This window comes from Actinoallomurus sp. NPDC052274 (genome assembly GCF_040679475.1).
In the GTDB taxonomy this organism is placed as follows: domain Bacteria; phylum Actinomycetota; class Actinomycetes; order Streptosporangiales; family Streptosporangiaceae; genus Actinoallomurus; species Actinoallomurus liliacearum.
Map to the genome: position 1 here is coordinate 112,933 of NZ_JBFAUT010000006.1, position 54,463 is coordinate 167,395.

The 54,463-nt window shown below is 72.0% G+C and carries 58 protein-coding genes and 1 pseudogene (2 of these 59 running past the window's edge); 29 read left to right on the forward strand and 30 right to left on the reverse strand.

Features of this window, described 5'->3' with window-relative positions; translation table 11 throughout:
* Both AB0K82_RS07530 and AB0K82_RS07535 read right to left on the reverse strand, forming a co-directional pair.
* Positions 1-2,776 carry the 5' portion of a M14 family zinc carboxypeptidase gene (locus AB0K82_RS07530; RefSeq protein WP_364393963.1) on the reverse strand. 26 nt of this gene lie to the left of the window's left edge, so 2,776 of the gene's 2,802 nt are visible here — the first part of the coding sequence; the start codon lies at positions 2,774-2,776; the stop codon falls past the left edge of the window.
* A complete protein-coding gene (locus AB0K82_RS07535) occupies positions 2,773-5,184 on the reverse strand; it encodes a M14 family zinc carboxypeptidase (RefSeq protein ID WP_364393966.1) in 2,412 nt (803 codons plus the stop codon). The genes AB0K82_RS07530 and AB0K82_RS07535 overlap by 4 nt, the downstream gene beginning before the upstream one ends.
* A gap of 307 nt (positions 5,185-5,491) precedes the next feature.
* Here AB0K82_RS07535 and AB0K82_RS07540 point away from each other — a divergent pair, with 307 nt between their 5' ends.
* Positions 5,492-5,689, forward strand: coding sequence for a hypothetical protein (locus tag AB0K82_RS07540; RefSeq protein ID WP_364393968.1), 198 nt, complete (start codon positions 5,492-5,494; stop codon positions 5,687-5,689).
* Positions 5,690-5,725: 36 nt separating this feature from the next.
* On the opposite strand, the gene AB0K82_RS07545 is transcribed toward AB0K82_RS07540, so the two are convergent.
* The 4 genes from AB0K82_RS07545 to AB0K82_RS07560 form a co-directional block, all read right to left on the reverse strand.
* Complete coding sequence (locus AB0K82_RS07545; RefSeq protein WP_364393971.1) at positions 5,726-6,088, reverse strand: DUF190 domain-containing protein; 363 nt, start codon at positions 6,086-6,088, stop codon at positions 5,726-5,728.
* Positions 6,089-6,319: 231 nt separating this feature from the next.
* Positions 6,320-7,096, reverse strand: coding sequence for an amidohydrolase family protein (locus AB0K82_RS07550; protein ID WP_364393974.1), 777 nt, complete (start codon positions 7,094-7,096; stop codon positions 6,320-6,322).
* Complete coding sequence (locus AB0K82_RS07555) at positions 7,093-7,368, reverse strand: hypothetical protein (protein ID WP_364393976.1); 276 nt, start codon at positions 7,366-7,368, stop codon at positions 7,093-7,095. The genes AB0K82_RS07550 and AB0K82_RS07555 overlap by 4 nt, the downstream gene beginning before the upstream one ends.
* 154 nt (positions 7,369-7,522) lie before the next feature.
* Positions 7,523-8,128 (reverse strand): helix-turn-helix domain-containing protein, encoded by a 606-nt coding sequence (locus AB0K82_RS07560; RefSeq protein ID WP_364393978.1) that lies wholly within the window; start codon positions 8,126-8,128, stop codon positions 7,523-7,525.
* A 126-nt stretch (positions 8,129-8,254) separates the two neighbouring features.
* Here AB0K82_RS07560 and AB0K82_RS07565 point away from each other — a divergent pair, with 126 nt between their 5' ends.
* Positions 8,255-9,922 carry a hypothetical protein gene (locus AB0K82_RS07565; RefSeq protein ID WP_364393980.1) on the forward strand — a complete coding sequence of 556 codons (1,668 nt, stop codon included), beginning with the start codon at positions 8,255-8,257 and terminating at the stop codon, positions 9,920-9,922.
* Here AB0K82_RS07565 and AB0K82_RS07570 read toward each other — a convergent pair.
* The 8 genes from AB0K82_RS07570 to AB0K82_RS07605 all read right to left on the reverse strand — a co-directional run bounded on the left by AB0K82_RS07570 (position 9,876) and on the right by AB0K82_RS07605 (position 17,306).
* Positions 9,876-10,466, reverse strand: coding sequence for a thiamine pyrophosphate-dependent enzyme (locus AB0K82_RS07570; protein ID WP_364393983.1), 591 nt, complete (start codon positions 10,464-10,466; stop codon positions 9,876-9,878). The two genes, AB0K82_RS07565 and AB0K82_RS07570, sit on opposite strands and share 47 nt — an antisense overlap.
* A 23-nt stretch (positions 10,467-10,489) precedes the next feature.
* Positions 10,490-11,950 (reverse strand): aldehyde dehydrogenase family protein, encoded by a 1,461-nt coding sequence (locus tag AB0K82_RS07575; RefSeq protein ID WP_364393986.1) that lies wholly within the window; start codon positions 11,948-11,950, stop codon positions 10,490-10,492.
* 78 nt (positions 11,951-12,028) lie between these two features.
* Positions 12,029-12,478, reverse strand: a complete 450-nt coding sequence (locus tag AB0K82_RS07580) for a protein-tyrosine phosphatase family protein (RefSeq protein WP_364393989.1) — start codon at positions 12,476-12,478, stop codon at positions 12,029-12,031.
* Positions 12,475-13,047, reverse strand: coding sequence for a CGNR zinc finger domain-containing protein (locus AB0K82_RS07585; RefSeq protein WP_364393991.1), 573 nt, complete (start codon positions 13,045-13,047; stop codon positions 12,475-12,477). The genes AB0K82_RS07580 and AB0K82_RS07585 overlap by 4 nt, the downstream gene beginning before the upstream one ends.
* Positions 13,048-13,166: 119 nt before the next feature.
* On the reverse strand, positions 13,167-14,036 hold the full coding sequence (locus AB0K82_RS07590; protein WP_364393994.1) for a helix-turn-helix domain-containing protein: 870 nt from the start codon (positions 14,034-14,036) through the stop codon (positions 13,167-13,169).
* Between the two features lie 137 nt (positions 14,037-14,173).
* Positions 14,174-15,520: an acyltransferase gene (locus tag AB0K82_RS07595; RefSeq protein ID WP_364393996.1), complete on the reverse strand. Its 1,347-nt coding sequence runs from the start codon at positions 15,518-15,520 to the stop codon at positions 14,174-14,176.
* Positions 15,517-15,828, reverse strand: a complete 312-nt coding sequence (locus tag AB0K82_RS07600; RefSeq protein WP_364393999.1) for a hydantoinase B/oxoprolinase family protein — start codon at positions 15,826-15,828, stop codon at positions 15,517-15,519. Before AB0K82_RS07600 ends, AB0K82_RS07595 begins: the two co-directional genes overlap by 4 nt.
* Positions 15,825-17,306, reverse strand: a complete 1,482-nt coding sequence (locus tag AB0K82_RS07605; RefSeq protein WP_364394001.1) for an AAA family ATPase — start codon at positions 17,304-17,306, stop codon at positions 15,825-15,827. The genes AB0K82_RS07600 and AB0K82_RS07605 overlap by 4 nt, the downstream gene beginning before the upstream one ends.
* A gap of 179 nt (positions 17,307-17,485) precedes the next feature.
* On the opposite strand from AB0K82_RS07605, the gene AB0K82_RS07610 reads away from it, so the two are divergent.
* From AB0K82_RS07610 to AB0K82_RS07645, 8 genes are all read left to right on the forward strand, one after another.
* Positions 17,486-17,917, forward strand: a complete 432-nt coding sequence (locus AB0K82_RS07610; RefSeq protein WP_364394003.1) for a universal stress protein — start codon at positions 17,486-17,488, stop codon at positions 17,915-17,917.
* A gap of 85 nt (positions 17,918-18,002) precedes the next feature.
* Entirely contained in the window at positions 18,003-20,711 is a 2,709-nt protein-coding gene (locus AB0K82_RS07615) for a GNAT family N-acetyltransferase (protein ID WP_364394006.1), read from the forward strand.
* A 189-nt stretch (positions 20,712-20,900) separates the two neighbouring features.
* Positions 20,901-21,998 (forward strand): 4Fe-4S dicluster domain-containing protein, encoded by a 1,098-nt coding sequence (locus AB0K82_RS07620; protein WP_364394007.1) that lies wholly within the window; start codon positions 20,901-20,903, stop codon positions 21,996-21,998.
* Positions 21,991-22,479 (forward strand): cyclic nucleotide-binding domain-containing protein, encoded by a 489-nt coding sequence (locus tag AB0K82_RS07625; protein WP_364394009.1) that lies wholly within the window; start codon positions 21,991-21,993, stop codon positions 22,477-22,479. The genes AB0K82_RS07620 and AB0K82_RS07625 overlap by 8 nt, the downstream gene beginning before the upstream one ends.
* Positions 22,476-23,279 carry an FAD/NAD(P)-binding protein gene (locus AB0K82_RS07630; protein WP_364394010.1) on the forward strand — a complete coding sequence of 268 codons (804 nt, stop codon included), beginning with the start codon at positions 22,476-22,478 and terminating at the stop codon, positions 23,277-23,279. The genes AB0K82_RS07625 and AB0K82_RS07630 overlap by 4 nt, the downstream gene beginning before the upstream one ends.
* On the forward strand, positions 23,280-24,041 hold the full coding sequence (locus AB0K82_RS07635) for an oxidoreductase (RefSeq protein ID WP_364394012.1): 762 nt from the start codon (positions 23,280-23,282) through the stop codon (positions 24,039-24,041).
* Positions 24,025-25,320: a nickel-dependent hydrogenase large subunit gene (locus tag AB0K82_RS07640; RefSeq protein ID WP_364394015.1), complete on the forward strand. Its 1,296-nt coding sequence runs from the start codon at positions 24,025-24,027 to the stop codon at positions 25,318-25,320. Before AB0K82_RS07635 ends, AB0K82_RS07640 begins: the two co-directional genes overlap by 17 nt.
* Positions 25,321-25,699: 379 nt before the next feature.
* A complete protein-coding gene (locus AB0K82_RS07645) occupies positions 25,700-26,566 on the forward strand; it encodes a universal stress protein (protein ID WP_364394018.1) in 867 nt (288 codons plus the stop codon).
* Between the two features lie 103 nt (positions 26,567-26,669).
* Here AB0K82_RS07645 and AB0K82_RS07650 read toward each other — a convergent pair whose 3' ends face one another.
* The 4 genes from AB0K82_RS07650 to AB0K82_RS07665 form a co-directional block, all read right to left on the reverse strand.
* A complete protein-coding gene (locus AB0K82_RS07650) occupies positions 26,670-27,029 on the reverse strand; it encodes a hypothetical protein (protein WP_364394020.1) in 360 nt (119 codons plus the stop codon).
* A gap of 197 nt (positions 27,030-27,226) precedes the next feature.
* The gene (locus tag AB0K82_RS07655) at positions 27,227-27,634 is read right to left on the reverse strand and encodes an Hsp20/alpha crystallin family protein (RefSeq protein ID WP_364394023.1); all 408 of its coding nucleotides are present in this window, start codon (positions 27,632-27,634) and stop codon (positions 27,227-27,229) included.
* A gap of 183 nt (positions 27,635-27,817) precedes the next feature.
* The gene (locus AB0K82_RS07660; protein WP_364394025.1) at positions 27,818-28,105 is read right to left on the reverse strand and encodes a hypothetical protein; all 288 of its coding nucleotides are present in this window, start codon (positions 28,103-28,105) and stop codon (positions 27,818-27,820) included.
* A gap of 78 nt (positions 28,106-28,183) precedes the next feature.
* Complete coding sequence (locus AB0K82_RS07665) at positions 28,184-28,450, reverse strand: metal-sensitive transcriptional regulator (protein WP_364394027.1); 267 nt, start codon at positions 28,448-28,450, stop codon at positions 28,184-28,186.
* 205 nt (positions 28,451-28,655) lie between these two features.
* On the opposite strand from AB0K82_RS07665, the gene AB0K82_RS07670 reads away from it, so the two are divergent.
* The 3 genes from AB0K82_RS07670 (at position 28,656) to AB0K82_RS07680 (ending at position 31,437) form a co-directional block, all read left to right on the forward strand.
* Positions 28,656-30,032 carry an MBL fold metallo-hydrolase gene (locus AB0K82_RS07670; protein WP_364394029.1) on the forward strand — a complete coding sequence of 459 codons (1,377 nt, stop codon included), beginning with the start codon at positions 28,656-28,658 and terminating at the stop codon, positions 30,030-30,032.
* 2 nt (positions 30,033-30,034) lie between these two features.
* Positions 30,035-30,775, forward strand: a complete 741-nt coding sequence (locus AB0K82_RS07675) for a sulfite exporter TauE/SafE family protein (RefSeq protein WP_364394031.1) — start codon at positions 30,035-30,037, stop codon at positions 30,773-30,775.
* 95 nt (positions 30,776-30,870) lie between these two features.
* Positions 30,871-31,437 carry a rhodanese-like domain-containing protein gene (locus AB0K82_RS07680; RefSeq protein ID WP_364394033.1) on the forward strand — a complete coding sequence of 189 codons (567 nt, stop codon included), beginning with the start codon at positions 30,871-30,873 and terminating at the stop codon, positions 31,435-31,437.
* A 103-nt stretch (positions 31,438-31,540) separates the two neighbouring features.
* On the opposite strand, the gene AB0K82_RS07685 is transcribed toward AB0K82_RS07680, so the two are convergent.
* From AB0K82_RS07685 to AB0K82_RS07710, 6 genes are all read right to left on the reverse strand, one after another.
* Entirely contained in the window at positions 31,541-31,744 is a 204-nt protein-coding gene (locus AB0K82_RS07685) for a ferredoxin (protein ID WP_364394036.1), read from the reverse strand.
* 2 nt (positions 31,745-31,746) lie between these two features.
* A complete protein-coding gene (locus AB0K82_RS07690; protein ID WP_364394038.1) occupies positions 31,747-33,063 on the reverse strand; it encodes an NADH-ubiquinone oxidoreductase-F iron-sulfur binding region domain-containing protein in 1,317 nt (438 codons plus the stop codon).
* The gene (locus AB0K82_RS07695) at positions 33,060-33,821 is read right to left on the reverse strand and encodes a ferric reductase-like transmembrane domain-containing protein (protein WP_364394040.1); all 762 of its coding nucleotides are present in this window, start codon (positions 33,819-33,821) and stop codon (positions 33,060-33,062) included. The genes AB0K82_RS07690 and AB0K82_RS07695 overlap by 4 nt, the downstream gene beginning before the upstream one ends.
* Complete coding sequence (locus AB0K82_RS07700; RefSeq protein ID WP_364394042.1) at positions 33,818-34,873, reverse strand: FAD:protein FMN transferase; 1,056 nt, start codon at positions 34,871-34,873, stop codon at positions 33,818-33,820. The genes AB0K82_RS07695 and AB0K82_RS07700 overlap by 4 nt, the downstream gene beginning before the upstream one ends.
* Positions 34,873-35,241 (reverse strand): hypothetical protein, encoded by a 369-nt coding sequence (locus AB0K82_RS07705; protein ID WP_364394044.1) that lies wholly within the window; start codon positions 35,239-35,241, stop codon positions 34,873-34,875. Before AB0K82_RS07705 ends, AB0K82_RS07700 begins: the two co-directional genes overlap by 1 nt.
* Before the next feature lie 92 nt (positions 35,242-35,333).
* Entirely contained in the window at positions 35,334-35,834 is a 501-nt protein-coding gene (locus tag AB0K82_RS07710; protein ID WP_364394046.1) for a DUF2231 domain-containing protein, read from the reverse strand.
* Positions 35,835-35,962: 128 nt separating this feature from the next.
* On the opposite strand from AB0K82_RS07710, the gene AB0K82_RS07715 reads away from it, so the two are divergent.
* The 4 genes from AB0K82_RS07715 (at position 35,963) to AB0K82_RS07730 (ending at position 40,282) form a co-directional block, all read left to right on the forward strand.
* On the forward strand, positions 35,963-36,631 hold the full coding sequence (locus tag AB0K82_RS07715; protein WP_364394048.1) for a response regulator transcription factor: 669 nt from the start codon (positions 35,963-35,965) through the stop codon (positions 36,629-36,631).
* Positions 36,628-37,983, forward strand: a complete 1,356-nt coding sequence (locus AB0K82_RS07720) for a HAMP domain-containing sensor histidine kinase (RefSeq protein ID WP_364394051.1) — start codon at positions 36,628-36,630, stop codon at positions 37,981-37,983. Before AB0K82_RS07715 ends, AB0K82_RS07720 begins: the two co-directional genes overlap by 4 nt.
* 362 nt (positions 37,984-38,345) lie before the next feature.
* Positions 38,346-39,767, forward strand: a complete 1,422-nt coding sequence (locus tag AB0K82_RS07725) for an MFS transporter (RefSeq protein WP_364394053.1) — start codon at positions 38,346-38,348, stop codon at positions 39,765-39,767.
* A gap of 5 nt (positions 39,768-39,772) precedes the next feature.
* Positions 39,773-40,282 carry a MarR family winged helix-turn-helix transcriptional regulator gene (locus AB0K82_RS07730; protein ID WP_364394056.1) on the forward strand — a complete coding sequence of 170 codons (510 nt, stop codon included), beginning with the start codon at positions 39,773-39,775 and terminating at the stop codon, positions 40,280-40,282.
* A 45-nt stretch (positions 40,283-40,327) separates the two neighbouring features.
* Here the strand turns inward: AB0K82_RS07730 and AB0K82_RS07735 are convergent, their stop codons facing one another.
* Entirely contained in the window at positions 40,328-42,028 is a 1,701-nt protein-coding gene (locus AB0K82_RS07735; protein ID WP_364394058.1) for an amidohydrolase, read from the reverse strand.
* Positions 42,025-42,180: a hypothetical protein gene (locus tag AB0K82_RS07740; protein WP_364394060.1), complete on the reverse strand. Its 156-nt coding sequence runs from the start codon at positions 42,178-42,180 to the stop codon at positions 42,025-42,027. Before AB0K82_RS07740 ends, AB0K82_RS07735 begins: the two co-directional genes overlap by 4 nt.
* On the opposite strand from AB0K82_RS07740, the gene AB0K82_RS07745 reads away from it, so the two are divergent.
* Positions 42,163-42,756, forward strand: coding sequence for a TetR/AcrR family transcriptional regulator (locus AB0K82_RS07745; protein WP_364394061.1), 594 nt, complete (start codon positions 42,163-42,165; stop codon positions 42,754-42,756). The two genes, AB0K82_RS07740 and AB0K82_RS07745, sit on opposite strands and share 18 nt — an antisense overlap.
* Positions 42,757-42,812: 56 nt before the next feature.
* Here the strand turns inward: AB0K82_RS07745 and AB0K82_RS07750 are convergent.
* Positions 42,813-42,944 (reverse strand): annotated as a pseudogene (locus AB0K82_RS07750) (helix-turn-helix domain-containing protein); the annotation flags it as partial.
* 86 nt (positions 42,945-43,030) lie between these two features.
* Between AB0K82_RS07750 and AB0K82_RS07755 the strand changes: the two are divergent.
* Both AB0K82_RS07755 and AB0K82_RS07760 read left to right on the forward strand, forming a co-directional pair.
* Complete coding sequence (locus AB0K82_RS07755) at positions 43,031-43,171, forward strand: hypothetical protein (RefSeq protein WP_364394063.1); 141 nt, start codon at positions 43,031-43,033, stop codon at positions 43,169-43,171.
* Between the two features lie 42 nt (positions 43,172-43,213).
* Entirely contained in the window at positions 43,214-43,714 is a 501-nt protein-coding gene (locus AB0K82_RS07760; protein ID WP_364394065.1) for a DinB family protein, read from the forward strand.
* 54 nt (positions 43,715-43,768) lie between these two features.
* Here the strand turns inward: AB0K82_RS07760 and AB0K82_RS07765 are convergent, their stop codons facing one another.
* Both AB0K82_RS07765 and AB0K82_RS07770 read right to left on the reverse strand, forming a co-directional pair.
* Positions 43,769-44,923, reverse strand: a complete 1,155-nt coding sequence (locus AB0K82_RS07765; protein ID WP_364394067.1) for a M20 family metallopeptidase — start codon at positions 44,921-44,923, stop codon at positions 43,769-43,771.
* Positions 44,924-44,937: 14 nt separating this feature from the next.
* The gene (locus AB0K82_RS07770; RefSeq protein WP_364394069.1) at positions 44,938-45,987 is read right to left on the reverse strand and encodes a LacI family DNA-binding transcriptional regulator; all 1,050 of its coding nucleotides are present in this window, start codon (positions 45,985-45,987) and stop codon (positions 44,938-44,940) included.
* A 142-nt stretch (positions 45,988-46,129) separates the two neighbouring features.
* Between AB0K82_RS07770 and AB0K82_RS07775 the strand changes: the two genes are divergently transcribed.
* Genes AB0K82_RS07775 through AB0K82_RS07810 form a run of 8 tightly spaced genes read left to right on the forward strand, consistent with a single transcriptional unit; the run spans position 46,130 to position 53,356 of the window.
* Positions 46,130-47,017 carry a BtpA/SgcQ family protein gene (locus tag AB0K82_RS07775; RefSeq protein WP_364394072.1) on the forward strand — a complete coding sequence of 296 codons (888 nt, stop codon included), beginning with the start codon at positions 46,130-46,132 and terminating at the stop codon, positions 47,015-47,017.
* A complete protein-coding gene (locus tag AB0K82_RS07780; protein ID WP_364394074.1) occupies positions 47,014-47,973 on the forward strand; it encodes a carbohydrate kinase family protein in 960 nt (319 codons plus the stop codon). The genes AB0K82_RS07775 and AB0K82_RS07780 overlap by 4 nt, the downstream gene beginning before the upstream one ends.
* Positions 47,973-48,983 carry a substrate-binding domain-containing protein gene (locus tag AB0K82_RS07785; RefSeq protein ID WP_364394077.1) on the forward strand — a complete coding sequence of 337 codons (1,011 nt, stop codon included), beginning with the start codon at positions 47,973-47,975 and terminating at the stop codon, positions 48,981-48,983. The genes AB0K82_RS07780 and AB0K82_RS07785 overlap by 1 nt, the downstream gene beginning before the upstream one ends.
* Positions 48,983-49,741 carry an ATP-binding cassette domain-containing protein gene (locus tag AB0K82_RS07790; protein ID WP_364394079.1) on the forward strand — a complete coding sequence of 253 codons (759 nt, stop codon included), beginning with the start codon at positions 48,983-48,985 and terminating at the stop codon, positions 49,739-49,741. The genes AB0K82_RS07785 and AB0K82_RS07790 overlap by 1 nt, the downstream gene beginning before the upstream one ends.
* A gap of 1 nt (position 49,742) precedes the next feature.
* Positions 49,743-50,759 (forward strand): ABC transporter permease, encoded by a 1,017-nt coding sequence (locus AB0K82_RS07795; protein ID WP_345359327.1) that lies wholly within the window; start codon positions 49,743-49,745, stop codon positions 50,757-50,759.
* A complete protein-coding gene (locus AB0K82_RS07800; protein ID WP_364394082.1) occupies positions 50,756-51,799 on the forward strand; it encodes a phosphotriesterase-related protein in 1,044 nt (347 codons plus the stop codon). The genes AB0K82_RS07795 and AB0K82_RS07800 overlap by 4 nt, the downstream gene beginning before the upstream one ends.
* A gap of 59 nt (positions 51,800-51,858) precedes the next feature.
* Positions 51,859-52,605, forward strand: a complete 747-nt coding sequence (locus AB0K82_RS07805; RefSeq protein ID WP_364394085.1) for a glutamine amidotransferase — start codon at positions 51,859-51,861, stop codon at positions 52,603-52,605.
* A gap of 55 nt (positions 52,606-52,660) precedes the next feature.
* A complete protein-coding gene (locus tag AB0K82_RS07810) occupies positions 52,661-53,356 on the forward strand; it encodes a TenA family protein (protein WP_364394087.1) in 696 nt (231 codons plus the stop codon).
* A gap of 23 nt (positions 53,357-53,379) precedes the next feature.
* Here the strand turns inward: AB0K82_RS07810 and AB0K82_RS07815 are convergent, their stop codons facing one another.
* Positions 53,380-54,255 carry an AraC family transcriptional regulator gene (locus AB0K82_RS07815; protein ID WP_364394089.1) on the reverse strand — a complete coding sequence of 292 codons (876 nt, stop codon included), beginning with the start codon at positions 54,253-54,255 and terminating at the stop codon, positions 53,380-53,382.
* Between the two features lie 127 nt (positions 54,256-54,382).
* Here AB0K82_RS07815 and AB0K82_RS07820 point away from each other — a divergent pair, with 127 nt between their 5' ends.
* On the forward strand, positions 54,383-54,463 hold the start of the coding sequence (locus AB0K82_RS07820) for a phytanoyl-CoA dioxygenase family protein (protein ID WP_364394092.1). The gene runs 735 nt beyond the window's last position; 81 of the gene's 816 nt are visible here — the first part of the coding sequence; its start codon is at positions 54,383-54,385; its stop codon lies off the right edge, out of view.

A 54,463-nucleotide genomic window follows, 5' to 3' on the forward strand; every position in this document is an offset into this window, starting at 1 on the left:
TGCCCGCCTCGTGCAGGTCGCGGACCAGGTCGCGGAGGAACGGGTGTTCGTCCGCGGACAGTCCCTTCGGGTTGGGGATGGTGACGTATCCGGTGTCGCCGGCGGTCTCCGCCTTCGCCGTGCCGGTGTAGCGGGCGATGACGGCCTCGGTCCGCGCCAGGTCGGCCCGGCTCACCTGGATGGTGATGGGCCGCCATTCGCCGCCCAGGTTCTCCCGTACGGGGGCCTTCGCCGCCGCGGCGCGCAGGGCGTTCCCGTCGGCGCCCGCCGTCGCGGTCCGCTGCGGTGTGGCCGCCGCCTTCCTGACCGGCGCGCCCGCGAGCAGCGCGTTGGCCAGCAGGTGGATGCCGCTGTCGTTGTAGGCGCGGAACATCGGGTCGAACGCGAACAGCACCGCGTTGCCGCCGCCCACCGGCTCGTCGACCAGCGCCGCCGTGCCCTTCAGGGCGTCGCCGTGCACCGTGTAGCCGTTGGACCAGAACGTGTCGTCGGCGGGGTAGTTCAGCACGTTGGTGCCGGTCCTGGTCGGGGTGAGGATCGGGTCGGAGTTGTTGAACGCGAAGTCCTCCCGCGGCCGGCCGAGCGCCACCGGGCTGGTCGCGTCCACGTCGACCCGGAAGTGCGAGCCGATGACCGTGTAGTCCTTCGGCGGCGTCTTCTCGGTCGTCGAGGTGAGCCCGGCCGCCCGCGCGACACGGGTGCCCTCGTTGCGCACGCCGAGGTAGCTGCCGCCCTTCTCGACCCAGGCCTTCAGATTGGCCAGGCCCTGCGCGGTGAGGCCGCCGTTCGCGCTGTTGCCGTCCGGGACGAGCAGCGTGGTGCGCTGGGTGAACGCCGGAGTGTTGCCGTTGATGTCGGCGGTGGTGACCGGTGTGAGGCCGAGACCCCAGCGCGAGCCGAGGACGTAGCGCGCCTCACCGTACGTCCCCGAGGTCGTTGAGACGCCGGTGCCGGCGAAGAGGCCGACGTCCGGTCTGCGGAGCGCGACGCCCGAGGCGGCCGCCCGGCTGCCGGTGACGGTCACGCCGAGCGGCCGGGCGAGTCCGTCCAGCGCGTTCGGTGTCATCGCGTTCGCCGGCAGACTGACGATTCCCGTCCTGAGATCCCGGGTCAGCGCGACACCGCGGCCGAGCAGCTTGAACGTCAGTTCGGCCGCGGCCGCGGAGTCCAGCGGGTAGCCGTACGACCCGCGGGCGGGCGCCGCGGAACCGACGCCGCCGTCGATCCGCCGCACCCGGTCGGCCTTCGGCGCGAGGTCGTCCCCGGTGTAGACCGTCTGGATGCCCGCGAGCAGCGGGTTGCTCCAGGAGGAGACGTCGTAGAAGTAGGGGAACGGTACGTAGGGGTCCTCCCCGAGCAGGGCCTGGACCCAGTGCTTCTGCGGCTGTGCCATGGGGATCCAGTACGTCCCCGCCGGAACCTTGAGATTCTTGGCGCGACGGCCGCCGAAGACGTGCGCGTCCGGCACCGTGATCGCTTCCTTGAGCCGGTACACCTCGACGTCCATGCCGCGCAGGCGCTCGACCAGCCGGCGCACGTCGCCGAGCTGGCGGTCGGGGAGCAGGAAGTAGGACCGGACCTTGATGTCGGGTACGGGGTACTCGACCTCGTTGGTCGGCTGCACGACCTCGTTCGGCTCGAGTGCGCCGCTCCTGCCCTCGGCCAGCGCGTCCTGCCAGACCTTGTAGTAGCCGCGCAGGATCTCGCGCTTGTTGTCGGCGGCCCAGCCGGTCGTGGCCCACTGGGTGTTGATCTGCTGCTGGACCCGGTCCTCGACCGCGGAGGCGCTGCCCTTCTCGAACGTCATGCCGGCGGCGCCGAAGCCGGCGGTGGGCACCGTGTCGCCGTAACCCATGTAGAACAGGTCGTAGGACTGGTAGTTGAAGTAGCACTCCGTGGTGACGGAGCCACCGCAGGCGCCGTTGTAGCCGAAGCCGGCGGCGTTCGCCTTGCCGATGCGGTTGATCCAGTCGACCGGCTCGCTCGCGATCTCATGGTGGATCGGGTCGGCGTTCGGCGGGAAGAAGTACTGCGAACCCCCCATCTCGTGCGCGTCGACGAAGATCTGCGGCGGGTAGTCCCGCAGCAGCGCGACCTTGCCGTCGGTCTCCGGCTGCGTACGCGCGAACCAGTCGCGGTTGAGGTCGAAGCCGTAGTCGTTCTGCCGACGGCTCGCGTCGCGGCCGTCGGGGTTCTGCGTCGGGACGATGACCGTGACGAGTTCCTCGTTGCGCTTCGCGACGTCACACGAGAGCCCGGCGGCCAGTTCGTACAGCGTCCGGAGCGCGGCGTCGCCGCCGCTCTTCTCGCCGCCGTGCACGTTCCCCGCCACCCACACGATGGCCGGGGTGTCCTCGGCGATATCGGCCGCCTTGCCCGATTTCAGGCTCCGGGGGTCCCGTAGTTCCCGGATCCGGTCCGCGATCTTGTTGAGCCGGCCGGGAGCGACGTGTTCCGCGCTCGACACGATCGCGTACGGCAACGGCTGCCCGGAGACGCTGTGCGCCATCGTGCCGGTGACCACGCGGTCCGACGCCTTCCCGACGGCCGCGACGTACTTCTGGATCTCCTCCGTCGTGACCACGCGCTGCTGGCCCTTGCCGAGGGGGAAGCCGAAGAACTTCTCAGGACTGGGCACCGAGGAGAGATGGGCGCCCGAATCGCGGCTGCACCGCACCGGGGCGGTGGGGGCGGCGTTCGCGTTCGCGCCCAGCCCGTTCGTCAGCGCCGCGCAGGTCATCGTCAGCGCGGCGATGGCCACCGCTTTCCGGCTCATTTCCCACCGCCGACGGTCACGGTCTGACGGCGGTAGTTGTCGCCCTTGCCGGCGGGCTTGTAATTCTTCTCGACGTTGCCCGCGATGTCGACGGAGAACCACTTGACCTCGGTGGTCCTGTCGACCGTGATCTGTTCCGCCCCCTCGCGCATCCCCGCCGCCTTGAGCTTGGGGGAGTTCAGGGTCGGGCGGCTGCCGTCGAGGGTGTAGTAGATCGTCGCCGGCTCGTCGATCGTGAACGTGAACTTCGTGGCGCCGGTGTCCCGGCCGGTGACGACGAGATTCGACTTCGGCGCCACCTTGTCCGACGCGTACGCTCGCGCGACCTCGAGGATCCCGATCTGCCCGTTGGCGAACTCCATCGCCTCCTCGTGCCCTTCGGCGAACGGAGGCTGGAAGCCGACCGCGGTGAACTGTTTGGTCCCCGGATTCCAGACGTCGGCGCCGACCTCGAAGTCCCAGCCGATGATGCCCCGGTTGTACCAGTGCTCATCCGCGCTGTTGCCCGCCGCCGAGTAGAGAACGTCCGGCACCGGACCCGTTCGCCCCGGCCAGATGGCGGTGCCGCGCCGGTTCTGCACCGCCGACAGGATGTGGTCGGAGGCCGACCAGAAGAAGGTCTCGGTGCCGAGGTCGGCCCGGGGCAGCAGTTCGCGGCTGGGCACCTTGTACGCCCCGGGAGGCCACATGAAGTAGCCGCCGTAGGAGTGGGTGTTCATCGCGAACTTGATGTTCGGGAACTGGTGTGTCAGCCACACCTCGTTCCTCGACTCCGGCTCCGAGAGCTCGGCCGGGCCGGCGTACGTGTCGCTGCGGCAGGACGTCGACGCGCCGCTGTAGCCGTCGTAGACGGAACCGACCGAGAAATTGCGGTTGAGGTCGACGCCCCAGGAGTTGCGGTACGCCGGATCGGAATCGGTGGGACCGCAGTGGTCGGTCATGTTCCGGCGCTGCATGTTGAAGTCGTACATGCTGTAGTGCGCCCCGTCGGGGTTGACGGACGGCAGGATGAAGATGTCGAGGTCGTCGACGAGCTTGCGGGTGTTCGGGTCGTGCTGGTAGTTGCGCAGGAGCCGCTCGGCGGTCTCGACGCACGTCAGCGGGGTCACCCACTCGCGGGCGTGCTCCTGGCAGTAAAGGAAGACCCCCGGTTTCGACCCGTTGCGCGTCTTGCCGATGCGCAGCGCCCGCATCTGGAACGGATCACGTGACACGCTCGACGGCGCGTGCAGGTTGTCGGTGAGTCTCGTCGTGGCGGCCTCGGCCACCACCCCGTCGCCCGCGTTGCCGCGGTAGGTGCTCGCACTCAACAGTTTCCCGGCTCCGGCGTTCAGCGCGTCGACGACCTGCTTCGCCGTGCTCGTGACCACGCCTTCGGCGTTCGTCGCCAGATCGACGGTGACATCGTCCTGGTCGAGCGACACCGTCAGCGGAGCGGACGCCCGATCCGGCTTGGTCAGCGTGACCGTGACGTTGTCGCCGCCCTCGGAGCCGTACGCCTGCGACGTCACGTAGAAGGTGCTCGCCGCGACGGAACCGAACTGCGCCTGGGCGTGCCGCCGGTATCCGTTCGTCTTGTACGGCAGCTTGACGATCTCCGCTTGCCGGGGGAACTGCTTGGCGAGCGCGTCGATCCGCTGGTAGACCTCGGTCGGGTCCATGTAATGGTCGACGAAGTCGCTGACATAGTGCGGGCTCGGCGCCTTGCGAGGTTCGCCCAGCCACTTCTTCACCGGAACGGTGACCGAGCCTCCGCTGGTGCTCGTGACCGTCACCTCGGTCGGCGTGACATCGATGGCCAGCGGCGAGTTGAACCGGTGGTACATGTACTGGCCCGCATCGGTGAACCGGGACATCGTCGCGGTGCCACCGGAACCGGGCGCGGTGCCCGCGCCGCTGTTCCACGAGGCCGTGAGGACGTTCGTCGCCGCGGGATCGCTCGTCTTCACCTCGACCGACAGGAAGCGCTGCCCGTCGAGGCTGGTGAACCACTCGGCCCGGAGCGGGGTCAGCGTGTCGCCGCTCCGCGCCTCGTCCGCGAGCGTTCGTAGCGTCTTCGCGCGCTCCTGCCGCAGCTTCGCCACGTCGGCCTGGTCGGAGATGGCGTCGCGGACGTCGAAGCCCCTGCCCCTCAGGTCGCGCGTCTCCTCGGGGCTCAAGACGGCGTGCACCTCGATGCCGCCGTCCACCGGCTTGCTGTATTCGGCGAGGTCGATACCGAGGTCGTTCAGGCGGTCGACGCCGGCCTGGTCGGGAACGACGATGCGCATCAGCGCGACGCCGTTCTGCTCGCTGCTGGACCGGCGTTCGGCGGCGACGTCACCGTTCGAGGTGCTCTGGGCCAGCACCGGTAGCGGACTCAGAGCGAGGGCGGCGGACACGGCGAGCCACGTCGCTCGCCGTCCCACCCTTCCCGGCCTGCGAGAACCCGACATGAGAGGTCCCTTCACTCGGCGCGTGACGCGTCAAGACACAAGCCGGACGCCCCCCTGAAATCACGCAAAAGGCATGATCGGGTTGTATTTCTCCGCAGGTCGCAAAGTCAAGACTTGACCTGCGCTTTACCTTCGCGGTACCCAGGTCTCAGGCGTAGGGGCCTATTCGACCGAGATCTGGGTACAAGCCCGGCGTCCGTCCCCCCCATCCGTCGGCATGGGGTCGGCTCCGTCGCTCCAGCGGCGCCGATCGCCGGCCGACGTAGTCGTTGGAGTAGCGATGAGATTGACCTCGGTCATCGTCCTCTTGTGGCTCATCATCGGCGCCGTCGCCGCCGGGCAACGTCACTACTACAGCAGCGGCCCGAAGAACTGCTCGCAGGCGGGCACGCTCCTCGTCACGATCATCGCCGGCCCCCTGAACTACACGGGCGTCAACCCGAAGATCTCCTGTAAGACGCCCCAGCCCAGCAAGTGACACGGACCGGACGGCCCGAGCCGCCGACCGGCACCATCACCGCTTCGCCTTCTTGTCGCGCTTCTGGTCGCGCCCGACGTAGCGGTAGACCTCCACCGGATCGATGGTGACCAGGCCCTCGTCGATGAGTTCGTCGAGTTCGAGGAGGAAATCGACGATCTTGTCCTCGGTGTCGACGATCACGATGGCCAGCGGCAGGTCGTCACTGAGCGACAGGATCCGGCTGGTGTGGATATGGGATGAGGCGCCGAAGCCCTCGATGCCGCGAAAGACGCTCGCGCCGGCCAGCCCGCGCTGGTGGGCCCGGTGCACGATCTCGGTGTAGAGCGGCTTGTGGTGGTACTGATCGGTCTCGCCGATGAAGATCGTCACTCGGCAGGCAGTGCCGTGCAGTCTCATGCCCGCTCACTCCCTCGGTTCCGGCGCACGGGCAGCCCGGCGATTGGACGGACAGAGCGATCCCGCACCGGACCGCGACCGGACCACCCCCAGGCTATTGAGCACAAGGGCGGCGGCGACAGCCCAGGTCCCGTGCCCGCCGAGATTCCCGACGTCGGTAGCCGTATTGAGCCCATCCGGCCAGCGCTGGACGTTTGGTCGAACGCCGCCCGCCCCGAGCGCGGGCGGCGTTCAGACCCGGTAGAAGGCGGCGGCGTTGTCGTGCAGGACCGCCCGCGCGTGCTCGGCCCCGACCGCCTCGGTGAGCAGCCGGATGTCGTCCTCGTGGAACGGGCGACGGGCGCGGGTCGAGGGCAGGTCCGTACCGAACATGAGGGCCCGGGGGTTCGCGGCGACCACGGCCTGAACCGCCTTGGTCACCTCGAGGTCGACGCGGCCGAACCCGGTCGCCTTGACGCGGGCGCCGCCGTCGACCAGGGAGAGCAGGTGCGGCAGCCCGTCCTCGGTGAGGCCCAGGTGGTCGACGCTCACCGCCGGCAGCGTGCGCAGGACGGGCGTCAGGTCGGGCAGGTCGCGGGCGTCGACGTAGAGCTCGGTGTGCCAGCCGGCGACCTCGTTGACGCGGCGGGCCAGGGTCTCCAGATGGTCGAGGGTCTCCGAACCCCCGCGGCGTACGTTGAACCGTACGGCCCGTACGCCCTCCGCGTTCAGCCGCGCGATCTCCTCGTCGGTCACCGAGACGGGCAACTGGGTGACCCCGACGAACCCCTGGCCCAGCCGCCGGAGTGCCTCGACCAGGTAGTCCTGGTCGAACCCCTGGAAGGAACCGGAGACCACCGCCCCACCGGTCACCCCCAGCGCACTCGTCCGCCGGCGGTAGTCCTCCACCGTGAAGGCGGGCGGCAGATAGCCGTTGTTCTCGATGAGCGGGAAGCGGGGGTCGATGATGTGCAGGTGCGCGTCGAACACCGGACGGCCGCCGGCGGGGTTCGGGGAATGCGCGGTCATGCCGGATCCTCCGCCGGCTCCGGGAGCCGATCGGCGAGCCGCTCCTCGAACCGGCGGAGGTCGATCACCGCCCGCCGGTGGGTGCCGCGGCACACGATCGCGGCGTCATCCTTGGTCTCCACGGTGAAGCCGAGGCGGCGGCCGTCGACCTCGGCCAGCTCGACGGTGATGGCGACGGCGCAGCCGGGTGGGGTGGCCGCCTCGTGGCTGAGGTCGACGTGTACGCCGACGGTGCGCTCGCCCTCGTCGAGGTGCCCCGACAGCGCCCGCATGCAGGTCCACTCGACCAGGCCGACGAGTAACCGGTCGCCAGCACCGATGGCATCCGGCCGAACTCCTCCGATTCCGGCAGCAGGTGCGGGACCGTCCGGGTCTGCGGGACGCGGTAGTCGAGCGTCGCGGTCAGCCCGGGCCGCAGGGTCGATTTCACATGGTCCTCCGAGTGGTCGCAGGCTCGATGTCGGGTTCCTCGGCCCGCCCCACGAGCCGCGCGGCGGCCGACCTGGCCCGGCGCATGGCCGTACGGTCGTCGGCCACCACGACCCGCGCGTTGGCCCCGTCGATCAGCATCAGCAGGGCGAACCCCAGCTCCTCCGGTTCGCCGAGACCTGCCTGCCGGGCCAGGGCGGTGAGCGTGTCGCGCAGCCAGTCCTTGTACCCGGCGATCACCGCGCGGGCGGGATGGCCGGGGTCGGGCAGCTCCACGGCGGCGTTCGTGAACGGGCACCCCCGGAACCCCTCGCGTCCGTGTCCTCGGGCGAGCCAGTCGAACACGGCCAGGATCCGCTCGGCGCCCTGGGCGTCGCTCTCGGCCAGGAACGCGGCCAGGGCCTCCTGACGCTGCCGCCGGCGCTGATCGAGCACCGCGGCCACGAGGTTCTCCTTGGAACCGAACTGGGCGTAGAGCGTGGGCTTGGAGACACCGGCCCGCTCCACCAGCGTGTCCACGCCGGTCGCCCGGATCCCCTCGGCGTAGAAGATCTCCGCCGCGACGTCGAGCAGCCGCCGGCCGCCCGGGCTCAACCGATCCACCGTTGCATACTGACAGGTCAGTAAGGCCCCGGCAAGCATCAGCCGCGCGACGGCCGTCGGCGTCGCTCACCCGGGCGTACCCGGTGGGAACGGCATGCCGTGACGAGGTTCGGGTAGGCGCTGGTCATGGAGGGATCGGTGCTGTCGCCGCTCGTACGGCGGGGGTTCGGGCTGGTCACCGGCGTGCCGCGGAACGCCCTGGGGGCGGGCCGCGCCCTGTTCGATCTCCATCCGCGCAGACAGCGGCGGCAGGTGTGGGCCGAACACGGTCACGCGTACATCGACGTACGCGGAATCGACGGTGACGGCCGCGCGGCACGCGACCTGGCCGGTCACGCCACGGCGGCGGTACGTCACCTGCGGGGCGTGCGCTGGGCGGAGATCAACGCGGTCACCGGTCAGATGCTGGTGGCCTATGACGAACGCCGGGTCGGCGTCGACCGGCTGCTGGCCACGATCCGGAAGGTGGAAGACGACCGGGGGACCAGCGAGGAGGGCTTCTCCTGGACGCGGCCCGCTCACCCCGGCGATGGCGCGCCGATCGCGGCCGTGACCACCGAACTCGCGGTCGACTGTGTCGCGGTGCTCGCCGCCGTCGCCGAGAAGGTGTTCGCTCTGCCGCCCGTTCCACGCTGGATCCGGCTGCCGCTGGCCCTTCCCGATCTGTCGCCCGGCGTCCGCCGGAGGATCGACCGCCGGATCGGGCCCGTCGAGACGGACCTGGTGCTGGCGCTGGCGAACGCCGTCGTCCACGGGATGTCGGCCGGCATCCTCCCTCCCGCGGTCGACGCGCTCTACCGTTCCCTGCTGCTCGGCGAGACCTGGTCCCGCCGTCAGGTCTGGCGACGACGCGAGCCCGAGCTCTGCTCCTGCAGCGCGTGCGTGCCCTCCGAGGCTCCGGACCGCCCGCCGCGGCCGCGACCACGGCCGGGCGGGCCCGTCGAGAAGTGGTGCCAGGTGGTCGAGTCGGCGGCTCTCGGCGCGGCCGCGGCGACTCTGGCGTTGACCAGGCGGCCCGGCCGGGCCGGCGACACGATCCTGGTCATGGTGCCGAAGGCGGCGACGTACGGGCGGGAGGGCTTCGCCGCCGTGACCGCCTGGGGGCTGGCCGGACGGGGGATCCTGCCGCTCGACGCGGGAGCGTACCGGCGGCTCGACCGGGTGTCGGCGATCGTCATCGACTCGGCCGTCCTGCGCACCGGGCACCTGCCGGCCCCGACCTCCGGCGCCGTGCTGGACGCGGCGCGTGCGACCGGCGCCAAGGTGTGCCTCACCGACCGGTCGAACGCCGCCGACCTCCGCCCCCTCGCCGATGAAATGCTCAGCGTCGGCACCGGCCTGACGGCGCACGTACGGCGGCTGCAGGAGGAGGGGCAGACGGTGCTGGTCGTCTCCGAGGCCGACTGCGATGCGCTCGCCGCCGCCGACGTCGGGGTCGCCGTGCCGGCTCCCGGCAGCTCGACGTGCTGGTCGGGGGACCTGATCTGCCGTGCCCGAACCGGGGACGTCTGGTACGTCCTGCGGGCGGTCGCGGCGGCCCGGCCGGTCAGCGAGCACGGTGTGCGGCTGGCTCAGGCCGGATCCGCGCTCGGGGTCCTCCTGGCCTTCGCCGGCCCCCGGCGTACGTACGGGCCGGGTGCCGTCACCGCGACCTACCTGGCCGCTCTGCTCGCTCTGCTCTGGGGCGCCGCCGCCGGGCTGCGGGTCACCATGGCGACCCCGCCGGTGCGCGTCCCCGCGTGCCTGGCTATTCCGGATGTTCGTTCTGGGCGCGGTCACGGAGCCGGCCGATGATGCCGGAGGCCGCCTGTCCGATCCGGCCGGGGACGGCACGGACCGGGGCGGCCGCGAAGCCCGCCTCGTCCAGGACGTCCTTGACCATCTGCAGGGCGATCCGGTTGTGGTTCGGGGTGCCGGCGCGCAGGGCTTCGAGCAGCTTCTGCGCCTGCTCCTTCTTCACCTTGGCGGGCATGGGCGGTTCATGCTGGTCGACGCCGCACTCGACGATGACGGGGCCGTCCCAGCCCAGGGCCTGGTCCAGCTGCTCGGCGCAGGTGGCGGGGTCGTCGATGCGGACCCCGCGCGCGCCGCGCGCCTCGGCGAACTTGACGAAACTGAACGACTGCCCGCGACGGATCTTGATCTGCCGGGCCGCCCAGGTGGTGACCGTGCCCGAGTCGCCGCAGGCGATCGCGTCCGGGGCCATCGCCTCATTCAGCGACCAGGCGGGCACCTGGGGCGTCATGGGCAGGTTCCGGCGGGTGCCGTGTTCCTCCATCAGCGCCCACCACGCGCGCATCCCCTTCTGCGCCCGATCCAGGAAGGAGCGGTCCACCACGCCCCCACCTCGGACGGCCGACCTCAGAACGGGTAGTGCGCGTGCTGGGTGGCGAGGGTGACCCAGCGGGTGTTGGAGAAGGCCTCGATGCCCCAGCGGCCACCGAAACGACCGTAGCCGGAGGCATTGAAACCGCCGAACGGCGCCTGCGGTTCGTCGCCGACGGACTGGTCGTTGACGTGGACGATGCCGGTCTTGACGCGGCGGGCCACGCGCAGCCCGTGGCTGCCGTTCTCGGTGATGATCCCGGCGGACAGACCGTTGTCGGTGTCGTTGGCCAGCGTGACGGCCTCGTCGTCGGTCGAGAATCGTCGCAGGACGCAGACCGGCCCGAACGCCTCGGTGTAATGGAGATCGGCGTTCTCGGGGACATCGGTCAGCACCGTCGCCGGATGGATGGCGCCATCCGGCTCACCGCCTCCGGCCAGCACGGTGGCGCCCTTGTCCACCGCGTCCCGGACCAGCGCGGCGACGCGCTGTGCGGCCTCCGGACCGATCAGCGGGCCGATCACCGTGGCCGGCTCCATCGGGCTGCCGGACGGCAACGCGGCGACCTTGGCGACGAACTTTCCCGTGAACTCCTCGGCCAGCGACTCATGCACCAGGATTCGGTCACCGGACATGCAGATCTGTCCGGCGTTCATGAAGACGGCGAAGGCGGCGGCGTCGACCGCGTAGTCCACATCGGCGTCATCCAGGACGATGACGGCGTTCTTGCCGCCGAGTTCGAGCACCGCCGGCTTCAGATGCCGCGCGGCATGGGTGCCGATGATCCGGCCGACACCGGTGGAGCCGGTGAAGTTCACCGCGCGGACGCGCGGGTCGGCGATCAGCGCCTCGGCGATGCCGGGCCCGTCGGCGGGATCGTTGGTGATCACGTTGAGGACGCCGTCGGGCAGGCCGGCGTCACGCAGCACGTCCGCGATGAACAGACCGCAGGCCAGCGGGGCGTTCTCGCTCGGCTTCAACACCACGGTGTTACCGGCGGCGAGTGCGGCGGCGACCGCGCGGGTGCCGAGGATCAAGGGGGCGTTCCAGGGCGAGAACGCGGCGACTACGCCGACCGGCTCACGGACCGCGAGTCCGAGGGCGCCGTCCTCCTGGGCCGAGAGCACCTCGCCGTGCGGCGCCGTGATCGCGGCTGCGGCCTCGCGCAGCATGCCGGCGGCGAGCGCCACGTTGAAGTACGCCCATGGCCGGGTGCCGCCGACCTCGCCGGCCATCAGTTCGGCGGCCTGGTCGCCGCGCTCTTCGAGCAGGTCGGCGGCCTTGAGGAAGATCGCCCGCCGGGCGAACGGGCGCACGGCGGCCCAGTCCTCGAACGCGGAGTCGGCCGCGTCCACGGCCAGGGTGACATCCTCGACCCCCGCCGCGGCCACGGTGGCGTACACCTCGCCGGTATAGGGGGCGACGTCCCGGGTGGTGCGGCCGGACCGGGCGGGCACGTCCTTACCGCCGATGAACAGATCACGCGCGATGGTCATGGGACTCCTTGTCGAGGGGCGGAGGCCCAGAGGATACGCAAGAGTATTCCGGCGTTCAGGCGTTCACCCTGGACAGGGTCAGGGGGCGACCCGTGGGAAACGCAACACCCAGCGGCGTTGCCAGGGGGTTTCCACGGCTTTGGGGTGGTGGTGTTCGCGGGTCCACGTGATCGCGTCGGTGGGAGCCACTCCGGACAGGATGGCCAGGCAGGCGATGACCGTTCCGGTCCGGCCGACGCCGCCGCCGCACGCGACCTCGGCCGGCGCGCCGGCCCTCGCCTGTTCGTGCAGGTGGTGGATCTGCCGAATGGCCTCGTGGGGGTCGCGGGGCAGCAGGAAGTCGGGCCAGTCGATCCAGGTGTGGGGCCAGGGCAACGCGGCCTGGTGGCGGCGGCGAAGCCGGCCGGACCCGAGGTAGAGGCCGAGGCCGGGCGTGGGGCCTTCGGGCGGTGGACGGCGCAGGCCACGGCCGCGGATGTAGGTGCCGTCGGGCAGGCGGACGCTACCGGGCAGCGGCGACGTGTTCATCGGATCGGGCTCCATTCGCGTTGGCGCGCGCGGTGGTTGGCGACGTTGACGCGGTTACCGCACAGGTCGGGCATGCAGTAGCGGCGGCGTCCGGCCCGGCTGATGTCGGCGAAGACCCCTCGGCAGCCGGGGGCCGCGCAGGGACGAAAGCGCTCGTGCCCCAGCGTTCGCACGACCCCCAGGACGCCGATGGCGACGAGTGCCGCCAGTTCGTCCGCGAGGCGGGCTCCCGGCGCGGTGGGGACCCGCCACTCCCACCGTTCCGCGTCCGCCCGTTCCAGGGTCGGGGGCAGCCCGGCGCGCCGGATCAGCACGGTCGCGCCGGCGACGGCCTGTTCGGCGGTCTCGGTCTCGATGATCCCCCGCACCTCGCGGCGCAGGAGATGCACCTGCCGGACGTCCTCGTCGGTGGGCGGGTCGTCTCGTCGCAGTCGGTGTCCGGCGAGGAAGTCCGCCAGCGCGATCGGGCCGGGCAGCGCGTCTTCGCCGGCCCGCACGGTGGGTGAGGTGGCGACCAGGTCGTTCGCGACCGCCACGCCCCACGCGTAGTCCTCGACGGGGATCCGCATGGCACCTCCTTGTAATAGGTATAGCAGAGCTATGACCCTTACGCCTCATCGGCCGGCACGACCACCGCTCGGTTCCGGAGACGGTCACGGCGGCGTCCCGGAACCGCGCCGCGCGACCGTCAGTCAGATCCGCTGCCGGCGGGAGGACGGGTGCATCGCCGCGTGCCGATGGAGAGCCGGACGCAGGCGACGCCGGTATCCGGGCCGGATACGGCCACGACAGGGGTGACGGCGCCGGTGCCGACGCGGACCTTCGCCTTGACCGTGTGCGGGTGGGGCCCGCCGGTGAACTCCAGGCGGTCGTAGCGGTGGCTGCCGGTCAGCTGTGCCCAGGCCGCCTTACACACCGCGCTGTAGCGGATCTCAAGGTCGGCGTCGCCGATCCGGAGGGCCGCGGTCGTCACCGCGTCCCGGTCACAGCCCAGTGCGGCGGCGGTGCAGTCGTGGCGGTGGCAGCGGGAGGTCACAGCGGGCGTCGGAGCCTCAGGTGAGGCGATGCGTCCGGCGCGTGGCGAGGTCGACGAGGTGAGTGCCCACGCCGCGGTCAGCCCGCCGACCGCGAGCACGGTCGCGCCCGTGACCACGGCGAGGGCCCGCCTGCCGGAGCGTGGCCGCTCGGACCCGCTCGGCGATGGCCCGGCCAGGGCGGGGCGGTCGTCCGGGTCCCGCCCGGCCTGCTGCCCTTCGTGGGCCGGGCCGGCCGGCGACGTGGTGCCGTCACGGCGGCTGCGGGCGGCCTCGGCGATTTCCCAGAGCGCCATCAAGAGCGCCTCGTCTGCCCCGGCGAGTGCGCCGAGCGCGGCGACGACGTCCCGGGGCGGCAGGACCTGGCCGCCCAGGTAACGGCTCCACGCGGACTTGCTGCAGGAGGTCTTGCGCGCCAGGACGGCCAGGCTCAGCCCGGTCTCGTCCTTGAGAGTACGCAGCCGCACCGCCAGGTGCCGTACCTCGGGTTCGAGAGTGTCCGGCAGTGGTGACCACGCCCCCATGAGGGTCCCTTCGTCCCGCCCGGCGCGCCCCGGCCCGCCGGGGAAGCCTCACCCTTGCCGGTCACTACCTGAGACGTTCCGCGGCCCGCCCCGGTTCACGATGCAACATGACGCCAGGGGCCACCGAGCACAAGAGGTCACCGGCTGATCTGGGTTCTCCGGCCCGGCCGGACGCGCATCCCTCCTGCCACGATGAGCAGGAGGACCCCGGTGGCGTAGGCGGCGAGAACGGGGAAGGGGAGCCGGCCGCTCGGGGCGAATCCATGCGCCGAGACCCCGGCCAGGGCGACGCCGACCGCACCGACCCCGGCCGCGAGCAGGGGCCATGCCTCCCGGCGGAGCGGCCCGATGTCCGTACGCCGCCGCGCGAGGGCCAGGCGCTCCGCGGGCCGCAGCGCCAAGGCGATCGGTACGAACAGGACCGTGAGCGTGACCACCCAGATCAGGCGCTGGCGCAGCCAGGCCGGCGACCCGACCGGGACGGAGGGGAGCAGACCGGTGGGGTACAGGGCGATCGCCGCGAGGATCACCGGTGCCATGTGCCACAGGTACAGCGTCATGACCACTCGATTGGCTCGCGTCACCGCCCGCCACAGGCCCGGCCGGAGCAACAGGCGTGTCATGGCCGGTTCGGCGGCGAGCAGCAGTCCTGCCTGGCCGATGGCGAACGCGAGGAGAGCGGTCGAAGGCGGTGCGGAGTTCTTGATCCGCGCACCGGGAACCCCGACCATGCTCACCGGGAAGGGACCGAGCCACACCAGGCCCGCCAGGACGGTGATCCCGATGGCGGCCAGTGTCAGTGGCCGCCGCCTGGTGCGGGTGAGGACGCCGTCATGCCAGGCGAAGCCCAGTTGGTATATCGCTCCCCACACCAGCAGGTAGTCCACCCATCCCAGCAGTGGGGGATTGGACGACAGGACCGCCGTGTTCACCCCAGCGGCGCCGACGGCGAGCACGGCCGGTACCCCGAGGCCCCACCGCCGGTGGGCGGCATGCAGCCCGGGTGTGGCGGCCAGCAGTCCGAGGTACACCGGCAGGAACCACAGGTGGAAGGCCACCGCCCACCCCGCGCGGGCGAGCACGGCTGGGGCGACCGTGGCGGCACGGCAGACGGCGACGATGGCCACGGCCGCCAGGAGGTACGCCGTGGTGGGCCCCACGAGCCGTACGGCCCGGCCGTACAGCCAGCAGCCCCAGCCCTCGCCGCGGGCGCGGTGAGAGGTCCAGGACGCCGCGTTGGCGAAGCCTCCCGCCAGGAAGAAGACCGGCATCACCTGGAACGGCAGGGAGAGCCACCCGGTCCACGGAAGTCGTGCCATCACGTCCTGCCCGCCCAGGCGACCACCGTGGTACGTGATCGATATCGCCAGCCAGTGGCCGAGTACCACCAGGACCACCGCGACGACGCGCAGGAAGTCGACGTACCGGTTACGGGACCGCCCCAGGACGCGATCCCCACGCGGACGGTCCCCGCTCGTCTTCACGGTGGGTCCGGGTGGCCGTGGCCGCCCCCGCCCGGTGTCTCGACGACGAAGACGTCCTCGGCACCGACCGGTAGCGAGTCGCAACCCCGCGTCGTGGTCACGGAGCCGGCCGCGTGCCCCACCCGCTGTCGGCCGACTCCGCCGGGTCCGCCGCCGGCCGTACCGTACGGTCGGACGCGGCGGTGACCGGCGAGCCTGGTCATGTGGGTCTGCGCGATGGAGGCGCCGTCGAAGCCGTCACCGGCGCCGGAGGCGCCGGACACCGTCTCGTAGTACCGGTGGTCGTCGCCGAACGTCACATTGTTCATGGTTCCGCGGCCTTCGGCCAGGCGTGGTCCGGACCGTGCGGCCGGACGGACCTCAGTGCTCGCTCGGTGGAGTCTTCGACCGGCCCGGACGTATCGACCGTGGTCGCCTCCGGCCATGGGGAGGCCGATTCCGCCATCTGGGCGGCGATCGCCGGGCCGGCGTCCGATACGCCGCGGGGGCGGGTGCGCAGGCGTTGGTCGGCGAGCGGGGTCTCGCACCGCAGGGGGATCAGATCTGCGTGTGCCTGCTCGGCGGCGCGGGCGGCGTCGGCGCGAAGCCGGGCGGAGGTCCAGGAGGCGTCGACGATGACGGATTCGCCATAGGAGAGGAGCCGGGTCGCGCGGGCGAGGAGTTCGGCGTACGTGCGCCTGGTCCAGAAGGCGTTGTAGATGCCGGCGCCGTACGGCGCCGATGCCGGGGTCTCGGGCGCGATCTCGGCCAGTTCCTTGCGCACGCGGTCACTGTTGAGGACGGTGTACCCGAGCCGGTCGCCGAGGGCTTCGCTGAGGGCGCTCTTGCCCGTGCCGGGCAGGCCGCCCACCAGGATCAGGCCGACCGAGCCGGCGTTCAGGTGACGCAGCGCGATCTCGGTGAAGCGGCCGACGTCGTCGGCCGCCCGCGTGTCGCCCTGACCCCAGCGCAGGCATCCGACCTTGGCGCGAACGAACGCGCGGTAGGCCACGTAGTGGTGGCGCAGCGACGGCGGGGCGGGGTCGTCGGCGTATTCGGCGTACCAGGAGATGAAGCGCTCGGCGAGGTGCGGGGCGTTCAGGCGTTCCAGGTCCATGGCGAGGAACGCGGCGTCGTCGAGCCCGTCGAGCCACCGCAGGCGATCGTCGAAGTCCAGGCAGTCGAGCACGCGAGGGCCGTCGTCCAGGCAGAAGATGTCGTCGGCCATCAGGTCGCCGTGCCCGTCGACGACGCGTCCTTCCTTGATCCTGGCGGTGAAGAGCGGTTCGCGTGACTCCAGGAAACGCAACGTCAGCCGTTCCACCTCTTCGGCGTCGGAGGCGGCGATGGCGCGCTCGTGGAACGGCCGGACCTGCGCGAAGCTCTCGGTCCACCGCGCACGAAGCGCGTCTCGCGTCCCCTGCGCGGAGATCCGGGTGCTCCGCGGCGAGGCGGTGTGGGCACGGGCCACCAGGCGGGCGATCGCCCGCAGCGCGTCGTCGACCGGAGCACGGGCCCGTACCAGGTTCGAGAGGCGACGTTCGGCCGGCATCCGGCGCATGACGACGAGGTGGTCGCAGGGAGTCTCCGGCGACATCGTCACGTCGGCGACGCCCAGGTAGACGTCCGGGGCGAACCGCCGGTTGAGCTCGACCTCGCGGTGACAGGCCCGCTCCCGGAGCTCGCGCGTGGAGAAGTCGAGGAAGCCGAGATTCACCGGCTTCTTCATCTTGTAGGCCCGGTCTCCGGTGAAGAACACCACCCCCGCATGCGTCTCGGCGACGTCAGCGGCCCAAGAAGTCTCCATCGCGCCTCCTCTCACATTGGCAGGCTGTCGTGACGGACCCCGGCCTCACCAGGGGCGTCGGTCCCGGTAACCCTGCCCGAAGGCCCCTGGGCACCGGCGGTTCGGTCGTCTGGACTCGATTCGAGGCGGTGGCGTGGAGGCCCCCATGGGCCGCCTCGCCGGTGCGGAAGGAGGCGGTGATGGCGGAGATCGTGGTGGGTTTCGACGGATCGGCCGATGCGCGGGTGGCGCTGGAGTGGGCCGTCGCGGAGGCGGAGCGGTGGAAGGCTCCGGTGACGGCCGTGACCGTGGTCCCACGCATGGTGACCGTCGGCGCGGGCGCTCCGATGCTGGGCCCGGTCGACCGGGAGGCGCTTCAGGCCATGGGCGACGTCACGCGCGCGGCGGCGGACAAGGCCGCGGCGGGGCATGAGGTGTCGATCAGGATACGGGCGATCACCGGCGTGCCCGCCGAGGAGCTTTTGAACGCCTCCGCGGGCGCCGACCTGCTGGTCGTCGGATCGCGGGGGCACGGCGGGTTCGCTCGGCTGCTCCTCGGCTCGGTGAGCGGCCAATGCGTTCACCACGCCGATTGTCCGGTCGTCGTCGTCCCGTCACGCCCCCGAGGCTGACGAGGCTCCGGCACGGGCCGAAGGTCCTACGCCTCGGTGACCTCGGCCCGCTGACGGGGCGGTTCGGCCGGTCGAGGCTTGGAACATGGCCGAACGAGGGCGGGCAGGCGCGGTGGGCGGTGGCTCCGTACGCGGAGAGGCGGCAGCGGCGGAGCGCGCGTCGACGGAGCCGACGTTCGCGTTGCTCACCGACGGCACGGCGATCCAGGTCCGCGAGATCCGCCCGGATGACCTCGACGCCGTCCGTGACCTGCACCGTGGCATGTCACCGGACAACCTCTATCTCCGCTTCTTCGGTCTGGGACCGCGGATCACCGAAGAGGAGTCCGTTCGGCTGTGCCGGACACCCGGGCCGGCCCATGCCGTTCTGGGCGCCTGGCTCGGCGCCGAACTCGTCGGCGTCGCGAACTACGAGCCGACAGGCGAGCCCGGCGTCGCGGAGATCGCGCTGGCCGTGGCGGACGAGATGCACCACCGCGGGGTCGGCACCCTGCTGCTGGAGCACCTGGTCTCGCTGGCCCGCTCCCGAGGCATCCGTGAGTTCCGGGCCGACACGCTGGCGCAGAACGTCGAGATGCTGCGCGTGTTCGCCGCGGCGGGACTGGCCGTGCGCCACGACCTCGCCGGTGGCGTGGTCGACGTGCGGATGCCGCTGGCGGCGGACATGCGGTATCTCGACGCCGTCGCCGAGCGTGAGCGTCAGGCGGACGTCGCCAGCCTGGGTCACCTGCTGTGTCCGGCATCCGTGGCGGTGGTCGGCGCCGGCCGCCGTCCCGGATCGGTCGGTGCGGCGATCCTGCGCAATCTGGTCGCCGGTGGTTTCCCCGGAGCGGTCTACGCGGTCAATCCCCGGGCGGGGGAGCGGCTGGCGGGCGTGCCGTGCGCGCCCTCGGTGGCCGCGTTGCCGGAAGCCCCGGAACTCGCCGTGCTCGCGGTGCCCCCGGAGGCGGTGGTCCAGGTCGCCGAGGAGTGCGGCCTGCGAGGGGTCCGGGCCCTCGTGGTGATCACGTCGGGCGGTGACGGTCGCGCCCTGCTCGCGACCTGCCGGCGGTACGGCATGCGGCTGGTGGGGCCCAACTGTCTCGGCGTCTCCGATAGCGCGGTACGGCTCGACGCGACGTTCGCCGCGCTGCCGGTGCGGCCCGGCGCGGCCGGGGTCGTCGTACAGTCCGGCGGGGTGGGCATCGCGCTCCGGGACCATCTGTCCCGGCTGGACGTCGGCGTGTCGTCCTTCGCCTCGGCCGGGGACAAGTACGACGTCAGCAGCAACGATCTTCTGCTGTGGTGGGAGGCGGACCCGGCGACCCGCCTGGGCGTCCTGCATGTCGAGTCGTACGGCAACCCGCGTAAGTTCGCGCGTACCGCCCGGCGCGTCGGCCGCCGCGTGCCGCTGCTCACCGTCGTGGCGGGACGGTCCACGGCAGGACGGCGGGCGGCGGCCTCGCACACGGCTGCGGCGGCGACCCCGACGGTGACGCAGGAGGCGCTGTTCCGGCAGGCCGGGATCATCGCGACGCACGGCCTCGGTGAACTCCTCGACACCGCCGCGCTGCTCGCCCACCAGCCGATACCGGCCGGGGACCGCGTCGCCATCGTCTCGAACGCCGGAGGCGCGGGCGTGCTGGCCGCGGACGCCTGCGCGGACACCGGCCTGACCGCCGCGGCACTGGGCGCGGAGACCGTCCGGGAGCTGACGCGGCTGCTGCCGCGCGGGGCCGCCTGTGCCGGCCCGGTCGACACCACCGCGGCGATCGACCCCGAACGGTTCACCCGCTGCCTGGACCTGGTCGCCGCCGACGACGGCGTGGACGCCGTCCTCGCCCTGGTCGTCCCGACCGCCGTCTCCGACCTGGCCTCCGCCGTGGTGGCCGGGGGCGCCGCCAAGCCGCTCGCGGCGATCGTCCTCGGCCAGCCGGAATCGGTGCGCGTCCGGTACGGGCCCGATGGACGCCGTGTCCCCTCCTACGCCTTCCCCGAGGACGCGGTCCGCGCCCTCGCCCGCGCCCGCTCCCGCGGCCGATGGCTCGAACGTCCGGCCGGGAACGAACCGCGCCTCCCCGATGTACGGGAGAACACGGTCAACCGGATCACCCGTCGCCTCATCGAGGAGGTTCCCGAGGGTGGCTGGCTCCCGATCGCCGACACGATGGAGCTCCTGGAGGCCTACGGGCTGCCCCTGGCGGAATGGCGGCCGGTGACCCGCGCCGACGACGCCGTACGCGCCGCGGCCGAACTCGGCGATCACGTCGCGCTGAAGGCCGACGTACCGGGGATCGTCCACAAGAGCGACGCCGGCGCCGTCCGGCTGGACCTGCGGGGCGCGGCCGACGTCCGGCGCGCCTACGCGGACCTGGCCGCCCGGTTCGGCGATCGGCTCAGGGCGGTGCTGGTGCAGCGGATGGCACCCGGCGGGGTCGAGACCCTCTGCGGGATCACGCAGGAGCCGGTCTTCGGGCCGTTGGTCGTCTTCGGCCTGGGCGGAGTGGCCACGGAGGTGCTGGGCGACCGCTCCGCCCGGCTCACCCCGCTCACGGACGTGGACGCCGCAGACCTGGTCCGTTCGGTGCGCGGCGCGCCCCTGCTGTTCGGCCACCGTGGGGCGCCGGCGGTGGACGCTCCGGCGCTGGAGGACGTCCTGCTGCGCCTCGCCCGGCTCGCCGACGATCATCCGGACGTCGCCGAGATCGACCTGAATCCGGTGATCGCCCGGCCCGAGGGCGTCGTGGCCGTCGACGCGCGGGTCCGCGTCGTGCCGGGCCGGCGGTGGGACCCCTACCTTCGCCGGCTGCGCTGAGCCTGAGCCCGGGCGGGTCCTCGTGCCCGCCGGAACCGGTGGCGGATCACACGCCGCCGCCCCCGGCCCGACCGGGGGACGCGGGAGGACCGAGTGACCCCGGGGAGAGGGGACTTTGGGCCCTCCCCGCCGGAGGACGACGTGGCGAGGCTGAAGAGAGGGGGGAACGTCCGGCGAGGAGGCATGTCCATGGCCTGGATCCTCGACGGTGTGGCGGGACTGCACGCCGCGCTGGTCGACTCGGGTTACACGGTGATCGGTCCGACGGTCCGCGACCGGGCGATCGTCCTGGCCGAGCTGGCCTCGGCCGACGATCTCCCCTACGGCTGGGGGGTCGCGCTGGAACCGGGTGGTTACCGGATCCGGCGCCGGGCGGACTCGGCCGCGTTCGCGCACTCGGCGGGGCCGCAGTCATGGAAGCCGTTCCTGCACCCGCCGCGGCGCAAGCTGTGGGAGGCGCGGCGTACCGACGACGGCTTCGAGATCGGCGAGACCCGGGAGGAGCCGCCGCGCTACGCGTTCCTGGGGGTGCGGCCCTGCGATCTGCGGGCCATCGGGATCCTCGACCAGGTCCTCGCCGGCGGCCGGCACCCCGACGACGCCTACGCGGCGCGCCGGGACGGGGTGTTCATCATCGTCGTCAACTGCACCGAGCCGGGGGAGACGTGCTTCTGCGTCTCGATGGGCACCGGGCCGGGCGCCGACTCCGGTTACGACCTGGCGTTGACCGAGTTCGCGGAGGAGGGGCGGTTCCTCGTCGACGTCGGCACCGACGCGGGGGCCGACCTGCTGTCGCGGATCGAGCACCGTGCGGCGGACGTCGTGACCGAGACGCGGGCGCGGGCGGAGGTGGACGCGGCGGCCGGCCGGATGGGCCGGGAGATGCCCGCCGAGGGCCTGCGGGACCTGATGGCCGGCACGCTGGACGCCGCCCGCTGGGACGACGTCGCCTCCCGCTGCCTGACCTGCGGCAACTGCACCATGGTCTGCCCGACCTGTTTCTGCACGACCGTCGAGGACGTCACCGACCTGACCGGGGAGCACGCCGAGCGGTGGCAGCGGTGGGACTCCTGCTTCGACCTCGACTTCTCCCACCTTCAGGGCGGCAGCGTGCGTACGTCGGCCAAGAGCCGCTACCGGCAGTGGCTCACCCACAAGCTCGGCACCTGGCACGACCAGTTCGGCTCTTCGGGATGCGTCGGCTGCGGGCGGTGCATCGTCTGGTGCCCGGTCGGCATCGACCTGACCGAAGAGGTGGCCGCACTCCGGGAGGAGAACCATGGGTGAACGGACGACCGCACTGCCGAGCTCGGCGCTGACCGGCCACTCCTTCGTCCGGGGAATGCCGGAACGCCAGATCGACAGCCTGGCGGCGGTGGCGCGGTACGTGGAGGTCCCCGCCGGATACCGCCTGTTCGAGGAAGGGCAGCGGGCGGACCGGTTCTGGTTGATCCAGGCCGGCCGGGTCTCCCTCGACCTGCACATCCCGGGCCGCGGCACCGTGATCGTCGAGACGCTCGGGCGGGGCACCGTGCTCGGCTGGTCATGGCTCTTCCCGCCGTACGCCTGGCGGTTCGGAGCGCTCGCCGCCGAGCCGGTCCGGGCGATCGCCCTGGACGCCCGGGCGGTACGCACGATGTGCGCCGAGGACCCGGCACTGGGATACGAGCTGACCCGCCGGTTCGCCGCCGTCATGCTCGACCGGCTGCAGAACACCCGCATGCGGCTGCTCGACCTGTACGGCGCGCCGTGGGGACGGCATGAATGACGGCCATGACCCCGGCCCGGTACCGGGTGGCGGAACGCCGGGAGGAGACCCACGACACGGCGACGCTCGTCCTGCGGCCGTGCGGCGAGCCGATCCCGCCCGTACGGCCCGGCCAGTTCACGATGATGTACGCGTTCGGCATCGGGGAGGCGCCCATCTCCGTCAGCCGTACCGGCACGGTCATCGAGCAGACGGTCCGCGACGTCGGCGCGGTCAGTCGCGCCCTGGCCACCAGCGAACCGGGCCGGATGATCGGCGTCCGCGGCCCGTACGGCGTCGGATGGGGCGTCGAGGACGTGGCCGGCCGGGACCTCGTCTTCGCCGGCGGCGGGATCGGGCTCGCGCCACTGCGCCCCGCTCTGCTGTACGCGCTGGAACGCCGCGAATCCTACGGCGCCATCACGGTCCTCATCGGTGCCCGTACTCCGGCCGACCTGCTGTATCAGGCGGAGCTCGACCGGTGGCGCCACCACGGCGCACGCGTGGAGGTGACGGTCGACCACGCCGGCGACGGCTGGCCGGGGCGCGTCGGGCTGATCACCACGCTGCTGGACCTGGTCGACGCCGACCCGGCGAACACCACGGCCTTCATCTGCGGCCCGGAGATCATGATGCGCCTGACCGCGCAGGCGCTCTGCGACGGCGGGACCACCGACGTGCGGATCTCTCTCGAACGCAACATGCGCTGCGGCGTCGGATGGTGCGGCCACTGCCAGCTCGGCTCCTGGCTGATCTGCCGCGACGGCCCGGTCGTGGCCTACCGGGACGCCGCGCCGGAGCTCGCGGTGAAGGAGCGGTAGATGGCCCCGAAGCTCGCCGTGTGGAAGTTCGCCTCCTGCGACGGCTGCCAGCTCACCCTTCTCGACTGCGAGGACGAGCTGCTGACGCTGGCGGGCGAGATCGAGATCGCGCACTTCCTCGAGGCCTCCAGCGCCGTGACGGACGGCCCGTACGACGTGTCGCTTGTCGAAGGCTCGATCTCGACCCCGGCCGACGCTGAGAGGATCCAGCACGTGAGGAGGATCTCCCGGAGGCTCGTCACGATCGGCGCCTGCGCCACCGCCGGCGGCATCCAGGCCCTCCGCAATTTCGCCGACGTCGAGGAGTTCCGCTCCGCGGTCTACGCCACGCCCGAGTACGTCGCCACGCTCGCCGACTCCACAGCGATCTCGGCCCATGTGCCGGTCGACTTCGAGCTGCGGGGCTGCCCGATCGACCGGCGGCAGCTCCTCGAAGTGCTGTCCGCCTTCCTGGCCGGGCGTAAGCCCGGCATCCCCGACCATCCGGTCTGCTTCGAGTGCAAGATGCGCGGCACCGTGTGCGTCATGGTCGCCCACGGCACCCCCTGCCTCGGACCGGTCACCCACACCGGCTGCGGAGCGATCTGCCCCGCCTACGGACGCGGCTGCTACGGCTGCTTCGGCCCCTCCGCGCGGCCCAACACCGGCTCGCTCAAGACCTGGCTCGGCGACCTCGGCATGACGCGCCCCGACATGGATCGCGTCTTCTCGACCTTCAACGTCGCCGCGTTCAAGGAGATCCCGGATGACCCACCGGCGTGAGCGGCTCCTGAGCGTCGGCGCCCTGGCGCGGGTGGAGGGCGAGGGCGCGATGTACGTACGGATCGCCGGCGACCGGGTCGCGGAGATCCGGTTGAACATCTACGAGCCACCGCGTTTCTTCGAGGCCCTCCTGCGGGGCCGCGCGTACACCGAGCCGCCGGACATCACCTCCCGGATCTGCGGGATCTGCCCCGTCGCCTACCAGCTCAGCGCGTGCCGGGCCGTGGAGGACGCGTGCGGCGTCGCGGTCGAGGGGCCGCTGAACGACCTGCGCCGCCTGCTCTACTGCGGAGAGTGGATCGAGAGCCACGCCCTGCACATCTACCTGCTGCACGCCCCGGACTTCCTCGGCTGCTCCAGCGCCATCGAGATGGCCCGCGACCATCGGCCGCTGGTCGAACGCGGTCTCGCGCTCAAGAAGGCCGGCAACGCGATCATCGAGCTGCTCGGCGGCCGGGCCATCCACCCGATCAACGTACGGATCGGCGGGTTCCACCGGATCCCGGTCCCCGCCGAGCTGTCCCGGCTCGTACCGCAGCTCCGGCGGGCGCTCCAGGACGCGCTCGACACCGTCCACTGGGTCGCCGGCTTCGAGTTCCCCGACCTGACGATCGACCATGAGTTCCTCGCGCTCACGGGCGAGGACTATCCGCTGGAACGCGGCACGCCCCGGACCACCACGGGTGCTGCCTTCGAGGTCGCCGGCTTCGAGGAGCAGGTGATCGAGGAGCAGGTTCCGCACTCCACCGCCCTGCACGCCCGGCTCGCGCACGGCGGCCGGTACCTCACCGGGCCGCTGGCACGATTCGCGCTGAACCGCGACCTGCTCTCGCCGCTGGCACGAGAGGCCGCGCACGCCGCCGGGCTCGCCGGGCAGTGCCGCAACCCGGCCCAGAGCATCGTCGTCCGCGCCGTCGAGATCGTCCATGCCGTCGAGGAGGCGCTGCGGATCATCGCCGCCTACCGGCCCCCGCCGCGGCCGTACGTCCCGCTGCGGCCGCGGGCGGGCCGCGGGCACGGCGCGACCGAGGCTCCCCGCGGGGTGCTGTTCCACCGCTACGACATCGACGCGGACGGTGTCCTGACCTCGGCCCGGATCGTCCCGCCCACCTCGCAGAACCAGGCGGCCATCGAGGAGGATCTGCGCCGCCTGGTGCAGGATCGCCTCGACCTCGACGACGCCGCCCTCACCGCCGCATGCGAGCAGGCGATTCGCAGCTACGACCCGTGCATCTCCTGCGCCGCCCACTTCCTCGACCTGGACATAGTGCGCTCGTGACGCGAGTCGCCCCGGGCGTTCACCGGACATCGATCTGACGAGCCCGGTGGTGGATCCCCCCGGGAATCCTCGGTTCCGCCGCAGCGGCCCCGACGGGGGCGGCGTCCAGGGGCCGGATGCCCCAGTGACCGCGGTACCGGAGTTCCATGGTCGGCCCGGGCAGGCGGGCCTCCCTCGCGAGAAGGATCGTGGGTTCCGCCATCTCCCGTCGTGCGGGAGATCTCAAGGCCACACGGACGTCGTCCGGGGGACCTTCGACCTCTGGCGGCCGTCACCGTCGGCGGATGCGATGGGAGGCGAGACCGTGCTCATCCCGAGCCGGCCCGCTCGCCGTACCCGATCGTGCCGGCGGGGCGACAGCGGGAGGAAGGGGCTGATCATGAGCGAGATCATCGTCGGGACCGACGGCTCGGACCAGAGCCTCCGAGCGGTCGAATGGGCGGCCGATGAGGCGGTCCGCCGAGCTCTGCCCCTGCGGATCGTGCTCGCCGAGGCCGAGTGGATGTACGACACCCCGGTCGACCCGCGGCTCGGAGCCGTACGGGAATGGCTGCTGACCGGCGGCAGGGACCTGCTGGCGAGAGCGGTCTCCACCGCTCGCGAACGCGTCCCCGGCGTCATGGTCCAGGCGGAGACCGCGCCCGGTCAGGTGGCCCGCGTGCTCCTGAGCAAGGCGGGGAACGCGGCGATGATCGTGCTGGGCGGCCATGGCATGGGCGCGGCGACCGGTCTGCTGCTGGGCTCGACGACACTGCAGGTCGTCACGCACGCGAGAGTCCCCACCGTGGTCGTACGGGACCTGGAACCCGCGGTACGGCGGGAGGTCGTGGTCGGAGTGGATGGATCGGCGGTCGGCGAGCCGGCCGTCGGGTTCGCGTTCGAGGAGGCCGCGCTCCGTAAAGCGCGGCTGCGCGCTCTCCACGTCTGGTCCCATCCCGCCTCGAGAGGGCCGGGTGACATGCAGCCACTGGTCTACGACCCCCAGATCGTGGCCGAAGAGGAGCTGCGTCTGGTGGAGACGTCGTTGGCCACCTGGCAGGACAAGTTCCCCGAGGTCGAGGTCGTCTTCGACGTCGAGCACGGCCGTCCGGCGCGAATCCTGGCCGGCGCCTCCGCGCGCGCCGATCTTCTCGTCGTGGGCACCCGGGGAAGGGGAGGTTTCAGCGGCCTGCTGCTGGGATCGGTCAGCCACGCCTTGCTGCACCGCGCGCACTGCCCGCTGGCCGTCGTGCCGACCGTCCGCTGATCTCGCCGCCGTCCCAGCCCCGGCCGGACGCCGGGTGATCAAAGAGGAATCAAGGTCAGGAGGCCGGAATGTACGTCGTCCGTATCGGTATCAATTCGTACGGTCAGGGCAGTCCCGCCATGGCGGGCTCGGCGACGAGCCGCATCTGGGCCAGATCGTCGATCACCACGTCCGCGCCGTGGTCACGCAGAGCGGCCGCCTCGCCGGTGCGGTCGACCCCCACGACCAGGCCGAAGGCGCCATGCCGGCCGGCCGAGACACCGGCGAGCGACTGCTCGACGACCGCCGTCCGCGCCGGTGGCGTCCTCAGCCGCAGGGCCGCCTCCAGCAACAGGCCGGGTTCGGCTTGGACGGGCATACCCGTCCCAGGGGCGTCCAGGCCGTCCAGCCGCACGTCGAACATGTCCGTGACGCCCGCCCGGTTGAGCAGCTCCGCCGCGTACCACTCGACGGAGCTGCTCAACCGGGCGGGCGCTGTCGATGACGACGCCGTCGACCTCGAAGATGATCGCCTCGATGTCGTCACCGAGTACGCATCGGCAGGTCTTCATGGCGGGCTCCTGATTCCTCTGTGCCGGTCGGGCACGTCACCGGGCGACTGCCGCCTTGACCGAACGCCCCGACTCGACACGGGCGGTGGGATCACCGGCGGGCCGGTGCTCAGTGCTGGATCGGAATGCGGCGTGTGGCCTCTTTCGCCTCCTGCAGCGGCACGGTGACCGTGAGGATGCCCTGGTCGTAAGCCGCCGTGATGTCCTCCTCGCGCACACGATCCGGCAGCCGGACGTGGCGTTCGTAGGTGCCGTACCGGAACTCGGAGTGACGGCGTCCCTCGCGCCGTTCCTCGCGTTCGGCGCGGATCGTCAGGATCCCTCGCGAGACACTGATCTCAACGTCGCGGCTCGGGTCGATGCCCGGCAGTTCGGCTCGGATGACGTACTTGTCGTCATCGAGGTAGTCCTCGATACGGATGGCCTGGGCGGTGAAGGGCCGTAGCGTGGTGAACGGCATCTCCATCAGGTCGAAGAGATCCGGGAGTCTGGGCTCCCTGCGGGCTGGTGTTCCCATGGGATCCTCCTCAGCTGGACTGCACCTTCATCCCAGGCGAATCCCCGGCCGGAACGTAGAGGCGGATTTCCCTCCCATTCGAGGACTTCCGTCCCTGCTCGCAGGGCCGCGCCGTCGATCAAGCACTCGCCGAGCACTCCGCGGGTCAGCCGGAATCGTCGTCCGGGCCGATGCGTTCGTGCGTCACCCCACCCGGATGGAGGGGAGCCGGCCCTCCCGGATGGCGGCCAGCTTGCCTCCTTCCGCGGTGCGCCGGATCCTCCCCTTCGCCGTGCGGGGGTAACCGCAGGCGATCAGCGCCGTCCGCCTGCGCCGGTGGCCGTCGTCGAACGGGTGCTCACGCCGCGCCTGGCGCTGACGATCGCCGGGCACCTGGTCTTCACCGGCGGGCGGCACGTCCTGGTCATCATGGCGGACATGCTCGGCTACGGCGAGGCGCTGCTGGATACCGTCGCTGACCGCGGCGATCATCCGGATCGACCTGGCCCCCGAAGAGGACGAGCGCTTCGACCGGGCGCGCCTGCCGCGCGCCCGGCCCGGCCGCGGACCCTAGGCCAGGGCGAGGAAGAGCTTCTCCAGTTCCGCCTCGGTGAGGGGCGGTGCCTCGCCGTCGGCGGCGGTCAGGCACTGGCGCATGCCGGTGGCCACGATCTTGAAGCCGGCGCGGTCCAGGGCGCGGGAGACCGCGGCGAGCTGGGTCACCACGTCCTTGCAGTCACGCCCGGCCTCGATCATCGCGATCACCCCGGCCAACTGGCCCTGGGCGCGGCGCAGGCGGTTGAGTACCGCGTTCATCGCCTCTTCTTCTCCGCCCATGGGGTACCTCCTCGGGATTCGGCGCCCGCCCATGGTACCCCAGGGGGTATGGAGTGGTGCGGCCCGTACGGAGGCTCGCGCCGCCCGGCCGGTCGGCCTTCCCCAGCTCCCCGGAGACACCCCGCGTTCGGAAGATACGGGTGGGGGTATATGTTGTGTCCCGCCGAACATATACCCAGGGGGGTATTTCGGGAAGGAGGATGGCATGTACTTCGTCGAGACGCTGACCATGGAGGGGCTGGGCAATCGCAGTTACCTGGCCGGTGGGCGCACCGCCGCGGTGGCGGTGGACCCGCCCCGGGACATCGATCAGGTCCTGGCCGTGGCGGCCCGGCGGGGGGTGCGGATCACGCATGTGGTGGAGACCCACCTGCACAACGACTACGTCACCGGCGGTCTGGACCTGGCTCGCCTGACGGGGGCGCGCTACCTCGTCCCGGCCGGCGCCCGCGTCGCTTTCGACCGGATGCCGGTGACCGATGGCGACACCGTCACGGTGGAGGACGGTCTGGTGCTGCGGGCGGTGGCCACCCCCGGGCACACCCCGCACCACACCTCCTACGTCCTGGAGGACGGCGGGACACCGGTGGCCGCGTTCACCGGCGGGTCGCTGCTGATCGGCGCCGTCGGCCGTCCTGACCTGGTCGATCCTCGGCTGACCGAACAGCTCGCCCGCGCCCAGCACGCCTCCGCGCACCGTCTGGCCCGGCTTCCGGACCAGGTGCGGGTGCTGCCCACGCACGGGTTCGGCAGCTTCTGCTCCTCCGCCCAGACGCAGGGGGAGTGCACCACGATCGGCGCCGAGAAGGCGCGGAACATGGCGCTGACCAAGGACGTCGACGCGTTCGTCGCCGAGCTGCTGGCCGACCTCGACGACGTCCCCGCCTACTACACCCACATGAGCCCGGCCAACGCCACAGGTCCGGCCCCGGTCGACCTGACCGAGCCGCAGCGCGCGGACGCCGCGCAGATCGCCGAGCGGCTGGCCGCCGGCGAGTGGGTGGTCGACCTGCGCAATCGCATCGCCTTCGCCGACGGCCACGTCGCCGGCGCGCTCAACTTCGAGCTCGACGGCAAGCTCGCCACCTACCTGGCCTGGCTCATCCCCTGGGGCAGGCCGGTCACCCTGCTCGCCGAGAGCCCCGAGCAGCTCGCCGTCGCCCAGCGGGAGCTGGTGCGCGTGGGCATCGACCGTCCCGCCGCGGCCGCCACCGGTGCCCCCGAGCGGTGGGCGACCGATCCGGCGGCGCTGCGCTCGTACCCCCGTGCCGACTTCGCCGAGCTGGCCGAGGCCCGTGCCCGGGGCGAGGACCTGGTCGTGCTGGACGTGCGGCGCGCCTCCGAGCGGGCCACGGGACACATCGAGGGGTCGGTGCACATCCCGCTGCACCAACTGCAGCAGCGCCTGCACGAGGTCCCGGACGGGAATGTGTGGGTGCACTGCGGCAGCGGCCTGCGCGCCGCGATCGCCGCCTCCCTGCTGGACGCCGTCGGCCGTCAGGTCGTCGCCGTCGACGACGACTTCCCCGCGGCTTACGACGCCGACCTGGTCGTACCGGGGCGGCACGGGCAGATCGTGTGACCGTGCTTCCCCTGGCCCTCATCGCCGGAGGCGCGGTCGGCCTGGCACTGGGCGGGCTGGGCGGCGGAGGCAGCATGCTCGCCGTCCCCGCCCTGATCTACCTGTTGCGGTTCAGCCCCTCCCAGGCCACCACCGCCAGCCTGCTGATCGTCGCCACGACCTCCCTGATCGGACTGCTCGCCCACGCCAGGGCGGGCCGGGTCCGCTGGCGCACCGGCACCCTGTTCGCCACCGCAGGTCTGCCGGCGGCGGCGGCCGCCGGAGCGATCTCCGCCCATCTCCCCGGCGCGCTGCTGAGCGCGGCCTTCGCCCTGGCGGCGGGCCTGGCCGCCTGGCGCATGCTCGCCCCGGGACCCGACACGGTGCCGGGCACCGCGGCCGGTCCGGGCAAGGCCGCCGCCGCGGGCTCCGGCCTCGGCGCGGTGACCGGCCTGCTCGGGGTCGGTGGCGGCTTCCTGACCGTACCCGCCCTGGTATTCGTCCTCGCCCTCCCCATGGCCGAGGCGATCGGAACCAGCCTGCTGGTGATCAGCGTCAATTCCCTGGCCGCCCTCATACCTCGGGCGGGTGGCACCGGCGCCATCGACTGGTCGGTCGTCGGGCCCTTCACCGGCACGGCCGTCCTCGGCGCCTGGAAGGGCAAACGGTGGGCGGAGAAGCTCTCCGACGGCACGGTGCAGAAGATCTTCGCGATCGCCCTGCTGGCCGTCGCCGCGCTCATGTTCGTCGACGCCCTGCGCTGAGCCACGCCCACCGCACCCGGTGCTCACCGGCCACGTCCCGCACGGCCGGGTCACCACCCGGCCGTTCCCGCCCTGATGGATCCAAAGGACTCTCGATGGACTCGACCATGACCCCGCAGCAGTTGCACTCCCGTCTCGGCGACCTCACGGTCATCGATGTGCGCTCCCCAGGGGAGTACGCCGGCGGCCACATAGCAGGCGCCCACAACATTCCCCTCGACCAGCTCCAGCCAGCCCTGTCCGTGCTGCGTGCCGCCGCCGAACGCGGCGGGCTGGCCCTCGTGTGCGCCTCCGGCGCCCGATCACAGACCGCCTGCGGCCGGTTGGCGGCGGCGGGCATCCCCGCCATCACTCTGGTGGGTGGTACCAGTGCCTGGGCACAGGGCGGACGCCCCCTCGACCGGCAGCCGGACGGTAGGACGGTCTGGGCGATGGACCGCCAGGTCCGGCTCGCCGCCGGCTCGCTGGTCGTCCTCGGTCTGATCGTCGACCTGTTCGTGCCCGGCGTCCGCTGGATCTCGGCAGCCGTCGGCGCCGGGCTGGTGTTCTCCGCCTTGACCAACACCTGCGGCATGGCGGCGCTGCTCGCCAGGCTTCCGCACAACCGGCGCGCCAACGCCGCGTTCGACCTGCAGGCCACACTGAACGCTCTGCGGGACTGACGCCGCGACCGCCGTCGGCCGGCCCCCGGCGGCGGAGACCTCCCACACCGACAAACCTTCGGCAACGACCGGCTGGCCTGCCTTTGAGGTCTCGACCAGCCGGTCAGCGCGTGCGGTCGCGTTCGAGCAGCAGTGCCAGGGTGGGGCAGTCCGCCACCGCGCGGCGCGCCAGCGGCAGCAGCCGGTCGGGCAGGGGCCCGACGATCGGGTATCCCCACTCGTCCAGGTCGATCGTCTCCGGAAGGAGCTCGGCGCACAGGCCGTGCCCTGTGCAGGCGATCGGGTCGACCCTGAGCCGCCATGGCATGGTCACCACTCCTCGGGAATCGGCAGGATCGACGGCCACTGGGCGAACAGACAGCCCTTCGCGCGCGCGTGGACCCGCAGATGCCGTCCGAAGACGCGCAGGGCGCTGGCCGCGAACCGTACGGCACCGTCCGGGTGGCGGCAGGCGCCACGACCCGGGACGACCGACAGCCGCCGGTCGAGCCGGCGGTACAGCTCCGTGCTCGCCCGGCAGGCCGCGATCTCGGCGAAGTCCGCGGCGATCGCCGGCAGCCCGTGGACGCAGGGCCCGCACTGCCCGGCCGTCTCGGCGGCGAGCCATGCCAGGACCCGTGCCGACTCCGCCACGCCGCACGCCCGCTCGGGCAGCGCGACCAGGATGCCCGGTCCCAGCGCGAGGCCCGCGGCCTCGAACGCCGACGGCGTCGTCGGGAGGTCCAGCAGTTCCGGTGCCAGCCAGGTACCGCCGTATCCGCCGGCCAGCACGGCCTGCAGCGGCTCGGACGGGCCGCCGGCCAGGCGCAGGATCTCACCGACCGGCGTGCCGAGCGGTGCCTCGACCACGCCGGGGCGAGCGACCGCGCCCGAGACCGTGAACAGGGCCGTGCCCGGTGCCTCCCGGCTGCCGCACGATCGGAACCAGCCGGGACCGTAACGCGCGATCAGCGCGATGTGCGCGAAGGTCTCGGCGTTGCCGACCAGCGTCGGCCGGCCGCCGACGCCGCGCTCGAAGGGGCGTGGCGGCGTGAAGGACGGCCGGGCATCGCCCGCGTCGATCCAGCGGACCAGGGAGGTCTCCTCGCTGGCGACGTAGCGGGGCGGTACGGCGGTCACCCGTAGCGGCACCGGCGCCAGCCGGGCCTGCTCGCGCTCGGCGATCGCGCGCCGGACCGTGTCCGCCAGGGTGGTGACTCCGCCTCGCCGCGCGCCGGCGTCCGGTCCCTCACCGGCGTCCCGCTCGGCGTGCACGCACACCACGATCTCGCGGGCGCCGACGGCGCCGGCGGCGAGCGTGGCCCCGTCCAGCACGAGGTGGGGCGCCACCGTCAGCAGCGCGCGGTCCTTGCCGCTGGCCGGTTCGCCTTCGGCGGCGTTGACGACGACCACGGCGGGCCGCCGTCCGGCGGCCACCGAGCGAAGCTTGCGGCCGGTCGGGAAACCGCCGCCGCCCCGGCCGGTCAGCCCGGACTCCTCGACGGCCCGGATCAACGAGGCGTCCGCCGCGGCCGGCGGCGGCGCGCCGTACTGTGCCAGGTGGTCGCGCAGCCCCGCCCGCCGGCCCAGCGCGTGATATCCGGCGAGCAGGCGTACGGCGCGCGATGTCGCCGTTCCCGTGGTCACTCCCCGTCCCCTCCTTCGTCACCGCCATCGGCCGATGGCGTGGCCCGCGTCGACGGTGGGGCCGGCGGACGGTCGGTCGTCCCCGTCCGCGGGATGCTCGCGCTCCCGAGCAGCGAGGCGGGCGTTCCGGAGCGCCGGGCCCAGCCGCTCGCCAGCGGACCGGATACGGCCCAGGCACCGACGACCAGGACCGTCACGAGCGTCAGCAGTCCGGCCCCGGCCCGCAGGCCCGCGTTGCCCGGCCCCGCGGCCGCCAGCCGCCAGGCCACGGCGGCCAGTGTGACGGCGGCGCAGACCCCGGCGAGCAGGAGGAAGAGCGAGGACCGGACGTCCGAACCGGTACCGAGCGCGTGCACGAAGGCGGCGAGCCAGCAGGCGTACGCCGCCCAGTGCAGCGTCTTCCAGCGGCGATAGCCGAGTCTCGTCCGCAGCAGGCTGGTCGCCGCGACGACGACGACCAGGTCGAAGGCGACGGCGCCCAGGCCCAGCCAGATCGGCCGGTACGCCGAACCGAACGGCACGACGACGTCGGTCAGGGCGATCGGCGCGTAGGAGTCGGCGACCGTGGTCGCGATGTGCACGGCGAGGAAACCGAGGGCGGCCAGGGTGAGGTTGCGGTGCAGCCCGGCGAGCACGAACCGCGGCACTCGCCGCCCGCCGACGCGAAGAGCCGACAGCACGCCGAGCGTCAGCACGACCGTGAGGAACACCAGCGTGACCTCTCCGGTCGCGCGTGTGGCGTACCACAGGAGGTTCATCCCGCCCGCCCTCCCGCCGGCCGCGCGTCCGTGGGCGGAACACCCGCCTTCCCCGGACTCTCCGCAGTCGCCACGGCCGCCTTCGCCGGGCTGTCCGCAGCGGCCGCCGCTGCCTTCGCCGGGCTGTGCGGGACCGCCCCGGCCGCCTCCTCGGGCCAGCCGGCCAGCGCGAACGCCCGCCCGTCGAGACGGGTCAGGCGGGCCGGCAGTCCCAGGCCGACCAGCCACGTGCTCGCCCCCCAGCCCTTGACCAGGGCCGCGGTGGCGGCGGCGTTGGCGTCGACGCAGGTGGCCGCCGCCACACTGGCCGTACGCCAGCAGGAGGCGGCGGGAATGCCGGTCGCCGGGTCGATGATGTGGTGCAGCCACTGGTCTCCGCGCCGCCAGCGCCGTACGGTCACCGACGAGGTGGCCAGGCCCCCCGTGGTGATCACGACGTCCTGACCGGAGCCGTCCGCGCCGTCGTCGCGGTGATCGTCGCTCACGCGGATCCGCCAGCCGCCCTCAGGCGGCGGCCCGCTGACCGCGATGTCGCCGCCCAGCCCGACGAGCACCCCGCAGCCGGTGTCCGCGGACGCCCGCGCGGCGGCCCGGTCGGCGGCCAGCGCCTTCGCCGTCGCGCCCAGATCCAGTCGCACGCTGCGGGGCAGCCGTACGACCTGCCCGTCGAGACCTATCGTGCGCCAGCCCGCGACCCGTCGCCGGACCAGACGCGGTGCCGGACCGCCACGGAGCACCTCCGCGATGTCCCGGTCGTATCCCGCTGCCACCAGCGCGGCCCCGACCGTGGGGTCGACCGCGCCATCGGTCGCCTCGGCCACCTCCAGGGCACGCCTCAGCGTCTGGGCGAACAGGGCGGACACCTCGACCGGCCGGCCGCCCGCGGCGTTGAGCCGCGACAGCTCCGAGTCGGCGCGGAACCGGTCGCACGCCGCGCCCATCGCCGTCAGCTCGACGTCGAGGGCCGCCCGCGCCGCGTCGAGCCGCCTCGGGTCGGTGACGACGAGCCGCGCCGTCGTGCCCCAGATCGGGAAGCCGAGTACGCCCGTCATCACGAGCCGCCCGAGGTCGCGTGCGTCGGCCGCCTGGTCGGGGCGCTCGGCGGAGCGGCCGGCGCGGTCGCGGGCGGCGTGAGGTGGTGGCGGTGAGCCCGGCGCGGCCGCGCGGAGGCGGAGGATCCGGTCGAGGCGGACGGCGGCGAGTTCGTGGTCGACGGCGGGGCCGGCTGCTCCGAGGGCGTCCGAGCGGTCGGGCCGGCGTGCGGTCGGTCGGCGGCCTGCCCTGGCAGCAGGTGCGCCAGGCCGGCGGTCAGCAGGCCGGACAGAACGACGCCGACGCCGACCGTTCGGCGAGTCCAGGACGTCACCTGGTTCAGGCCGGCGTCGCGACGGCGCCGGCGTGAACGTTCGGGATGCTGCATCGTTCGTTCCCCCTTGACGTGCGCTCAGGTTCGAGTGTCATCGGCGGGATGTTCGAAAGCCGTGCCCGAAGTGTGAAGAAGTCGTTCACCCTCTAGTGGTGCGGGCCGGCGGCTCGCCCGGAGGATGAGGTGCCGACGCCGTGCCAGGCGGCCGTGGCGCCGCTGTGGCCGATGCGGACCACCTGGACGCCGCTGGCCACCGCGCCGACGACCGCGACGATCGCGGCGGCGGCGGTCAGGTACCGGCCCCACCGCACGTTCCGCTTGGCTTCGTACCAGCGGACGAAGACCAGTACGGCCAGGCCCAGCCAGAGCAGGGCGGCGAAGGGCAGCAGGCCGTCGGCCATCTCGGTGTGCCGTTCGACGAGCGGTGTCCGCTTGACATGGGCTTCCAAGAGTTCGCCGGTGTGCGTGGCGAGGGGGACCGAGAGCAGGGCCACCGTCGCCACCCCGAGGGCCGGCGGGGCGTACCGCTGCCGGGCGGCGGGCCAGACGGCGACCACGATCGCGCCCAGGGCGGCCAGCGGGATGAGGACCACCACCGCGTGGATGACGAGGGGGTGGGCGGGGAGTCCCATGATGGTGGAGAACATGACGGTCTTTCTGGGAGGTTCAGCCGGTGGGGTCGGTCTGCTCCACTGTCGCGGCTCATGGCTGAACACTGCTCAAGGGAAATGTTCAGAAGTCGTTCAGATCGGACCGACGGCCGTACCGTGAGAGCGTGACCGACGTGCCGGTACGGATCTTGATAGTCGAGGACGATCCGGGGATCTCCGCCTCCCTCCAGCGCGGTCTGACCCGGGCCGGATACGACGCGTGCGCCGTGAGCACGGCCGCGGACGCCCTGGCCGCCGAGTCCTACGACGTGGTCCTCCTCGACCTGGGCCTGCCCGACGCCGACGGCACCGAGCTGTGCGGCACGCTCCGGCAACGGTCCGACGGCGCCATCCTGGTCATCACCGCGCGCGGGGAGGAGCCGGACCGGGTCGCCGCCTTGGACGCCGGCGCCGACGACTACATCGTCAAGCCGTTCGGGTTCGCCGAGCTGATGGCGCGGATCCGGGCGGTGCTGCGCCGCAGCAGGCTGACCGAGACGCATCTGCTACGGCACGGCTCGCTGATCATCGACACGCGGACCCGGCGGGTGACCTCAGGGGACACCGAGGTCTCTCTCACCCCGACCGAGTTCGACATCCTCGAGTGCCTCGCCACCGACCCGGGACGGGTGGTGAACCGTCAGGAGATCCTCGAACGCGTGTGGAACACCCACTGGTACGGCCCCACCCGCGTCCTGGACGTCCACATCGCGGCGCTTCGCCGGAAGCTGGGCGACCCGTCGGCCATTCAGACCGTCTACGCCCGGGGTTTCCGGCTCGGGGACCTCGAGTGACCAGCCGGATCCTCGCGGCTTTCCTCGTCCTGACCGGCGGCCTGATCATCGGCGCGCTGCTGCCGTTGGGATTCGCGATGGCCGACCAGCATCGACGCGACTACCAGACCAGCACGCTCGAGCTCGCCCGCGCGCTCGCCACCACGGCCGAGGAGGGCATCGAAGACCGCGACAACGCGACGACCCTGCCCGCCCGGCTGGCGATGGTGCGCCGCGAGGCCGAGGGCGGCGACCAGGCCGTGGTCACCGTGGTCGACCGGAAGAGCCGCGTCCTCGTCGGCCGCGACAGCGGCCTGTACACGCCCGACCGCGTCGCCATCGGCCTGCGCGGACAGACCCGCGTCTCCGACCTCGGCGACCGCCTGCTGGCGATCGTGCCGATCGGGGCCCAGGACGAGCGGGTGAAGGGCGCGGTGCTGCTGGCCCGGCCGCTCACTCCACTGCGGGAGCGGGTCGACCGGCTGTGGATGCGGCTCGGCCTCGTCGCGTTCGCGGCGGTGGTCACCGCCGTCGTCCTCACCGTCTACCTGGCCAGGTGGGTCGGTCGCCCACTACGTCGGCTCGGCCTGGCCGCCGAGGCCCTCGGCGCCGGCGAACTGGCGGCACGCGCCGATCCACCGCGTCGCCCGCCGGAGGTGCGCGGCCTCGCCGAGCGGTTCAACGTGATGGCCGCCCGCCTGGAGAACCTGATCTATGACAGCCGCGCCGTGCTGGCGGACGTCTCCCATCAGCTCCGCACGCCGCTGGCCGCGCTGCGGTTGCGCATCGAACTCTTCGCCGAGGAGGCCAGGTCCGGTGGGCGCGAGGCGGACGCGGCCGAGTTCGAGGCCGCGCTGGACGAGCTGGGCCGACTGGCCCGCATGGTCGACGGGCTCCTCGCCGTCGCGCGGGCGGAGAACACCACGACGCCCCCGCAGGTGATCGCGGTCACCGATCTGCTTCGGGAGCGCGTGGACGCCTGGCGGCCGGTCGCGGCCGAGCGAGGAGTCGAACTCCTCCTGGAACCCGGCGAGCCCCTGACCGCGATGTTGGGACCCGGCCGCCTCGAACAGACGATCGACAACCTGGTCGACAACGCGCTCACCGCGACGCCCAAGGGCGGCCACGTGCGGATCGGCGCAGGCCGCACCGGCCACCGCGTCCGGGTCACCGTCGCCGACGACGGCGCCGGAATGTCGCCGGGGGCGATGGCCGAGGCGTTCCGCAGGTTCCGCACCGGCCGGGCGGGCGGCACCGGCCTGGGCCTGCCGATCGTCCACCGCCTGATCACCGCCGACGGCGGAGACGTCACGCTGTCCGAGACGCCCGGCGGAGGGCTCACCGTCACGCTGGACCTTCCGGCGACGAGATGACCCGCGCGGCCGCGGGTCCCCGGTCCCGTCGGCGGCTTCCCGGCCCGCGGCCGGTGAGGGCCGGGGCGCCGCGGCTCGCCACGTAGCCGGGCAGCTGCACCGCCACCCGTAACGCGGTTCCCTCCGAGCACTAGTCGGCGATCCGGTGTATCCGGTGTATCCGGCGTATCCGGCCCCCTTGGCCCGTCGCGTCGGTGACCCGGCCCGTACAGCGCGAGCCGACGGGTTGTTCTCAGGCAGAACTAAAGGATGGTTATTCTGGAGCAGAACTAGATGGGAGCGGCCATCCCGGCATGCCGCGCCGGCCTTGAGGAGGATCGGATGTCCCCCTGGAGCGGTGCCGCCTCAGGTGAGGGGGCGGTGTGACGTTGCTGCGCGAGCGTGCTCGCCCGAAGGCCGTCCGGGAGCATCGGTGGGCGCCCTGGCTGGCGGTCTGCTCCGTGTGCGTCGGCGCGTTCATGGGCCAGTTGGACGCGAGCATCGTGACCGTCGCCTATCCGGCCATCGAACGAGAGTTCGTGGCCCCGCTGGCCTCGGTGCAGTGGGTGTCGCTGGGCTATCTGCTCGTCCTGGTCGGCCTGCTGGCCGCGGTCGGCCGCTTCGCCGACACGGTCGGCCGCAAGCTCGTCTACCTGCAGGGGTTCGTCGTGTTCACCGTGGCGTCGGCCGCATGCGGGCTGGCGCCGTCTCTGGGGTCGCTGGTGGTCTTCCGGCTGGTGCAGGCGGCCGGTGCCGCGATGCTGCAGGCGAACAGCGTCGCTCTGGTCAGCGTCAGCGTGCCGCGAGAACGGCTGCGCCAAGGCCTGGGGCTGCAGGCCGCCGGGCAGGCGCTGGGCCTGGCGCTCGGGCCGACGGTCGGCGGGCTGTTGGTGGCCTCCGTGGGCTGGCGCTGGGTGTTCTGGATGAATGTTCCCGTCGGATGCGCCGCCATCGTGGCCGGCCACTACCTGCTGCCTCGTACGCGCGAACGCAGCCCCGCGCGGCGCCTCGACTGGCCGGGGCTGTCGCTGCTCGCGGCGGCGACGACGACCCTGCTGCTGGCGCTGTCGGGCGTTTCGGGGCTCGGGCTGTCCGCAATCGCGGTCCTCGTCCTGTCGGGTCTGTCGTGCCTTGCCTGGGGTGGGTTGTGGAGGCGGGAGCGCCGCGCGCGGTTCCCGCTCGTCGATCCGGTGCTGCTCCGTACGCCGGGGATCGCCGGCGGCCTGTTCGGGGCGCTGTGCGGATACCTGATGCTGTTCGGGCCGCTCGCGCTGATCCCTCAGATCCTGCGCGGCGACGCCGCGCACGTCGGCCTGGTCCTGACCGCGTTGCCGGTCGGGTTCGCGGCCGCGGCCCTGGCCGCCGACCGTGTTCTGCCCCGACGGTGGGGGAACCGGGGACGCGGCATCGGCGGCGCGGCGGTCTGCCTGGCGGCCTTGGCGTTGCTTCTTCCGGCGCCGGCGACCAGTGTCCTGGTGATCCCGCTTCTCGCGGTGCTGGGGTTCGGCCTGGGAGTGTTCATCCCCGCGAACAACACCGTCATCATGGCGGCCGTCCCGGCGCGGCTCTCGGGCATCGCGGGTGGGATGGTCAACATGACCCGAGGGATCGGCACCGCGCTGGGCATCGCGCTGGTCACCCTCGCACTGCACGTGGCGGGAGTGACGATCGACGGCGCGCGCATCGCGGTCGCGATGATGGCGGCCGCCGCGCTGGCCGCCACCGTGAGTGTCGCGGGGGCCAGGTCCGGTCGACCGGTCGGCCCGCTAGAGCTCTACCGAACCGGGGGAGCAAGGCGACAATGACGGTCATGGACGAGCGCGATGGAACTGCGATCTCCGCTGCGAAGGGCATCAAGAGACCGGTGCCCGCCGGGCCCGAACTCGCCGACACGGTCGCTCGGTTGCGGCGGGCGATGCGCCGCGCGGCCCGTACCGTCGATCCGGCCAATCCACTCGCGGTGGCACAGCTGGAACTGCTGTCGGCGGTCGCGGACGAGCCGGGCGTACGGCCCGGAGAGCTCGCGCGGCGCTTGCGACTGGCCCCGAACTCGGTGACGACGCTGGTCAACGGTCTGCAGGCCAAGGGGCTGATCATCCGTTCGGCCGGCCACCTGGACGGCCGTGCGGTCACGTTGACGCTCACGGACAAGGGGATCGAGGCCGTCGACGAGTGGAAGAGCGCCAACACCTCGATCATCGAGACGGCGCTGGCATCCCTGGACGACGACCACAATCGGGCACTGTCCGAAGCGCTCCCGGCCCTGCGTGAGCTGACCCAGGCCGTCGACGCGATCGCCGACGCCCCATCGAGCGACTGAGCAGGGAGGACATGCCGGATCCGCCCGGCTGAGTCGTTTCCTGGATCACAGATTCGCGGCGCGGTGGACGATGTCTCCGTTGAAGATCGTCATGGCGATCGGCGTATCGGGCAGGTCGTGCGGGTCGGTGGCGGTGAGGGTGCCGTCCAGCACGGTGACGTCGGCGGCCTTGCCGGGCTCCAGAGAGCCCTTCCAGTCCTCGGCGAAGTCCTGCCAGGCGGCGTTGACCGTGTAGGCGCGGACGGCGTCGGCGAGCCCGACGCGCTCGTCCGGTCCGTAGACGCGCCCGCTGCCCTTGGACTCGCGCAGCAGCATCGCGGCCACCCCCTGCCTCCAGTTGGGGTACGTGACGGGGGCGTCGGAGCTGCTGGTCACCTTGATCCCCGCCGCCAGCGCCGAGTGGACCGGCCACTGGTAGGCGGCGCGCTCGTCGCCGAGCATCTCCGCCATCATGTCGGCGATCGTCCACTTGATCGCCGGGTTCATGTTGGCGCCGAAACCGTGGGCGGCCAGCTTGTGCAGGCTCTGCTGCCCGATGAGGTCGGCGTGGATGGCGTAGTGCCGGGGATCGTCGCGGGGGTGCTCGACCTGGGCCGCTTCGAAGGCGTCGACGACCGCGTCGATGGCGCGGTCACCGGTCACGTGTACGCCGATCTGGTGGCCCGCGTTGTGCGCCAGCCGTACCATCTCGGTCAGTTCCCTGGTGCGCAGGGCGTCGGCGGCGCCGTGGACGCACAGGCAGCCGAAGCCGCCTCCGCTGTACGCCTCGCGGACCCACGCGGTCTTGTTGGGCGGGATGCCGTTGGCGAACAGTTTCACGCCGAGAACGCGCAGCAGCCGGGGGTCGATCCCGTCCGGCACCCATGCGTCCCGTAGGCCGCGCTCGATGTCCGCCGACGATCCGCCCATGCCGCTGAGCAGCAGCAGCACGTTCACCCGTGCCTTCAGTTCGCCGGCGCGGGCCAGGTCCTGGTAGACGTCCAGGGTGAGCGGGCCGGCGGCGCCGCCGAAGAGGCTCTCCCCGCCCGGACCGAGGCCTGGTTCGGTGTAGCTGGTGATGCCCTCGCGGTGCAGGGTGGCGATGGCGCCGCGAATGGCGTGCTCGATCTCGTCGCGCCCGTACGGGGGCAGGTGCCGTTGCAGGAGGTTCTGGGCGCCCTCGGCGAGCAACCCGGTTGGCTCCCCGCTCGCGTCGGTATGGATGACACCGCCTTCGGGGACGGTGCCGCCGGCGGTGATGCCGGCCCGGCGGAGGGCCTCGGTGTTGGCCCAGGTGAGATGGCCGGAGAAGTCCTGCAGGTACACAGGGTGGGCGGGAGCGACGACGTCGAGGTCGTGACGGTTCGGCATGCTGTCCCCGGCCGTGCACTCCTCCAGGTAGCCGAGATCCCAGCCGTTGCCGCGGATCCACGTGCCCGGGGCGGTACCCGAGGCGGCGTCCTTCACGGCCGCCTGGATTCCGGCGATCGAACGCACGGCGGGAAAGGTCAGGTCGAGGGCGAGCGGCGGCCGGGTGAGCCCGAAGGCGCAGGTGTGCAGGTGGGAATCGTTGATCCCCGGCAGGGCGGTGCGCCCGCGAAGGTCCACGACCTCGGTGTGCGGACCGGCCAGCGCGCGGATCTCGGCGGTGGTGCCGACGGCGGTCACCGTGCCGCCGGTCAGGGCGAGTGCCTGGGCGGTCGAGAAGTCGCGATCGACGGTGAGGACCTCACCGTCCAGGAGCACCACGTCCGGATGAGCAGTCATGTCTCCACTTCCTGGAATCGGGTCTCGAACGCCAGACCGTGCTCCAGCACCGAGGGCGGCCGGCCGACGAGCACGTCGCGGCCCCGGTCGACGCCGATCAGATCGGGACGGCGGACCCCCGGGCTCAGGTGCGCATGGAGATCAAGCAACACGCGTGGGAGCAGATCGCCGTGGAGGGAGTGTCCGCGCTGTCGCTCAACGCGATCGCCAAACAGATGGGCATGAGCGGCCCCGAGCTGTACCGGTACTTCGCCGGCCGCGACGAGTTGATCACCGCGCTCATCCGCGACGCCTACCGAAGTCTCGCCGACACCGTCCGGGCGGCGTTCGACTCCGGTGCCGACCTGGCCGGGCTGGCTCGCGTCATCCGGGAATGGGCCCGCAGCGACCCGCACCGGTACTTCCTGATCTACGGCACGCCCGTTCCCGGCTACCACGCACCCGACGACACCACGGCGATCTCGTTCGAGGTCATGACGGTCCTGCTCGAGGCCTGCGGTGCGCCACCGATGGACGAACCGGCGACCCCGTTCGAGGCCCACCTCGAGAACCACCGTGAGTGGGCCGGCGGCCACCCGGCGGCGGCCGCGACCATGCATCGCGCCCTGTCCTTCTGGACCCGCCTGCACGGCGTTCTATCGCTCGAACTGGCCGGCCACTTCACGGGAATGAAGTTCGACCCCGGCCTGCTGATCGCCGACGAACTGAACGCTCTGCCGGCGCGGTGACGCACCACTTCGGCTGTGCCCCGCTGGAGCCCGGGACTACTCGAAGTGAGACGACCGCGGGACAGGGTGCTCTCCGACACACCGGTCGTCGCCGCGAGGTCGGCGAGGGTGATGCCGCGGGCACGACGCAGCGCGCGGAGCCGCGGCCCCACCGCGTCGAGCACGTCGTCGTCCGTCTTGCGATCCACAGGGCCATCTTGCCAGAACCGCAAGTTTCCGTGCCGAATCTGGCGCGCCTGGCAAGACTGAGCGGCATACCGACAGAGGAGCCTTGATGAGCACCACCGATGCGGTCACCTTCTGGGACGGCGTCCACGCGGCCCGACCGGCGGCGCCCCGCCGGATCGCGACTGGACCGGGCGGGCGCACCGCCGAGGTCACCGACCATGTCCTGCTCATCCGCCGCACCGCCTGACCCGGCGGCCGGCGCCACTCCCGACGAAGGACGAAGAGCACCGTGCCCGGCACCACGCGCCGCGACCGCCGCGGCGACACCCCGCCACCCCGGACCGCAGGCAGCGAGACCGAGACCCTGCGCGGATTCCTCGACTACCTCCGGGCCTCGATCGCCGCGAAGGTCGAGGGCGTCCCCGAACCGCGGGTGCGAGCAGCGGCAGTGCCGTCGGGCACGAACCTGCTCGGCCTGCTGAACCACCTGACCTTCGTCGAACGCTCGATCTTCCTCGGGGACGACGTCGCCGACTGGCAGGCGACGTTCCAGGCGGCGCCGGCGGACAGTGTGTCCGACGTCGTGGCCCGCTACCGAGAGACGGTCGAGCGCGCGAACGAAGTGCTCGACGGGTGCACCGATCTCGGCGCACCGGTCCCTCGCCCGCGGCTTGGACGCCCCGCTCCCAGCGTCCGCTGGGCACTCACCCACATGATCGAGGAGACCGGCCGTCACGCGGGCCACGCGGACATCATCCGCGAACTGATCGACGGCGCGACCGGGCGCTGACTCTGGTTCGCGGGACCGCCGGTGGCACGGTGGGATCCGCAGGCGACGGTGGCGTCATCGACGGGTCGTGCGGATGAGCGAGTCGTCCCATGCGCGGAGCAGGTGGTGAAGCGCGGCGGCCGACTCGCCGATCGCGGCCACCGAGCAGGTCTCGTCGGTGACGTGGGCCTGCTCGGGGTCACCGGGCCCGTACACGATCACCGCGGGGCCGCCGAGCTTGCCGGTGAGCACCGAGGCGTCGGTGAAATAGGTCGCGTACTCGGGCGGCCGCGTCGAGGAGCCGGGGACGAGAAGCTCCATGACCCCGGCCACGTCGGCCGGATCCGTGGCGACGCCCGGCAGGTCGATCAGCCGCTCGATGTCGACGCCCTCGCCGGAAAGGCGGGTGATCTCGGCGACCGCGTCGTCGGAGCCGAAGCCGGGGATCGTACGGACGTCCAGCCGCATCTCGGCGCGGTCGGGCACGAGGTTGGGCTGCGTACCCGCGTGGAAGGTGCCGACGTTCACCGTCGCGGGTCCGTACGCCGCGCTCACCGGCCAGCCCCGATACGCGTGGATCCGCGTCGCCGCGCCGGCGAGCGCGGCGAGCGCGTTGCGTCCCAGTTCCGGCCGGGAGCCGTGCGCGGAGATCCCGTGGGCGTTCACCTTGAGCCAGAGCGTGCCCTTGTGTCCGAGAACGAGCCGGTTGCCCGTCGGCTCGGCGACCATGAGCAGGTCGGTGGGGGTCAGGGACGCCGCGTCGATCAGGGCCGCGCCGTCGCAGCCGGTCTCCTCGCCGAAGGTGAACACCAGTTGCACCGCGGTGTCACCGGGACGCTCCCGGGCGGCGCGCACGGCCGCTTCGACCTGGCAGGCGACGCCCGCCTTCATGTCGCTGCCGCCGCGGCCGAGCAGCCGTCCGTCCCGGACCTCGCCGCTCATCGGGTCGAACGACCAGCCGGACTCATCGGCGGGCACGGTGTCCAGGTGGCCGGTGAACGTGACCGGGATCCGCGGCGTCTCGGGTCCGAAGCGCGCGATGACGTTGGCCCGGCCCGGCAGCGGTTCGTCGACGCGGACGTCGAAGCCCGCGTCGTCGAGCACGTCCGCGACCAGGTCCGCGGCCGGACGCTCACCGCCGCCTCTGGTGTCGATGCGCACCAGCCGCCGCGCGAGCGCCAGCGCTCCGCCGTGCCCGGCCGCGTCGCCTCGTCCGGCTGATCCACCCATCCTCGGCCTCCTGATCAGTGCTGGGCCCGCCGTCCCGGTCGGCGTGCCGCTCCGGCCCTGGTGCTGTCGCGCACCACGAGTGTCGGCACGAGAGCGATGCGGGCGGACGGGCCTCGGTCGGTGTCCGCTGCCCGGCTCGCCGCGGCCAGCAGCCGCACGGCCTCCTCGGCGATGCGGTCACGAGGCTGATCCACCGTGGTCAGCGCGGGCTCGCCGAGCCGCGAGAACTCGATGTTGTCGTACCCGGTCACCTGGATCTGGTCGGGGACCGCGATGCCGTACGCGCGGCAGGCGCGCGTGACCCCGAGAGCGATCAGGTCGTCGGCGCACACGATCGCGTCCGGCAGGTTCCCGGCGTCGACGAGGCGCGCCGCGGCGACCTCGCCCCAGTCGACGCTGTAGTCACCGAGGAAGACCTGATCAGCGCGGACGCTCATGCCCAGTTCCTCGGCGCGGCGCCGGAACCCGGCGAACCGCTGCTCGGTCGAGGAGTTGGTCATCAGGGAGCCGATGAAGGCCGCCGAACGCGCCCCACCCTCGTGGAGATGGTCCATGACCATGCGCATCGCGGCGACGTCGTCCACGCCCACCCAGTCGGTGTTGGTGCCGCCGACGAACCGGTCGAGCTGTACCAGCGGCAGCCGGTCCGCCGTCTCCTGGACCGCGGGGCCGCTCTCGGTGCCGTGGCTCGGGCTGACGATGATGCCGTCGACGTTGCGCGCCGCCAGCGAGGACAGCCGCCGAGCCTCGATCGCCGGGTCGGAGCGGGCATCGGAGAGGAACAGCTCCTTGCCCTCGCGTTCGAGCACATGCTCGACGCTCTCCACCAGCGAGGTGAAGAACGGATTGGAGATGCTCGGCACGACCATGCCCACGGTGTCGGTCCGGCTGTTGCGCAGTGCCCGCGCGATGGGGTTGACCTGGTAGCCCAGCTCCTCGGCCGCGCGCCGGACCCTGCGCTCCACCGCGGCCGAAACCGGCCCCTTGCCGGAGAGGACGCGGGACACCGTGGCCGTGGAGACGCCGGCGCGCTCGGAGACCTGGGCAATCGTGACGCGCTGCAATCGTTTACCTTCCCGATCCGCCCCCCGGTGAGAGCGTTGCTGATCAACAGCGACGAAGTTGAGTATAGACCCTTGACGTCCTGCGGATACGCCACCTACGGTTCAACCCAACTTCACTGCAATCGATTACACAAGGAGCGACATGGTGCGGGCCGCCGGAAGCGAGCAGGTACTGGGCGTGTTCCCTCCCAAGCCGAACGCGATCGAGGAGCTGTTCGGCACCCCGAAGGTCGTCATCGGCGTGATCCACCTGCCCCCTCTGCCGGGCAGCCCGCACTACGAGGGCGCCTCACTCGATGAGATCTCCGTGTTCGCGATCGAGGAGGCGCGGGCGTACCTGGAGGGCGGCTGCCACGGGCTCATCGTGGAGAACCACTGGGACATCCCGTTCCTCAAGCCGGGAGAACACGGCTACGAGACCGCGGCGGCGATGGCCGTGGTGACCGACCGGGTACGGCACGCGCTGCTGGAGAACGCCGGTGGCCGGCTGGGCGTCAGCATCCTGTCCAACGCCGCCGAGTGCTCGATCGCCTCCGCCTGGAGCGGTGGTGCCGGTTTCGTCCGGGTCAACCAGTGGGCCAACGCCTATGTCGCCAACGAGGGCATCATCGAGGGCCAGTCGGCGCACGCCACCCGCTATCGCAGCCGGATCGGCGCGGGCCCCGTCAAGGTCTTCGCCGACGTGCACGTCAAGCATGGCTCGCACTCGATCGTCGCCGATCGCACGCTGGCCGAGCAGACCGAGGACGCCGAGTTCTTCGGCGCCGACGTGCTGATCGCCACCGGGTCGCGGACCGGCGACGCGGCCGCGCTGGACGAGGTCGAGGGCATCGCCGCGAACACCACGCTCCCGGTCGTGATCGGCTCCGGCATCACCGCGGGCAACGTCGGCGGGCTGCTGCCCGCCTGCGACGGCGTGATCGTCGCGTCGTCGGTGAAGGAGAACGGCCGCTGGTGGGGGCGCGTCGACACGGCCAAGGTCCGTGAGCTGACCGCCGCGGCGGTCAAGGCGGGCGCGGTCCTTCGGTGATCGTCTTCTGCGGTTACGCCAACACCGACCTGACCGTCCGCGTCCCGGTGCTGCCGGGACCCGGCGACCGCGTGCAGGCCACAGGCGTCCAGTACGGCGAAGGCGGGATGGCGGCCAACGCGTCGGTGGCGGCGGCCAGGGTGGGGGCCGACGCGCGGTTCGCGGGTGTGGTCGGCACCGACCGGCTGAGCACGGCGTTCCTCAAGGCGCTCGAGGCCGAAGGCATCGGAACGGCCTGGACGTCCCGCACCGCCGCGCTCACCACGGCGGTCATCCTGCTCACCCCGGACGGCGAGCGCTCCGTCATCAGCCAGGACGACGCGGTGGACACCGATCACATCGCCGAGGTGGTCCGGGTCGCGCGTGAGGCGGGCGCAAGCTGGCTCTACCTCGACGGCTACCGCTTCCCCGAGGCGGCCACCGTGCTCGCCGGCCCGCCGGGGCCGCACGTGGTGGTGGATCTCGACGGCTGCGACGGGCCGGAGGCGATGCGTGCCGCCCTGTCGGCCGCCGACCACGCGATCGGCGGACGCGCGCAGGTCACCGAGTTCCTCGGCGACGACGACGCCCTGGTCAGGGCCGCCGTCGAACACCGGGTATACCTGGTGGTCACCGACGGTTCCCGGGGCTGGACGCTCCTGACGCCCGAAGGTGAACGCCACGACGGCGAGGCGATCAAGGTGACCACCGTCGACGCGACCGGCGCCGGGGACTGCTTCGCCGGCACCTACTGCGCCGAACTGGACCGGGGGACGTCTCCGCTGCAGGCGGCACTTTTCGCCGCCGTCGCGGCCGGCCTGTCGTGCACCCGGCCCGGTGCCCGCGACGGCCTCCCTCGCCGGGAGACCGTCAGCGCCTACCTCAACACCCATCCCGAATCGCGATCCGGCACGAAGAGCGGCCCCATCTCCGCTCACACACCGGGCCCGGCCCCCTCCCAGGGAGAGGAGACATGATGCGACGCACGGTGACGGCCGTGGTCTCGCTCGGCCTGCTGCTGACGACGGTCGGCTGTGACGCGGCGGCCAGGCGCGAGATCGCCGCGGAGAAGAGGGCCACCGAGCAGGGGCCGCCCCCACCCGCGAAGATCGCCCAGACCTGCAAGGTGAATGGTCACACGCCGAAGATCGGCATCGTCCCGATCAACCTCCAGGCGCTGTTCTTCAACCAGATCAACACCGGCGCGCAGCTGGTGGCGCGGAAGGCCGGCGCACAGGTGCAGATCGTCAACGGCAACGACGACTCCACCACCCAGGCCAACGCGATCGACGACCTCGTGGCCAACCACTACGACGCGATCATCGTCGACGCGGTCGACACCGAGGGCATCAAGCCCGCGATCCGGCGCGCCAAGGCGGCCGGAGTGCCGGTCGTCGCCGTGGACGCCACCGTCGACGACCCCGCGGTCGCCACCCAGGTCGGCACGGCCAACGCCCAGGGTGGGAAGCAACTCGGCGAGGCACTGCTCAAGATCACCGGCGGCCGCGGTGACATCGGTGTGGTCGGCGCCCTCAACAGCACGATCCAGAACGAGCGGCAGAAGGGCTTCACCGACGAGGTCACCGCCAAGGGCATGAAGATCAAGAACGTGGTCGACGGGCGCAACATCCAGGAGAACGCCCAGACCGCCGCCGAGAACCTGCTCACCGGCGCCCCGGACCTGAAATACGCCTACGCCACCGGCGAGCCGGCCCTCATCGGACTGGCCGCCGCGGTCGTCAGCCAGCAGCGCACCAAGGACCTCAAGGTCGTCGGGTGGGACCTGTCCTCCCAGGCGGTGGACGGACTGCGGGCCGGCTGGATCCTCGGCGTCGTGCAGCAGAACACGTTCGAGTTCGGCTACGACGCGATGAACGCGGCGATCGACCTGGCCTGCCACCGGACCGTACCCAAGGACATGCCGGTCCCGACCCAGATCGTCACCCCCGCCAACGTCCAGAACTACCTCTACTACCTGGAGAAGTGATGAGCGATACCTCGCTGGTCACCCTGAGAGGGATCACCAAGTCGTTCGGCCCGGTGCAGTCACTGCGAGGCGTCGACCTCACACTCGCCCCCGGAGAGGTCCTCGGCCTGGTCGGTGACAACGGCGCCGGGAAATCGACGCTGATGAAGGTTCTGGCCGGGGCCATCCAGCACGACTCCGGCCAGATCACCGTCAACGGCCGCGACGTCCGCTTCACCAGCCCCGCCGACGCGCGGCGCGAACGGATCGGCATCGTCTACCAGGACCTCGCCCTCTGCGACACCCTCGACGTCGCCAGCAACCTGTTCCTGGGCCGCGAACCGCGTATGGGGCCGTTCATCGACCGTAGGGCGATGCACGCGAAGGCCGCCGAGACCCTTTCGGAGCTGCACGTCCGCGTCAAGTCGACGTATCAGGAGATCGGCCGGCTGTCCGGCGGCCAGCGGCAGGCGGTGGCGATCGCGCGGGCCGTGTCGTTCCAGCCGCGCGTGCTGATCCTGGACGAGCCGACCGCGGCGCTGGCGGTCGCCGAGGTCCGCCAGGTCCTCAAGATGATCCGCGACGTCGCGAGCCAGGGCGTCGGGGTCATCCTCATCACCCACCGCCTGCAGGACCTCTTCGAGGTCTGCGACCGGATCACCGTGATGCATGAGGGCCGCAGCGTCGAGGACGAGCCGATCTCCGCGCTGGACATCGAACGGCTCGTCGGCATGATCACCCGTTCGGGCAACGGGTCCGACACCAAGGAGGTGGCCTGACATGAGTGTCGAGGCCGTGCCGGCCCCCACCGTGCGCGCCGAGACGCCCGGCCTGTGGGAACGTGCCAACAAGGCGACCCTGGCCATGGCCGGCGTCACCGTCGTGCTGTTCCTCTGTTTTGGGATCGCCGCGTCCAACTTCCTGACCTTCGGGAACATCTCGAACCTGGCCACTCAGGTGGCGATCACCCTGATCGTCGCGGTGGCCATGACCTTCGTGATCACTACCGGACAAATCGACCTGTCGGTCGGCTCCATCGTCGCGTTCGTCGCCACCCTCACCGCCGAGATGCTGCGTGCCGGCTGGGACTCCTCCCTGGTGATCATCGTGGCGCTGCTGGCCGGGCTCTTCTGGGGCGCCGTCAACGGCTGGTTGTCGGCGTACCAGAAGATCCCCCCGTTCATCGTCACCCTCGCCACCATGTCGGTGATCCGCGGCATCGCGCAGCTGTGGACGAAGGGGTTCTCCGTGCCGATCGACCGGCGGCTGTACGTCGCCAGAATCGGTGCGGCGAAGTTCCTCGGCTTCTCCGCGCTGGCCTGGATCGCGCTGGCCGCGGTCGTGCTCGGAGCGGTGCTGCTGTCCACGATGCGGTTCGGCAACTACGTCAACGGCATCGGCTCCCAGGAGGAGTCGGTCCGCCGCGCCGGCGTGAACACCGACCGGATCAAGATGATCACGCTGATGCTGGCCGGTCTGGCGGCCGGAGTGGCGGGTCTGCTCACCGCGGCCCGACTGGGCTCCGGCTCGGCCAACTCCGGGCAGGGCTTCGAGCTGACCGTGATCGCCGCGGTCGTCCTCGGCGGCACCAACCTGTTCGGCGGCCGGGGGACGATGGTCGGCACGATCATCGGAGCGGTCATCACCGGTGTGATCGCGAACGGCCTGACCCTGCTCGGCGTGAGCCCGTTCCTGACCCCGATCGTCACCGGCCTGGTGCTGCTCGTCGCGATCTGGATCAATCTGCGGGGCCGTACCTTCGCCGACCTGTTCGCCCACCTGACCCGCAGACCATGACCGGCACCACGGTGACCACGGTGACCGGGCCCGTGCCCAGCGCGGAGCTCGGCCTCACCCTCACCCACGAACACCTGCGCAACGACGTGCGCAAGGCGGTCACGGAGCCGGACGACCCGCGGCTGGGCTTCCTGCGCGACGCCCGGACCACCCCGGATCTGGCCTGGCTGCTGCGTGAGCAGCCGTACGCCTGCCTCGACCACTGCGTCCTGGACGACCTCGACGCGATGCTGGCCGACCTGCGCGCGTTCGCCTCCGCAGGCGGAGGCACGATCGTCGACGTCACACCGGGCGGGCTCGGCCGGGACCCGCTGGCGCTGCGTTCGCTCGCCGAGCGCAGCGGCCTGCGGATCGTCATGGGCTCCGGCTGGTACCTGCAGGCGCACCATCCGGCGCACCTGTCATCGGCCGGGGAACGCCGCCTCGCCAGGGAACTGGTGGCCGAGTTCACCGGCGGGGCCGACGGCACCGGGATCCTCCCGGGCGTCATCGGGGAGATCGGTGTGTCGCCGGACTTCACCGAGGACGAGCACACGGCGTTGCGCGCCGCCGCGCGCGCCCAGCGCGAGACCGGCGTTCCCCTTTACGTCCACCTGCCCGGCTGGCAGCGCCGGGCGCACGAGGTCCTCGACATCGTGCTGGGCGACTACGGGGTACCGCCCGGCGCCGTGGTGCTCTGCCACATGGACCCCTCGCACGATGACCCCGACTACCAGTACGCGGTCGCCGACCGTGGTGTCTGGCTCGAGTTCGACATGATCGGAATGCCGTTCCGGTATCCGGGAGAGGGACAGTCCCCGGCACCGCACGAGACCGCGCGCGCCGTCGCGCGGCTCATCGGCCGCGGGCACGGCGAACGCCTGCTGCTCAGCCACGACGTGTTCCTCAAGAGCATGCTCACCGCGTACGGCGGCAACGGCTTCCAGTACGTCCCCACGCTCTTCATCCCCAGGCTGGTCGAACACGGCATCGCCCCCGAGGCAGCCGAAGACCTTCTGCGCACCAACCCCGCCCGGCTGTTCGACCGTGCGGCGTCCTGACCGAGCGCCGGCCCTGACCGAGCGCCGGTCCTGAACGACAGAAAGAAGGAGTACCCACAGTGAGCCGCGTACTGATCGCAGGCGAGAGCTGGATCACCCATTCCATCCACGTCAAGGGGGTCGACTCGTTCACCACCAGTGCGTACGCCGAGGGCGTCGGGCCGCTGCGCCGGGCTCTGGAGAGCCGTGGACACGAAGTCGTGCACCTGCCCGGCCACCTGGTGCCCGCGCAGTTCCCGGATGACGCCGCCGCGCTCGCCGAGTACGACGTGGTCGTGCTCTCCGACATCGGCGCGAACTCTCTGCAGCTCTCTCCCGAGGTGTTCGAGCGGGCACGGCCGGGCGCCGACCGGATCGCCGCGCTACGCGGCTGGGTCGGCGACGGCGGTGGCCTGCTGATGGTCGGCGGCTATCTCTCCTTCACCGGTTTCGAGGCCAAGGCCGCCTACCGCAACACGGTGCTGCACGAGGTGCTGCCGGTCGAACTGCTCCCCGAGGACGACCGCGTCGAACTGCCCGCGGGCGCGCGTCCGCAGGTCACCGGCGCGGGCCACCCCGCGCTCGGCGGAGTCACCGGCGACTGGCCGCCGCTCCTGGGCTACAACCGCGTCCGGCCCCGGCCCGGCGCGCAGATCCTGGCCACGCTCAACGACGACCCCCTGGTCGCCGTCGGCGAGCATCTCTCGGGGCGTGCGGCCGTGTTCACCTCCGACTGCTCGCCGCACTGGGCGCCGACGTCCTTCTGCGAGGAGTGGGACGGCTACGCCGGTCTGTTCGGCGGCCTCATCGAGTGGCTCGCCCAGTGAGCGAGCGGGGGGAGGGCACCATGCCTTCGGTCACCTCCGCGCCGGAGGAGGGCTCGTGACCGAGCGGAGTCGGCGGCTCGACGAGCGTAGCGCTCACTCGCCCGACGGGGTCACGAGCCGATCCCGGCGCCTGCTCGACTCGTGCGCCGAGACCATGGAACGGGCGCTCGGCATGCGGTTCGTCGAGGAGGTCACCGCCGGCACGATCGGCGACGCGGCCTACGCCGACTACCTGGCGATCGAGGAGGGCTTCGTCGAGACGGCCACCCGCCTGCACGGCCTGGCCGTGTGGGACGCCCCGGACCGTACGGCGATCGAGCGCAACGCGCGGGCGGTCCACGCGCTGACGACCGAACAGGCGGACTACTTCCGCGCGGCCCGCGCCGCCTGGCCCGCCCCGGCCGGCCCCGACGCGGTCGGCCGAGCGGCCGTGCTGTCGGAGTTCGCGCTGGCCGCCGCGCGTGAGGGCGGGTACCCGGCGGTGATGACCGTACTGTTCGCCGCGGAGAGCCTGTATTCCACCTGGTGCACCCGCGCGCACGAGCGGGGCGACGTGCCGTCCGGGCCGATCGGCGAGTGGGTGTCCCTCCACGCCGACGAGGAGTTCCGCGCCGGCGTGGACGCGCTCGCGGCACAGGTCGACGCGTTGCCCGCCGACATCCCGGACGAACGCCTCGCCCGCTGGTTCACCGGAATGCTCGAGGCCGAGATCGCCTTCCACGACGCGGTGTTCCGCCACGAATCCGGGTGAGGCCGACGTGGCTCACGCCCGCGTCAGCCGCCGGGACGGAACCGGGCGCGGTACGCGGCCGGGCTGAGCGCGAAGAAGTGCCGGAACCGGCGGCTGGCGTAGTTGGGGTCGTGCCAGCCGACGAGCCTTCCGATCGCCGCGACGGGCAGGTCGGTCTCGATGAGGAGTGCCGCGGCGCGTTCGGCGCGTAGCCTGCCCAGACAGGTCATGGGCGGGATGCCGAGCTGCGCGGTGAACAGGCGTGCCAGGTAGGCGGGCGACACGTTCACGGCGGAGGCGAGGTCGTCCAGGTTCCAGGCGCGCTGGACGTCGTTCTCCAGCAGTTGCGCCGCGGCCACCACGGCGGGGTGGCCGCGGTCGGTCCGCTCACCGGTGGGGTCGGGGGAGAGGGATGCCGCCGAGCCGCCCAGCAGGCAGAGCAGCATCCCCGCCCGTACGGCATAGGCCGGTCCAGGGTGGGCGGTCGGGCGGGGTCGACCTGCGATCTCGGCCAGGCCGGTTTCGACGACGCGCAGCGCGGCGGGGTCGAGCCGAAGCGGGTGGCCGGAGTGGTGGCCGGACCGGCCGGCGGTGTGCAGGAGGCGGCCAAGGTACGGGTCGGCGCGTATCCAGGCCAGATCGCGCCGGAACACCTCCGGTCCGACGTACACGTTGTAGACGATCAGCCGGTGACAGTGGCGATAGCCGTGCCAGTCGCCCGGGCGAAGCATCGTGACCGAGCCGCGGTCCAGGTCCCGTTCGCCCGCGGCCGTGACGTGCGTGGCGGTGCCGCCGATGACCACGGCCAGCTCGATGAAGTCATGGCTGTGAGCGGAGGTGTCGCTCCGCAGCTCGAACCGCTCGGCGACGATGGGCGGCCCGCCCGGCGGGAAGACCTCCGCCAACCGCACGCGATGCATCGAGCCTCTCTTCGACGGGTGCTCGTCAAGATTGTGCTACAGCTTGCGGGCTCTCGTGCTGGCCGAGAGGTCCGGAGATGGCGACAGTTGTCGAAACGGCGATTCCCAGAAGGCGAGGAAGACGCGCATGACTGTCGCTGCCGAAAGCCCACGTACCACGCCGGAGAGCCTTTCCGAGGAGGCCGTGTCGGCGTACCGCCGTGATGGT

Excerpts from the sequence above, each read along its gene's own strand:
- AB0K82_RS07625 (WP_364394009.1), top strand. The coding sequence starts at position 21,991 with ATGGGTGAACGGACGACCGCACTGCCGAGCTCGGCGCTGACCGGCCAC.
- AB0K82_RS07585 (WP_364393991.1), bottom strand. The coding sequence starts at position 13,047 with ATGCGGATCCCCGTCGAGGACTACGCGTGGGGCGTGGCGGTCGCGAAC.
- AB0K82_RS07745 (WP_364394061.1), top strand. The coding sequence starts at position 42,163 with ATGGAGATCAAGCAACACGCGTGGGAGCAGATCGCCGTGGAGGGAGTG.
- AB0K82_RS07815 (WP_364394089.1), bottom strand. The coding sequence starts at position 54,255 with ATGCATCGCGTGCGGTTGGCGGAGGTCTTCCCGCCGGGCGGGCCGCCC.
- AB0K82_RS07655 (WP_364394023.1), bottom strand. The coding sequence starts at position 27,634 with ATGGGAACACCAGCCCGCAGGGAGCCCAGACTCCCGGATCTCTTCGAC.
- AB0K82_RS07700 (WP_364394042.1), bottom strand. The coding sequence starts at position 34,873 with ATGACGGGCGTACTCGGCTTCCCGATCTGGGGCACGACGGCGCGGCTC.
- AB0K82_RS07615 (WP_364394006.1), top strand. The coding sequence starts at position 18,003 with ATGGCCGAACGAGGGCGGGCAGGCGCGGTGGGCGGTGGCTCCGTACGC.
- AB0K82_RS07665 (WP_364394027.1), bottom strand. The coding sequence starts at position 28,450 with ATGGGCGGAGAAGAAGAGGCGATGAACGCGGTACTCAACCGCCTGCGC.
- AB0K82_RS07605 (WP_364394001.1), bottom strand. The coding sequence starts at position 17,306 with ATGGAGACTTCTTGGGCCGCTGACGTCGCCGAGACGCATGCGGGGGTG.
- AB0K82_RS07790 (WP_364394079.1), top strand. The coding sequence starts at position 48,983 with ATGAGCGATACCTCGCTGGTCACCCTGAGAGGGATCACCAAGTCGTTC.
- AB0K82_RS07565 (WP_364393980.1), top strand. The coding sequence starts at position 8,255 with ATGGAGGGATCGGTGCTGTCGCCGCTCGTACGGCGGGGGTTCGGGCTG.
- AB0K82_RS07660 (WP_364394025.1), bottom strand. The coding sequence starts at position 28,105 with ATGATCGCCGCGGTCAGCGACGGTATCCAGCAGCGCCTCGCCGTAGCC.
- AB0K82_RS07730 (WP_364394056.1), top strand. The coding sequence starts at position 39,773 with ATGGACGAGCGCGATGGAACTGCGATCTCCGCTGCGAAGGGCATCAAG.
- AB0K82_RS07710 (WP_364394046.1), bottom strand. The coding sequence starts at position 35,834 with ATGTTCTCCACCATCATGGGACTCCCCGCCCACCCCCTCGTCATCCAC.
- AB0K82_RS07765 (WP_364394067.1), bottom strand. The coding sequence starts at position 44,923 with ATGGGTGGATCAGCCGGACGAGGCGACGCGGCCGGGCACGGCGGAGCG.
- AB0K82_RS07620 (WP_364394007.1), top strand. The coding sequence starts at position 20,901 with ATGGCCTGGATCCTCGACGGTGTGGCGGGACTGCACGCCGCGCTGGTC.
- AB0K82_RS07735 (WP_364394058.1), bottom strand. The coding sequence starts at position 42,028 with ATGACTGCTCATCCGGACGTGGTGCTCCTGGACGGTGAGGTCCTCACC.
- AB0K82_RS07545 (WP_364393971.1), bottom strand. The coding sequence starts at position 6,088 with ATGAGACTGCACGGCACTGCCTGCCGAGTGACGATCTTCATCGGCGAG.
- AB0K82_RS07670 (WP_364394029.1), top strand. The coding sequence starts at position 28,656 with ATGTACTTCGTCGAGACGCTGACCATGGAGGGGCTGGGCAATCGCAGT.
- AB0K82_RS07775 (WP_364394072.1), top strand. The coding sequence starts at position 46,130 with ATGGTGCGGGCCGCCGGAAGCGAGCAGGTACTGGGCGTGTTCCCTCCC.
- AB0K82_RS07630 (WP_364394010.1), top strand. The coding sequence starts at position 22,476 with ATGACGGCCATGACCCCGGCCCGGTACCGGGTGGCGGAACGCCGGGAG.
- AB0K82_RS07685 (WP_364394036.1), bottom strand. The coding sequence starts at position 31,744 with ATGCCATGGCGGCTCAGGGTCGACCCGATCGCCTGCACAGGGCACGGC.
- AB0K82_RS07640 (WP_364394015.1), top strand. The coding sequence starts at position 24,025 with ATGACCCACCGGCGTGAGCGGCTCCTGAGCGTCGGCGCCCTGGCGCGG.
- AB0K82_RS07610 (WP_364394003.1), top strand. The coding sequence starts at position 17,486 with ATGGCGGAGATCGTGGTGGGTTTCGACGGATCGGCCGATGCGCGGGTG.
- AB0K82_RS07680 (WP_364394033.1), top strand. The coding sequence starts at position 30,871 with ATGGACTCGACCATGACCCCGCAGCAGTTGCACTCCCGTCTCGGCGAC.
- AB0K82_RS07645 (WP_364394018.1), top strand. The coding sequence starts at position 25,700 with ATGAGCGAGATCATCGTCGGGACCGACGGCTCGGACCAGAGCCTCCGA.
- AB0K82_RS07540 (WP_364393968.1), top strand. The coding sequence starts at position 5,492 with ATGAGATTGACCTCGGTCATCGTCCTCTTGTGGCTCATCATCGGCGCC.
- AB0K82_RS07575 (WP_364393986.1), bottom strand. The coding sequence starts at position 11,950 with ATGACCATCGCGCGTGATCTGTTCATCGGCGGTAAGGACGTGCCCGCC.
- AB0K82_RS07795 (WP_345359327.1), top strand. The coding sequence starts at position 49,743 with ATGAGTGTCGAGGCCGTGCCGGCCCCCACCGTGCGCGCCGAGACGCCC.
- AB0K82_RS07580 (WP_364393989.1), bottom strand. The coding sequence starts at position 12,478 with ATGAACACGTCGCCGCTGCCCGGTAGCGTCCGCCTGCCCGACGGCACC.
- AB0K82_RS07800 (WP_364394082.1), top strand. The coding sequence starts at position 50,756 with ATGACCGGCACCACGGTGACCACGGTGACCGGGCCCGTGCCCAGCGCG.
- AB0K82_RS07590 (WP_364393994.1), bottom strand. The coding sequence starts at position 14,036 with ATGGGGGCGTGGTCACCACTGCCGGACACTCTCGAACCCGAGGTACGG.
- AB0K82_RS07635 (WP_364394012.1), top strand. The coding sequence starts at position 23,280 with ATGGCCCCGAAGCTCGCCGTGTGGAAGTTCGCCTCCTGCGACGGCTGC.
- AB0K82_RS07785 (WP_364394077.1), top strand. The coding sequence starts at position 47,973 with ATGCGACGCACGGTGACGGCCGTGGTCTCGCTCGGCCTGCTGCTGACG.
- AB0K82_RS07705 (WP_364394044.1), bottom strand. The coding sequence starts at position 35,241 with ATGCAGCATCCCGAACGTTCACGCCGGCGCCGTCGCGACGCCGGCCTG.
- AB0K82_RS07755 (WP_364394063.1), top strand. The coding sequence starts at position 43,031 with ATGAGCACCACCGATGCGGTCACCTTCTGGGACGGCGTCCACGCGGCC.
- AB0K82_RS07555 (WP_364393976.1), bottom strand. The coding sequence starts at position 7,368 with ATGCGGGCGCTGTCGGGGCACCTCGACGAGGGCGAGCGCACCGTCGGC.
- AB0K82_RS07550 (WP_364393974.1), bottom strand. The coding sequence starts at position 7,096 with ATGACCGCGCATTCCCCGAACCCCGCCGGCGGCCGTCCGGTGTTCGAC.
- AB0K82_RS07695 (WP_364394040.1), bottom strand. The coding sequence starts at position 33,821 with ATGAACCTCCTGTGGTACGCCACACGCGCGACCGGAGAGGTCACGCTG.
- AB0K82_RS07600 (WP_364393999.1), bottom strand. The coding sequence starts at position 15,828 with ATGAACAATGTGACGTTCGGCGACGACCACCGGTACTACGAGACGGTG.